The sequence below is a fragment of the Marinomonas atlantica genome, from assembly GCF_001639725.1.
In the GTDB taxonomy this organism is placed as follows: domain Bacteria; phylum Pseudomonadota; class Gammaproteobacteria; order Pseudomonadales; family Marinomonadaceae; genus Marinomonas; species Marinomonas atlantica.
Genome location: NZ_LTAW01000012.1, coordinates 1 through 56384 on the forward strand (window position 1 = coordinate 1; position 56384 = coordinate 56384).

Genomic DNA, 56384 nt, shown 5'->3' on the forward strand with positions numbered 1-56384 from the left:
TGTGAAGAAAACACAACCGCTGTACTACAGACTACGATACCAACACTGGTTTGATACTTGGTTATCACTATTTCAAAAGTTTTATTGTTAAAGACTCAAGTTCACGAACTTGCGTGTTTTGGCTAAGGCAAACAGAAGCCACCCAAAACGATCGCAAACCCGTTTGCTTGACGATCATAGAGGCGTTGAACCACCTGATCCCATCCCGAACTCAGAAGTGAAAGGCGCCATCGCCGATGGTAGTGTGGGGGATCCCATGTGAGAGTAGGTCGTCGTCAAGCATCATACAAAGGAAGCCCTGATAGCCATGCTGTCAGGGCTTTTTTACGTCTGGGGATTAACCAAAGCTTATGCGGTGCTCACTTACCTTTGTAAGCTGCAGTACTCGCTTCCGCTTCTGTGCCCCGCTTGCGCCTGTCTTATAAATCGAAGTGTTACAAAGAAAAGTGCGCCTTGTGGGATCAATCATAAAAGGTATTGACTCATCAGCTTCTCTTTTGAATTTAGTACTGACTAATTCAACTTTCTTTACCTAAAGTCAGGTATATGTCTAAAACGACTTTTCGTAGCATTAGTATTTATTACTTCATGGGAATTTAAAGGGTTTCGTTTTGTCATCTTATCAAAGTCTTAAGCAAAGGATGTTTTTTGGGCAGCTAAAGAAAAGCGCTATGCAAGCGCTGTTGGCTGTGGGTGCACTGGCAAGTGTGACAGCATGTGCGGTAACGCCATCAGTCAATCCTGAAGAAGGGGAGGGGTTTGATTACGCTTGGTTAAAAGGGTATGCCAAGAACCTTTCTGAAAAGACCTATAGGAGTCATCAAGGCGAGGTGCCAGAGGTATTGTCGGGCCTTGATTGGGATGAATATCAGCAGTTGCACTTCAAACGGGATGAAAGTCTATGGCAACAGGATGACACGAATTTTCGTGCGGGCTTTTTCCACTTAGGGCAAGGGTTTGTATCACCGATCCAAGTTAACGTGATTGAGGACGGCAAATCGCACCCCGTGGAGTACGATGCAGGCATGTTTGATTATGGTAAAACGCCCGTCAATGGCGAGCGCTTACCAAAAGACTTAGGCTTTGCAGGATTTCGTATGCAGTACGGCACAGACTGGGAGCGCGACATCGTTGCATTCTTAGGGGCAAGCTACTTTCGTGCTGTCGGCGCCGAAATGCAGTATGGTTTGTCCGCACGAGGCCTAGCGGTGAACACTGCAATGGACGAGCCTGAAGAGTTTCCTGTGTTTACGCATTTCTGGTTTGAAAAACCACAGCCGGGCTCAGATACGGTAACGATTTACGCGTTAATGGATTCAGAGAGTATTACCGGTGCATACCGCTTTGATATGAAAGCTGGAGAGCCGTTGACCATGCGTGTGGATTCAGCGTTGTACCCTCGCAAAGAGATTGAGCGTTTAGGGGTAGCTCCCCTGACCAGTATGTACATGATTGGTGAAAATGACCGTCGTACAAATTATGACTGGCGTCCTGAGATTCACGACTCTGATGGTTTGGAGCTATTGACGGGCAATGGTGATTGGATTTGGCGTCCACTCGGTAATCCTGAACAGCTACGCTTTAATGCCTATATGGATAACAATCCTCAAGGATTTGGTTTAATGCAACGCGATCGTAACTTTGATCACTATCTAGATGATGGTGTGTTTTATGAAAAGCGTCCTAACCTTTGGATTGAGCCGATTGGCAATTGGGGTAAGGGATCTGTTCAGTTGATTGAGATTCCTACGCTGGATGAAACATTCGACAACATTGTTGCATTTTGGAACCCTGCGCAGGAGATCAAACCAGGGCAAGAGCTTTTATTCAGCTATAACATGTACTGGGGCAGTCAAGCACCATTTGAATCTGGTAAGGCCACTGTGCAAAGCACTTATACTGGTATCGGTGGGGTAGTAGGTAAAAAGCGCGAATACTATAGCAAACGTTTTGCCATCGATTTTGAAGGCGAGATTTTCGATATGCTAGGTAAGACGGCGGAAGTGAAGCCTGTGATCGAAGCCTCACGTGGTCGTGTTGAGATTACCTCAGCCCGCCCTCAAGCTCATATTGGTGGTTACCGTGCCATGTTTGATCTAGTACCTTTAGGTGACTTGCAAGAGCCCATTAATATCAAAGTCTATTTGGAAGCGAATGGTCAAAAACTGTCTGAAACATGGTCGTATCAGTGGAACCCTCCAGCGCAGAAAGATCGAGATCTGCATAATGCCGGTCATTTGAAGTAATTAGAGGTGCCCCATGATCTGGGGCGCTTTTAATTCAAGTGTTAACTGACGAACCGCATAGCAACTAAGTTAGGTTGTTTTATTCTATAGCGTTGCAGTCTTCCGTAAAGATCTTCGGGTAGGCTGTTCTCGTTCTCAATCAGTGCAAAGCCGCTGCGTTGATAAAACTCTATAAGTTCCGGCTGATTTAAACAGTAACTGACTTGTTTTTCGAGCGCAGGCTTTAGGGCGGCTAAAAGCGCTGCAGCATAACCTCTATTACGATAGTCGGGGTGTGTGACGAGTCCGGTTAGAAGTACACAGTGTGTTAGCGGTTTTAGTCGCACCGCCGACTTTATTAGCGCTCCATCTTTAATAACCCATATTGGCTCTGATTTGTTTGGCTTTCCGCTTGGGTAATATGCTTGATAGAACTTCTTAACAAGCGGAAACCATAGGGCTTCAACGGGCCTTGGGTTGATTGAACTGTTCAAATTCGTTGCCTGATGCTAGTGATTTGTTTTATATCCGCTATCATAAGCGTTTCGTTTAAATGCTCAATGGGATAGAACAATGCGCCTGCATCGATTTGTAATGACTTTTCTACTTGCCAGCATATCGTGCTGTATTTCTGCTAATGAGTGGGTGCAATTGAAAGGTGAGCCTTTTGTGGAATACCGTGAGCGCCTTAGTCATTTCATCACTGGCCGCAAGGCTTGGGTAGACGCTAATAAAGGTACTATGGAGGTAGAAGCCGTGCTGCCCTATGAGCGTTTTCCTGATAAGTCTTGTTCGGGTCCGAAAATCGGTGTCCTTATGTTTCATGGTCTTTCTGACTCTCCTTTTGCTTTAAGAGACTCCGCCCAAGCTCTTTCAGATAACTGTATTTATACGCGAGTAATGATACTGCCAGGGCACGGTACTAAAGCGGAAGACCTTATTGACGTAACTCGAGATGATTGGCGTGAAGCTGTGAACAATGCAACAGAGCAGTTCTCTAAACAGGTTGATATTGTCTATCTAGCTGGGTTCTCAACGGGTGGGGCTTTGGTAACGGAGTACGCATGGAATAATCCATCTGTCGTTGAGGGAGTTGTTTTGTTCTCCCCGTTATTCAAAATAAACAGCAGCATTGATTGGCTTGCACCTTTGCTTTCTCCTTTTATTGATTGGCTAGATCATCATGAGTCTGACGACTATGCAAAGTATGCATCAATTCCTGTCCCAGCGATGGCAGAAGCCTATGAGCTTGCGGAAGAGGTTCGACAAACGGTTGTGAATGCACCGGCTCGAGTTCCTGTGTTTTTAGCTCTATCAGAAGAAGATGCAACGGTTGATTCATCAGTAACTTTAGAGGTTTTTAATACCGCATTTAAAGAGCATCCTGATAGTGAAATGGTGCTTTACAGCGCTATTAAGCAAGCGGCATTTGATGAGCAAGTTGAGATTATTAATACGGACTTGCCTGAACAGCGTATTTTCGGGTTGGCTCATATGGCAGTTCATGGGGCTCCCCGTAATCCATATTATGGCGAGCAGGGTGAATACCGCATTTGTTCTTGGTATCTAGGGGAAGCAAACCGTTATCAAGAATGTCGAGAAGCACAACAAAACTGGTTTGGTGAGCGCTCAGATAAACTGTCTTCGCTCAGTGATGTCGCAGCAAGGTTGTCTTGGAATCCATATTTTGACGATTTAATGAAACGAGTGTCGATTTTTGTATCGGACGCTCGCGAGTTATAAAAAATAGTTAAGCGGAGAGCTCTATATGAGAGAAGTTCTGGCATTACTAAGTGACAGTAAGTTTCATTCAGGGGAAGAACTGGGGGAAGCGTTAGGGGTCACTCGAGCTGCTGTTTGGAAGCGCCTCAAAAAGCTGGAAACGTTTGGCATTAAAGTCCACTCTGTCAAAGGAAGAGGTTATCGTATTCCAGAGCCAATTCTATTGTTAGAAGAGTCACGGTTACGTAGTGCTGGCATTGATTTGGACATTGCCATCGACATTCCTTTCGAAACACCATCAACAAATGATGTGCTAAAACAGAAAATGGCATTGGGGGCTCGTCTACCTGCGTTGGTAGTGACAGAGCATCAAACACAAGGCAAAGGCCGACGTGGTCGAGCTTGGGAAAGTGGTGTGGCCAAAAACATAACCATGTCCTTTGCATGGAAGTTTGAGCAAGGCCCAAGTGTTATTGAAGGGCTAAGTCTTGCCGTTGGAGTAGTGATTGCTCAGGTGTTGAGACGCTTAGGCATACCTAATCCTGGTTTGAAATGGCCCAATGATATTCACGTAGATGGCCATAAAATATGCGGTATTTTACTGGAATTAGTCGCAGACCAAGATGTTTGTCGTGTCATTATAGGTATTGGCTTAAATGTTGAGTCGACAGAAGAGCAGCAAGAGAAAGTAGATCAACCTTGGACGGACTTGACTTCACGTTTGTCCCACACGCCGGATCGCAATGATATTATTGCTCAAATTACACAAGGCTTAGTGGAAATGTGTGAAGTTTTTGAGAAAGGTAATGGCTTGCATCACTATCACTCCCAGTGGCAGGCGTTTGATGTGCTTTATAATCAGCAAGTGACCGTTTATAGCGGAACGCGTCAGCAAGTAGGTATTGCCCGAGGGGTAGATTTTAGTGGGGCGCTAAAGCTAGAAACAAATGAAGGAGTTGAACTCCTTCATGGAGGAGAAATTAGTGTGCGAAAGCAATAGTACGCTGATCGTTGATGCCGGTAATACCCGAGTTAAGTGGACTCTTTTTAAAGGGGACAGAATAACGGATAAATGGGCACAAGAGACGCCAAGTAAAGATCGTATAGGTTCACCTAAAAACATTGTGTTAGCCAGCGTGCGTTCTGCTGAGCACGATGCCGTACTTACCTCGCTCATACATCGGTCCTTTCCTGAAAGTATGATTCATAGTATTCAATCTGAGTCAGAGGCATGTGGTGTGATTAACTCCTATGTGGAGCCAAGTCGATTAGGGGTGGATCGATGGTTGGCTATAATCGCGGCCTATCATATTTATGGCGGGCCGTTGGTTGTAATAGATGCTGGAACTGCGATAAAAGCAGACTTTGTGAGCGAAGAGGGAGTCCATCTAGGGGGATACATTGTGCCTGGAATAGAATTGATGCAGTCAAGTCTAGTAAGTCAAACTGCTAAGATTCGTTATGATGCCGCTGAGGTGACCTTGGAAGAAGGTGTTCCTAATAGCACTGCGGGTGCTGTATCTGCTGGTTGTTTAGAAATGGCCTTGGGATTTATACAGAGATTATATGCTAAACATGAGCAGGCTAAATGGTTAGCGACTGGCGGGGGGAGTCAAGCACTAATGAAGCGTTTGTCGATAGATTATGTGCTAGATGAGCATCTTGTGGCAAAAGGTGCAAAGTTTGTATTGGATGCTCGAATGAAGGGTGCTAAATAAATGAAATGGTTGTTTCTGCTGACGGTCCTAGCTAACGCTGGGTTTGTTGCATGGTTGGGCTTTTCTGCTGCGGATAGCAAAATTGAGAAAGGAACTGTGTATGGTCCACCAGTAAGTGAGAAGATATACTTAATTGGAGAAGAGCATCCTGATAGTAATGTTGCATTGAGTACAAACGTGTACTCGAATGTACCTGCTTCGACGGCTGAGAGCGTAGCGGATGACGTGGGGCAGGCTGTAAATAGTATGTTGAAAAATAACGCCGCGGCAGTTATTGAGACAGAAAACTTGCTCTGCCCAGTTGTAGTATTAGAGCGTGATGCAGATCGTCGATTAGTGACTGAGGCTTTGAAAGAAGAAAAAATAGCCTTTACTCAGCAGGAAACGACGGGTAAACGAGATAAATTCTGGCTTTATATCTCAGCGCCTGCAACAACAGCCCAAGCCCAAGATATAGTCGCTCGACTAAAATTAAAGCGTATAGACAGCTATATCATTTCTCGTGGCGACATGAAAAATCGAATTTCATTAGGGCTGTTTTCTTCTCAGGAGCGTGCCGAGCAGGCGCAAGTGTCGATTACAGAGCGCTCAGGGATGCCTGTAAATGTGTACCCACATCAACGCAGCGTAAAACTTTATGAATTACTGTTAGATCAACCAATAACAGAGCAGGCATGGGAAAATTTCTTACAAACGCTGGATTTATCCAAGCTGTTAATAAAAATAGAAAAAAATCCTTGCTAGTGCTTGCAATTGAAAATCTGATTCATATAATGGCTCCCACCTTTTGAGGTGTTGCTAGCAACGCTTTGAAGTCGTGGAGGGGTTCCCGAGTGGCCAAAGGGAGCAGATTGTAAATCTGCCACGAAAGTTTCGGTGGTTCGAATCCACCTCCCTCCACCATTAATTCGCGGGTATGGTATAGTGGCTATTACCTCAGCCTTCCAAGCTGAAGAGGCGGGTTCGATTCCCGCTACCCGCTCCAGCTTATGCTCATGTAGCTCAGTTGGTAGAGCACACCCTTGGTAAGGGTGAGGTCGGCAGTTCAAATCTGCTCATGAGCTCCAGCATTTCTCAATGCTAAAACTGGCAGATTTTAAGTTGCCAATTTTATTGTCTGTTTTTTGGGCAATACTGCTTGCTAAATCTAAGTAAGTCGGTATAATTCTCCGCCCATACGAATGTAGGCCAATAGTTCAATTGGTAGAGCACCGGTTTCCAAAACCGGCTGTTGGGGGTTCGAGTCCCTCTTGGCCTGCCATATTTCGTATCCAATTTCTTAGCTAGGGATCACCTGAAGTATGAGTTCGAGTGCTGAAACTCAAGAGTCTCGCGGAGACGTTTTTAAGTGGGCGATTGTTGTCCTTCTTACGGCTACGGCGGTCGTTGGTAACAATTATTTTTCTGCTGAGTCATTGCTGTATCGCTTGATTGCTGTTTTGGTTCTAGCTGGTATTGCTGGCTTTGTTGCGCTGAATACGGCTAAAGGGCGTTCTTTTGCGAAATTAGCGAAAGAGGCGAAGACCGAAATTCGTCGTGTTGTATGGCCAACGAGACAGGAAACGGTTCAAACAACGTTGATCGTTTTGGCGGTTGTTATTTTTATGTCTCTCGTACTGTGGGGAGTTGATTCACTCCTTGGTTGGATCGTTTCCGCAGTAATAGGTTAGGAGTTGCTCGTGGCGAAACGATGGTATGTGGTACAAGCGTACTCAGGTTATGAAAAGCACGTAATGCGCTCGCTCAATGAGCGTGTTGGCATTATGGGTATGGAAGATCATTTTGGCGATATCCTAGTTCCTACTGAGGAAGTGGTTGAAATTCGCGATGGCAAGAAGCGTAAGAGTGAGCGTAAGTTCTATCCAGGTTATGTGTTGGTGCAAATGGATATGAATGATGACTCTTGGCACCTTGTCAAAGGAACAACGCGTGTACTTGGCTTTATTGGCGGTACAGCGGACAAACCATCACCGATCACTGATCGAGAAGCAGATGCGATTCTGCAGCGAGTCAATGAAGGTGTGGATAAACCTCGTCCTAAGACCTTATTTGAAGTAGGTGAAGTGGTTCGTGTTAACGAAGGTCCATTTGCTGACTTTAATGGTGTGGTTGAAGAGGTTGATTACGATAAAAGCCGAATCAAAGTGGCGGTGCTTATTTTTGGGCGCTCGACACCGGTTGATTTGGAATTTAGTCAGGTTGAGAAAACCTGATAGTACTAATCGGGTAGCCTACGGGCTGTGACCCATCTGGAGTAAAAAATGGCTAAGAAAGTCCAAGCTTACATTAAGCTGCAAGTTAAAGCGGGTCAAGCGAACCCAAGTCCACCAGTTGGTCCTGCACTAGGTCAGCACGGTGTGAACATTATGGAATTCTGTAAAGCATTCAACGCGAAAACACAAGGCGTTGAGCCAGGTCTTCCAACACCAGTTATTATCACTGTATATAGTGACCGTAGCTTCACATTTGAAACGAAGTCTACTCCAGCCTCTGTATTGCTTAAAAAGGCAGCGGGTTTGAAGAGTGGTTCTCCACGTCCAAATACTCAGAAAGTTGGTACGGTTACTCGTGCTCAACTAGAAGAGATTGTTGTTGCGAAGCAAGCTGATTTGACTGCTTCTGACATGGATGCTGCCGTACGTACTATCGCAGGTAGTGCACGTGCAATGGGTCTAGATGTTGAGGGTGTGAACTAATGGCTAAGCTAACTAAACGCGCTCGCTTGATCGCTGAAAAAGTTGAAGCAACGAAACTGTACTCTGTAGAAGAGGCAATGTCTCTTCTATCTGAACTTTCTACTGTTAAGTTCAAAGAGTCTGTAGATGTATCTGTAAATCTTGGCGTTGACCCACGTAAATCTGATCAGGTTGTTCGTGGCTCTACAGTGCTTCCTAACGGTACAGGTAAAGACGTTCGCGTTGCTGTATTCGCTCAAGGTGCAAACGCTGAAGCTGCTAAAGAAGCAGGTGCAGACGTTGTTGGTTTTGAAGACCTTGCTGAACAAGTTAAAGCTGGCAACCTAGACTTTGATGTTGTAATCGCTTCTCCAGATGCGATGCGTATCGTTGGTCAACTAGGTCAGATTCTTGGTCCTCGTGGTCTTATGCCAAACCCTAAAGTGGGTACTGTAACACCTGATGTTGCGACTGCAGTTAAAAATGCTAAAGCAGGTCAAGCGCGCTACCGTACTGACAAAAATGGTATCATCCACGCTGGCGTTGGCTCTATTGACTTCGCTGCAGATGCTATTCTAGGCAACCTTGAAGCGCTTTTAGCTGACTTACGTCGTGCTAAACCAGCCTCTTCAAAAGGTGTCTACATGAAGAAAGTGACTTTGTCCTCTACAATGGGACCTGGTCTACAAATTGATTTAGGTGCGTTAAGCTTCTAAGTCAGAGCTTTGGGGTCTGTACCTTGTGTATAGGCCGTCAAAGACCGCAGGAGTCGATGATTTAATTATAGTGTTGAGAAGCACTTGTCCTGCGCAGATGGTGTGGCCCGATTCAGAACATAAACTGGATCCAAATCACCAGTAAGTACTCCGGAAGTTTCTTTCGGGGAGTTGGTAAATTTGGGGCGTAGCCCTGCTAATCCAGGAGAAAACCAGTGGCATTAGGTCTAGAAGACAAAAAAGCCATTGTCGCCGAAGTTAGCGAAGTTGCTAAAGGCGCCTTGTCTGCTGTAGTAGCTGACTCTCGCGGTGTAACCGTGACTGACATGACTGCTCTTCGCAAACAAGCACGCGAAGCGGGTGTTTACGTACGTGTAGTACGTAACACACTGGCTCGCCGCGCAGTTGAAGGCACTGACTTCGAATGCTTGACAGAAAGCTTCGTTGGTCCAACTCTTATCGCATTTTCTAACGAGCACCCAGGTGCGGCAGCTCGTTTGTTGAAAACTTTTGCGAAAGAGAACGACAAATTTGAAGTGAAAGCATTGGCGTTCAACGGTGAGTTGATCCCAGCTGGCGACATCGATCGTTTGGCAACATTGCCAACATACGACGAAGCAATCGCGAAACTAATGAGCGTTATTCAAGGTGCGACAAGCAAACTTGCGCGTACTCTTGCGGCGATTCGCGATCAGAAAGAACAAGAAGCAGCGTAATACTAAAACGCACTTACTTGAATTCAATTGGTTTTTGTTGCCGTATAGGCAACTACAAAATGTTAGGAAATCTGAGTCATGGCTCTAACTAAAGAAGATATCATCAATGCAGTAGCAGAAATGTCTGTAATGGACGTTGTTGAACTGATCGAAGCAATGGAAGAGAAATTCGGCGTAACTGCAGCAGTTGCTGCAGCTGCAGGTCCTGCTGGCGATGCTGGCGCGGCTGCTGAAGAGCAAACTGAGTTCGACGTAGTTCTTACTGGTGCTGGTGATAAGAAAGTTAACGTTATCAAAGCTGTACGTGGCGCAACTGGTCTAGGCCTTAAAGAAGCGAAAGCAATGGTTGACGGCGCTCCAGCAACTGTTAAAGAAGGCGCTTCTAAAGAAGAAGCTGAAGAGCTTAAGAAAGCTCTTGAAGAAGCAGGTGCTTCTGTCGAAATCAAGTAATAATGTTGCTTGTTTCTCAAAAGTTCGGCATCTAGTCGGATCGGCTGGTGGTATTTTGCCACCGGCCTTTTTGGGTTTCTAAAACCCGATTAAATATTTATTATTATATCGAGAGACAAATCTCTCGATTTCGGTAGGCCTGATTAAGAGGCCTTTTGCGTCAATGTGCACAAGCTGGGGAATGCTGATGGCTTACTCATATACTGAGAAAAAACGTATCCGTAAGGATTTCGGTAAACTGCCGCCCGTTTTGGATGTGCCATACTTGCTGGCAATTCAGCTTGAATCCTACCGTAACTTCTTGCAGGAAGGTAAAAATTCTGCAGAGCGTGGGGAACTGGGTCTGCATGGGGCCTTTAAATCTGTCTTTCCAATGGTCAGCTTTTCCGGCAATGCGGCGCTAGAATACGTCGATTACCGTTTGGGCAAGCCAGTATTTGATGTAAAAGAGTGTCAGTTGCGTGGTGTTACGTATGCCGCTCCTTTACGTGTTCGTGTGCGTCTTATCATTTATGATAAAGAGTCTGCGAACAAGGCAATCAAAGACATTCGTGAGCAAGAAGTCTACATGGGTGAAATTCCACTCATGACAGAAAATGGTACCTTTGTTATTAATGGTACTGAGCGTGTTATTGTCTCTCAATTACACCGTTCACCTGGTGTGTTCTTCGACCATGATCGTGGCAAGACGCATTCATCAGGTAAGCTTCTACATTCTGCTCGTGTGATTCCTTACCGTGGTTCTTGGTTGGACTTCGAGTTTGATCCAAAAGACTGCGTGTTCGTTCGTATCGACCGCCGTCGTAAACTGCCTGTAACAATTTTGTTGCGTGCATTGGGTTTTGGTACTGAAGAAATTTTAGACACTTTCTTCGATACAACTGGTTTCTATTTAAGCCGTGACGGCGTTGAAATGGAGCTGATAGCTAGCCGTTTACGCGGTGAGACAGCTCAATTTAACATCGCTGATCAAAACGGTGAGTTGATCGTTGAGGAAGGTCGTCGAATTACGGCTAAACATATCCGCCAGATGGAAAAAGTAGGTCTTGAGCGTCTCTCAGTTCCTCTTGAGTACCTGTTGGGTAAAGTGACAGCTAAAAACCTTGTGCATCCAAGCACAGGCGAGTTAATTGCTGAAGCGAACACAGAAATGTCTGTTGATCTGCTAGAAGCTTTAGTGGCTGCTGGCATTGAAGAAATACAGGTTCTTTACACGAACGATCTTGATCACGGCCCGTTTGTTTCTGATACCTTGCGTATCGATCCGACAAATAATCAACTAGAGGCATTGGTAGAGATCTACCGTATGATGCGTCCTGGCGAGCCGCCAACTAAAGAATCAGCAGAATCCTTGTTCCAAGGTCTGTTTTTCTCAGAAGATCGTTACGATCTTTCTGGTGTTGGTCGTATGAAGTTCAATCGTCGTTTAGGTCGTGATGAAGATGAAGGTCTAGGTATTCTAGATAACGACGACATCATTGCTGTTCTGAAGACATTGTTAGATATCCGTAACGGTAATGGCATGGTCGATGATATCGACCATCTAGGTAACCGTCGTATTCGTTCTGTCGGCGAAATGGCCGAGAACCAATTCCGCGTTGGTTTAGTACGTGTAGAGCGTGCCGTGAAAGAACGTCTGTCTATGGCAGAAGCGGATGGCCTAATGCCTCAAGACCTTTTGAATGCGAAGCCAGTTGCGGCCGCGATCAAAGAGTTCTTTGGTTCTAGCCAACTGTCGCAGTTTATGGACCAAAACAACCCGCTTTCAGAAGTGACTCACAAGCGTCGTGTTTCGGCATTAGGCCCAGGTGGTTTAACGCGTGAGCGCGCAGGCTTTGAGGTTCGAGATGTACATGCAACGCACTACGGTCGTGTATGTCCAATTGAAACACCGGAAGGTCCAAACATCGGTTTGATCAACTCGCTATCTACTTACGCGCGTACTAATAGCTACGGCTTCTTAGAAACGCCTTACCGTAAGGTAGTGGATGGCAAAATGACCGACGAAACGGTTTACGTTTCTGCGATCGATGAAGCGAAATACGTTATTGCCCAGGCATCGGTTAATGTCGATGAAGAGGGTCGCTTGGTAGATGAGCTGGTTCAGGTTCGTCACATGCATGAAACGACTCTGATTCCGAAAGAAAAAGTAAATCTAATGGACGTGTCGCCACGTCAGGTTGTATCGGTAGCGGCATCGCTTATCCCGTTCCTTGAGCACGATGATGCCAACCGTGCCTTGATGGGATCAAACATGCAGCGTCAGGCTGTACCAACGCTAATCGCTGAAAAACCAGTGGTCGGTACTGGTATGGAGAAAAACGTAGCGAAAGACTCAGGTGTTTGTATCGTAGCCCGTCGTGGTGGAGCAATCGAGTCTGTTGATGCAAGCCGCATCGTCGTTCGTGTTAACTCTGAAGAAACAGAGGCTGGCGAAGCGGGTGTAGATATCTACAACCTAACGAAATACGTTCGTTCGAACCAAAACACATGTATTAACCAGCGTACATTGGTGCTGAAAGGCGACAAAGTATCTCGCGGTGACATCATGGCCGACGGCCCGTCTGTCGACATGGGTGATTTGGCCCTTGGTCAAAATATGCGTATTGCGTTCATGCCTTGGAACGGTTTCAACTTCGAGGACTCGATCTTAGTATCTGAGCGCGTAGTAGAAGAAGATCGTTTTACATCGATTCATATCCAAGAGCTAACGTGTGTGGCTCGTGATACGAAGCTTGGACCTGAAGAAATTACCTCTGATATCCCGAACGTAGGTGAGGGTGCTCTGTCTAAACTGGACAGCTCAGGTGTGGTTTATATCGGTGCAGAAGTAGAGCCTGGTGATATTCTAGTTGGTAAAGTGACGCCGAAAGGCGAAACACAGCTAACACCAGAGGAAAAGCTTTTGCGTGCGATCTTCGGCGAGAAAGCATCAGACGTAAAAGATACGTCACAACGTGTTAAAACAGGTACGCGCGGTACAGTTATCGACGTACAGGTGTTTACACGTGATGGCATCGAAAAAGATGATCGCGCTAAGTCGATTGAGAAATCTCAATTGGATGAAGTTCGTAAAGATCTTAACGAAGAATTCCGTATCGTTGAAAAAGCAACATTTGAGCGTCTAGCTGAAGCGTTGATTGGTCAACAAGCTGAAGGTGGTCCAAGTCTTGCTCGCAATGCTGTGATCACTGAAGATTACCTAGCTAATCTTGATCATCCTGAGTGGTTTAAGATCCGCGTGGCGAATGAAGAAGCCAGTGAGCAGCTTGAAAAAGCACAAGCGGCTTTGATTGAACGCCGTAAAGAGCTTGATGCGAAATTTGAAGATAAAAAACGTAAACTGCAAACAGGCGATGATTTAGCACCAGGCGTGTTGAAAATCGTTAAAGTTTACGTAGCGATTAAACGCCGTATCCAGCCAGGTGATAAAATGGCCGGTCGTCACGGTAACAAGGGTGTGATCTCTAAGATCATGCCTGTTGAAGATATGCCGTATGACGAAAACGGTGATCCAGTTGATATCGTACTAAACCCATTGGGTGTACCGTCTCGTATGAACGTAGGTCAGGTACTGGAAACTCACTTGGGTGCAGCAGCGAAAGGCTTGGGTCGTAAGATCGACGAAATGCTCAAAATTGAGCGTGAAAAAGCTGAAACTGTTAAAGAACTTCGTGTTTTCCTAAACGAAATCTATAACGGCTACGAAGACGATTTGCGTCCAGCTCGCTCAGAAGACCTAGACAGTTTCTCTGATGAAGAGATTCTTGTGCTAGCGGCTAACCTTAAGAAAGGTGTGCCAATGGCGTCTGGTGCTTTTGATGGTGCTAAAGAAGCGGAGATTAAGCGTATGCTTCGTCTTGCTGGCATTAACGAGAGTGGTCAAATCAAACTTTTCAACGGCCGTACTGGTGATGCCTTCGAACGTCCTGTAACTGTTGGTTACATGTACATGCTGAAGTTGAACCACTTGGTAGATGATAAGATGCACGCTCGTTCTACTGGCTCGTACAGCTTGGTAACTCAACAGCCGTTGGGTGGTAAAGCGCAATTCGGTGGTCAGCGTTTCGGTGAGATGGAGGTATGGGCACTAGAAGCATACGGTGCCGCCTACACGCTTCAAGAAATGTTGACTGTTAAGTCGGACGACGTGAACGGCCGTACTAAGATGTATAAAAACATCGTAGATGGTGATCACCGCATGGAACCAGGCATGCCTGAATCCTTCAACGTATTGGTGAAAGAAATCCGTTCTCTTGGTATCGATATCGAGCTAGAAAACGAATAAGCACGAATCACATTTGACCTGCTGGGAAGGTAAGCCTTCCCAGCCTTACGAGTGGGGCGAATATCCATGAAAGACTTATTAGGTCTTCTAAAAACACAGGGACAATCAGAAGAGTTTGATGCGATTCGCATTGGCTTAGCTTCTCCAGATATGATTCGTTCATGGTCTTATGGTGAAGTTAAAAAGCCAGAAACCATCAACTACCGTACGTTCAAACCAGAACGTGACGGTCTGTTCTGTGCCAAAATTTTTGGTCCTATTAAGGACTATGAGTGCTTGTGTGGTAAATACAAGCGTCTGAAGCACCGTGGTGTCATTTGTGAGAAGTGTGGCGTTGAAGTGGCGTTGTCGAAAGTGCGTCGTGAACGCATGGGACACATCGAGTTAGCTTCACCGGTTGCTCACATCTGGTTCCTAAAATCTCTGCCATCACGTATCGGTCTTATCATGGATATGACACTGCGTGATATTGAGCGTGTACTTTACTTCGAATCATTCATCGTGATTGACCCAGGCATGACAACGCTTGAGAAAGGTCAGCTACTGAACGACGAGCAGTACTTCGAAGCTTTAGAAGAATTTGGCGACGAATTTGACGCTCGTATGGGTGCCGAAGCAATTCAAATGCTTCTTCGTGACATGGATCTGCCTGAAGAAATCAGCACCATGCGCGAAGAGTTGAACGCAACTAATTCTGAAACACGTATTAAGAAGCTTTCTAAGCGTCTTAAACTGATTGAAGCTTTCCATCATTCTGGTAACAACCCAGAGTGGATGGTGTTAAATGTTCTACCAGTATTGCCGCCAGATCTTCGCCCTCTAGTACCACTAGAAGGCGGCCGTTTTGCGACGTCTGATTTGAACGATCTATACCGTCGAGTTATCAACCGTAATAACCGTCTTAAGCGCCTTCTTGAGCTGTCAGCTCCAGACATTATCGTACGTAACGAAAAACGTATGTTACAAGAGTCTGTCGATGCGCTATTGGATAACGGTCGTCGCGGTCGTGCAATCACAGGTTCAAACAAGCGTCCTCTGAAATCTTTGGCTGACATGATCAAAGGTAAGCAGGGTCGTTTCCGTCAAAACCTTTTGGGTAAACGTGTAGATTACTCTGGCCGTTCTGTAATTACAGTAGGTCCATCACTACGTTTGCACCAGTGTGGTTTACCTAAGAAAATGGCACTTGAGCTATTCAAGCCATTCATTTTCTCTAAACTAGAACTTCGTGGCATGGCAACAACCATCAAAGCTGCGAAGAAAATGGTTGAGCGTGAAACACCAGAAGTATGGGATATCCTAGATGAGGTTATCCGCGAACATCCAGTGATGTTGAACCGTGCGCCAACACTTCACCGTTTGGGTATCCAGGCTTTTGAGCCGATTCTAATCGAAGGTAAAGCGATTCAGTTGCACCCATTAGTGTGTGCGGCTTACAACGCCGACTTTGATGGTGACCAAATGGCGGTACACGTACCGTTGACGATTGAAGCACAGCTTGAAGCACGTGCGTTGATGATGTCTACCAACAACATCCTATCGCCTGCCAATGGTGAGCCGATCATCGTTCCTTCTCAGGACGTTGTATTGGGTCTGTACTACATGACGCGTGATAAAATTAACGCGAAAGGCGAAGGCATGGCCTTTGCTGACATCAAAGAAGTACATCGCGCCTATGGTTCAAAGCAAGTTGAGTTGCACGCGAAGATCAAAGTTCGTGTTAGTGAAGTAGATACAACGCTAGAAGGCGAAAAAGTACCTGCTACATTTATCGCCGACACAACCGTCGGTCGTGCATTGTTGTTTGATATCGTGCCTGATGGCCTTCCATTCTCGGTCATTAACCAGCCGATGAAGAAGAAAGCGATCTCTAACTTGATCAACCAGTGTTACCGCAAAGTTGGTTTGAAAGAAACGTGTGTTTTTGCTGACCAGTTAATGTACACAGGTTTTGAATATGCGACAGCGTCTGGTTCTTCTGTAGGTGTTGATGATTTTGTTATCCCACCAGAAAAAGTGACGATCATTGCGCAAGCCGAAGAAGAAGTTAAAGAAATCGAATACCAATTTGCCGATGGTCTTGTAACGCAAGGCGAGAAGTATAATAAGGTAATCGACTTATGGTCTCGTACTAACGAAACTGTTACTGAAGCCATGATGAAAAACTTGGCAAAAGAAACGGTTATCGATAAAGACGGGAAAGAAGTTGAGCAGCAGTCATTTAACTCTGTTTACATGATGGCCGACTCTGGTGCCCGTGGTAGTGTGGCTCAGATGCGTCAGCTTGGTGGTATGCGTGGTCTGATGGCGAAACCGGATGGTTCCATCATCGAGACACCGATCACAGCGAACTTCCGTGAAGGTCTATCGGTACTACAGTACTTTACCTCGACTCACGGTGCGCGTAAGGGTCTTGCCGATACCGCTTTGAAAACGGCTAACTCAGGTTACTTAACGCGTCGTCTAGTAGATGTTGCGCAAGACTTGGTTATCACTGAAGTAGACTGTGGTGCGAAAGAAGGCTTGCTTGTTAGTGCCTTGATCGAAGGTGGTGACGTAGTTGTGCCTCTAGGTCAGCGAGTGCTGGGCCGTGTGGTTGCACAAGACGTCATCGATTCGAAAGGTGAGCTTGTGGTTGAAGCTGGCGTTCTTATTGATGAGCACAGTGTGCGTGCCATTGAAGCTGCCGGTGTGGATGAGATGATCGTACGCTCGGTTATCAGCTGTGAGACGAAGCACGGTGTTTGTGGCATGTGTTACGGTCGTGACTTGGCTCGTGGTCATTTGGTTAACATTGGTGAGGCTGTTGGTGTTGTTGCCGCACAGTCAATCGGTGAGCCAGGTACACAGCTTACCATGCGTACCTTCCACATTGGTGGTGCGGCTTCTCGAGCGTCTGCAGTAGACAGTGTTCAAATTAAGAGTGCCGGTACTGTACGTTTCCATAAGATGAAGAGCATTGAGCGTGAAAACGGTCAACTAGTAGTTGCTTCGCGTTCATCTGAATTGGCTATTGCCGATGAGGCGGGTCGTGAGAAAGAGCGTTACAAGCTTCCATACGGTGCTGTACTAAGTATCCGTGAAGGTGATCAAGTGACCGCAGGTCAGGTGGTTGCTAACTGGGATCCGCATACCCACCCAATCGTATCTGAGATGCAAGGTAAACTTGAATTCTCTGGTATGGATGAGGGGGTTACTATTCGTCGTCAATCGGATGAGCTTACGGGCTTAACGACGATTGAGGTCTTAGAAATGCGTGATCGCCCATCGTCTGGTAAAGATATTCGTCCAACTATCTCGGTAGTGGATGAAACGGGTGCACCTGTGATGATTCCGGGCACGGAAATGCCAGTGCAGTACATGTTGCCTGAAAAAGCTCTTTTGAGCTTGGATCATGGCTCAACAGTTAAGTCTGGTGAAGTACTAGCGCGTATCCCGCAAGAATCTCAAGGTAACAAAGATATTACCGGTGGTCTGCCACGCGTAGCTGACTTATTTGAAGCGCGTCGTCCGAAAGATCCTGCTGTCATGGCAGAAGCAACGGGTGTGGTAAGTTTTGGTAAAGAGACAAAAGGTAAGATCCGTTTGGTTATCACACCACAAGATGGTGGCGATCCAATCGAAACTCTGATTCCAAAATGGCGTCAGATCAACATCTTCGATGGTGAAGAAGTTGCTAAAGGTGAGATCATTGCTGACGGTCCTTTGAACCCGCATGATATCTTGCGTCTTCAAGGTGTTGTAGCGCTAGCTGACTACATTACCAACGAAGTACAAGAGGTTTACCGTCTACAGGGCGTAGGCATCAACGATAAGCACATCGAAGTTATTGTGCGTCAGATGCTTCGTAAAGTAGACATCGCTGATTCGGGTGATACTAACCTGATTCAGGGTGATCAAGTAGAATACACACAAATGCAAGAAGCGAACGAAGCTGCAGAAGCAGAAGGTCGTTTCCCTTCTAAGTACGAGCGTGTACTGCTTGGTATTACTAAAGCTTCATTGGCAACTGAGTCATTTATCTCTGCGGCATCGTTCCAAGAGACGACTCGTGTACTAACTGAAGGTGCAGTAACTGGTAAGAAAGACCATTTGCGTGGTCTGAAAGAAAACGTTGTAGTAGGTCGTCTGATTCCAGCTGGAACAGGTTTGGCTTACCATAGCGGCCGCAAAGCTAAGAAAGAGCTTGCGAAAGCAGCAGTTGAAGGTAGTGCTTCAGTAAGTGCTTCTGATGTAGAAGAAGCGCTAAGTGCAGCATTAAAAGACTAAACACTGTTGATATATGCATGGGAGGTGAATTTTTGTTCGCCTCCCTATTGACTGTTTTATAGGCGCAAATTAAACTTGCGCCTCGTTATTTTTGGCGATTTCCGCCAATAGACTTGGATGTGGAGCTTGTTAAATGGCAACCGTTAACCAGTTGGTTCGTAAACCACGTAAACGTAAAGTGGCAAAAAGTGACGTTCCTGCGTTGCAAGCTTGTCCGCAACGCCGTGGCGTCTGCACACGTGTATACACTACTACGCCTAAGAAGCCGAACTCGGCTTTGCGTAAAGTATGTCGTGTTCGCTTGACGAACGGCTTCGAAGTAACTTCATACATCGGTGGTGAAGGCCACAACCTACAGGAACACAGCGTAGTGCTGATTCGTGGCGGTCGTGTAAAAGACCTTCCAGGTGTTCGTTACCACACAGTGCGTGGTAGCCTAGATACTTCTGGCGTACAAAATCGTAAGCAAGGCCGTTCTAAATACGGTACTAAACGTCCTAAGTAAGCTATCAAGCTGCTTTAATCGTTTAGACATAATTTTTTAATACAGTAAGGCCGAGCACAGAGATGGTCTCGGACTCACCTGAAGAGGACATAACCCATGCCTAGAAGACGCGTAGTCGCAAAGCGTGAAATACTTCCGGATCCTAAACACGGAAGCCAACTGCTTGCTAAATTCATTAACCACGTAATGGTTAGTGGTAAGAAATCTGTTGCAGAAAGCATCGTTTACAATGCTTTGGAAACAGTAGCGCAGCGTACTAAATCTGAAGACCCAATGTCGGTTTTCGAAAAAGCACTTGAATCTATCCAGCCAATGGTTGAGGTTAAATCTCGCCGTGTTGGTGGTGCTACATACCAAGTACCTGTAGAAGTTCGTCCGGCACGTCGTTCAGCGCTATCTATGCGTTGGTTAGTAGACGCTGCTCGTAAGCGTGGTGAGAAGTCAATGGCACTACGTTTAGCAGGCGAAATTCTAGATGCGTCTGAGAATAAAGGTTCAGCTGTTAAGAAACGTGAAGACGTTCACCGTATGGCTGAAGCGAACAAAGCGTTCTCGCACTACCGTTTCTAATCTTCCGGAGAAGCTTAAGTGGCACGTAAGACACCCATCAATCGTTACCGCAATATTGGTATTTGTGCGCACGTTGATGCGGGTAAGACGACAACTACTGAGCGTGTTCTGTTCTACACCGGTCTTTCTCATAAGATCGGTGAAGTCCATGATGGTGCAGCCACCATGGACTGGATGGAGCAGGAGCAAGAGCGTGGTATCACGATTACTTCAGCAGCAACAACTTGCTTCTGGAGTGGCATGAATCAGCAGTTCGATCAGCACCGCATTAATATTATCGATACCCCAGGTCACGTAGATTTTACCATCGAGGTAGAGCGTTCTTTGCGTGTGCTTGATGGTGCCGTAGTGGTGTTGTGTGGATCCTCTGGTGTGCAGCCTCAGACGGAAACTGTATGGCGTCAAGCAAACAAATATGAAGTGCCTCGTATGGTATTCGTCAATAAGATGGATCGTACTGGTGCGGATTTCTTCAGTGTCGTAGGGCAACTCGAAGATCGTTTGGGCGCAAATGCAGTGCCGATTCAAATTAACATTGGCACTGAAGAAGATTTTGCCGGTGTAGTTGATTTGTTGAGCATGAAGGCCATTATGTGGAACGAAGAAGATCAAGGGATGACCTATGATCTTGAAGATGTTCCGGCAGACTTGGTTGGCGTCGCTGAAGAGTGGCGTGAAAAAATGCTTGAGGCCGCCGCGGAAGCAAATGAAGAATTGATGGATAAATACCTTGAAGAAGGTGATCTGTCAGTCGAAGATATCAAGAAAGGGTTACGAATTCGTACGCTAGCTAACGAAGTTGTATTAGTAACCTGTGGGTCTGCATTTAAGAATAAAGGAGTGCAGGCTGTACTTGATGCTGTTGTTGAATATCTGCCATCACCTTTAGAAGTGAAAGCGATTGAAGGCACCTTAGAAGATGCTGAAACCGTTGTGGCTCGTGAAGCAGATGACAGCGCACCATTTGCCTCTTTAGCATTTAAAATTGCTACGGACCCGTTTGTGGGCACATTAACTTTTGTACGTGTATATTCTGGCGTTCTAAGTTCAGGCGACGCAGTATACAACTCGGTTAAGCACAAAAAAGAGCGTGTGGGCCGTATGGTTCAAATGCATGCAAATAACCGTGAAGAGATCAAAGAAGTACGCGCAGGCGACATTGCTGCTTTGATTGGTATGAAGGATGTGACGACAGGGGATACGTTGTGTGACGGCAAAGACATTGTTGTACTCGAGCGTATGGAGTTTCCTGAGCCAGTGATATCTGTCGCTGTTGAGCCTAAATCTCAAGCGGATCAAGATAAAATGGCTGTGGCTCTTGGTAAGCTTGCGCAGGAAGATCCTTCTTTCCGCGTAGAGACACACGAAGAGACAGGTCAAACCATTATTTCTGGTATGGGTGAGCTACACCTAGACATACTTGTGGATCGAATGAAGCGTGAATTTAAAGTTGACGCGAACATCGGTAAGCCGCAAGTGTCATACCGAGAGAAAATTCGCAAAGAAGTGGAAGTTAACCACAAATTTGTGCGGCAATCAGGTGGTCGAGGACAGTACGGCCACGTAATAATGAAGCTTATTCCTACCGATAAAGAAGGCTTGGAGTTTGTGAATGAGATTGTCGGCGGTGCTATTCCTAAGGAATACATCCCAGCTGTCGAAAGAGGCATTTCAGAGCAAATGAAGAACGGTGTTGTTGCTGGCTACCCATTACTTGGGTTGAAAGTGGTATTGTTCGATGGTTCATTCCATGATGTTGACTCTAATGAAATGGCCTTTAAAATTGCAGCCTCTCAAGGCTTGAAGAAAGGTGCTGCTGACGCAGAGCCTTGTGTTCTTGAGCCCGTAATGAAAGTAGAGGTTGTAACTCCTGAAGAATACATGGGGGACGTGATGGGAGACCTGAATCGTCGCCGAGGACTTGTTCAGGGGATGGAAGATTCCTTGTCTGGTAAAATTATTCGAGCGGAAGTGCCGTTAGGTGAAATGTTCGGATATGCAACAGACGTGCGTAGTTTGTCGCAAGGGCGTGCAAGTTATGCAATGGAATTTCTGAAATACGCTGAAGCGCCAGCTAGTGTGGCAGACGCGATCATTAAAAATTAAATTTAATCATCATACTTACTAATCATAAGGTGTATGTATCATGGCAAAAGCTAAGTTCGAACGTAGTAAACCACACGTTAACGTTGGTACAATCGGTCACGTTGACCACGGTAAAACTACCCTAACAGCAGCACTTACTCGCGTATGTGCTGAAGTATTTGGCGGTACAGCGGTAGCGTTTGACGGTATCGATAATGCTCCAGAAGAGCGTGAGCGTGGTATCACAATCGCAACGTCTCACGTAGAGTACGATTCTCCAACTCGTCACTACGCACACGTAGACTGTCCTGGACACGCCGATTATGTTAAAAACATGATCACTGGTGCTGCTCAAATGGATGGTGCGATCCTTGTTTGTGGTGCGACTGATGGTCCTATGCCTCAAACTCGTGAGCACATCCTTCTTTCTCGTCAAGTAGGTGTACCTTACATCGTAGTATTCCTAAACAAAGCAGACCTTCTAGCTGAAGACTGTGGCGGCGCTGACACTGAAGAATACGCTGAGATGCAAGAGCTTGTAGAAATGGAACTACGTGATCTTCTATCTGAGTACGACTTCCCAGGTGATGACACTCCAATCATCCCAGGTTCTGCTCTAATGGCTCTTAACGGCCAAGATGAAAACGAAATGGGTACTACAGCTGTAACTAAACTAGTTGAAGCTCTAGATAACTACATTCCAGAGCCAGAGCGTGCAATCGACGGTGCATTCATCATGCCTATCGAGGACGTGTTCTCTATCCAAGGTCGTGGTACTGTAGTAACAGGTCGTGTTGAGCGTGGTATCGTTAAAGTTGGTGAAGAAGTTGAAATCGTTGGTATCAAAGATACTACGAAAACGACTTGTACTGGCGTTGAGATGTTCCGTAAGCTTCTAGACGAAGGTCGTGCTGGTGAGAACTGTGGCGTACTACTACGTGGTACTAAGCGTGATGACGTTCAGCGTGGTCAAGTACTAGCTAAGCCTGGTTCTATTAACCCACACACTGAATTCGAAGCAGAAGTATACGTTCTGTCTAAAGATGAAGGTGGTCGCCACACTCCTTTCTTCAAAGGTTACCGTCCACAGTTCTACTTCCGTACAACTGACGTAACTGGTGCTTGTGAGCTTCCAGAAGGCGTAGAAATGGTAATGCCTGGTGATAACATCCAGATGACTGTATCTCTAATTCACCCAATCGCGATGGACGAAGGTCTACGTTTCGCGATCCGTGAAGGTGGTCGTACAGTAGGTGCTGGTGTTGTTGCTAAAGTTCTTAAATAATTCAAGCTTCGCTTAATTTATTTATAGCTGTATAAAAAAGGTCGCTCAAAAGGGCGACCTTTTTTTATAGGTGCTGTTTTCAAATTGGTTACTTGACAACCAATTTCTAAACGGCTAACATTCGCCGTCCTTAAATAAGGATGGTAGGTCAAATTCTGTACAGATGACTTATCTGAACATAGTATTTGGAGTTGGAAATGCAAAGCCAAAAGATCCGTATTCGTTTGAAAGCTTTCGATCACCGTTTGATTGATGCTTCAACGCAAGAGATTGTGGACACTGCTAAGCGCACAGGCGCTCAAGTACGTGGTCCGATTCCGCTTCCTACTCGCAAAGAACGTTACACAGTACTGATTTCTCCTCACGTGAACAAAGATGCACGTGATCAATACGAAATCCGTACTCACAAACGTGTTCTAGACATCGTTGAGCCAACTGAAAAAACAGTTGACGCTCTAATGAAGCTAGACCTTGCGGCAGGCGTGGAAGTACAAATTTCTTTGGGTTAATTCCCAAAGGTTTTAGGGGTGCGATAACCAACAGGTATCTGTTGGCCTAAGCACAATAGTGGAATGATCTGGAATGATCAGCCGTAGCGGGTGATAGCCCCGTACACAACTGGCAATTGAGGTATAAAATGGCTATTCAATTAGTCGGACGTAAAGCCGGAATGACACGTATCTTCAACGAAGAGGGTGTATCCGTGCCAGTAACCGTTATCGAGGTTGAACCGAACCGTGTAACGCAGGTGAAAGACTCAGAAACTGACGGCTACTCAGCTGTACAAGTTACTGTAGGTTCTCGCCGTGCAAGCCGTGTAAACAAAGCTGCTGCAGGACACTATGCAAAAGCGAACGTTGAAGCGGGTCGTGGTTTGTGGGAGTTCCGCCTTTCTGGTGACGAAAAAGAAATTAATGTTGGTGATGAGCTGACTGTTGCGGATTTCGAAGCTGTATCCAAAGTTGACGTAATTGGTCAATCGAAAGGTAAAGGCTTCCAAGGTGCAATTAAGCGTCACAACTTTAGCATGCAAGATGCTACTCACGGTAACTCATTGTCTCACCGTGCTCCTGGTTCCATCGGTCAATGTCAAACACCTGGTCGTGTTTGGAAAGGCAAAAAGATGGCTGGTCACATGGGCGCAGCTCAAGTAACAACTCAATCTCTTGAAGTTGTTCGCGTTGATGCTGAGCGTAACCTTATCCTTGTAAAAGGTGCGGTTCCTGGCGCTGTTAATGGTGACGTAATCGTTCAACCAGCAGTTAAAGCTCGCTAAGGGGTAGACAATGAACTTGAATCTAACAGGTGCTGAGGGAACTGTAGAAGTTTCTGATGTAACCTTCGCACGTGAATACAACGAAGCGCTAGTTCACCAGGTTGTTACTTCTTACCTGGCTGGTGCTCGTCAAGGTACTCGTGCTCAGAAAACTCGCTCTGAAGTAGCTGGTGGTGGCCGCAAACCTTGGAAACAAAAAGGTTCTGGTCGTGCGCGTGCTGGTACGATCCGTAGTCCTCTATGGCGTTCTGGTGGCGTTACGTTCGCTGCGAAAAACCAAGACCACTCTCAGAAAGTAAACAAGAAGATGTACCGTGCAGCAATGCGCACCATCTGGTCTGAGCTTGCTCGTCAAGATCGTCTTGTTGTAGTTGAAGAGCTTTCTATCGAAGCTCCAAAAACTAAGCTATTCAAAGCTAAAATGGCTGAATTGAATGTTGAAAACGCGCTTGTAGTTGCGCAAGAGCTAGACAGTAATCTGTTCCTAGCTGCGCGTAACATTCCGAACGTTGACGTTCGTGATGCAGCGTCTATTGACCCTGTTAGCTTGATCGCATACGACAAAGTGTTGTTGACAGTTGGTGCTCTGAAACAAGTTGAGGAGGCACTAGCATGATCGGCGAACGCATTTATAAAGTATTGTTAGGTCCACACATCTCTGAGAAAGCGACTATCGTTGCCGAAGGTAACGGTCAGTATGTATTCCGCGTTGTTAACAACGCGACGAAACCAGAGATTAAACAAGCAATCGAAGCGTTGTTTGAAGTCAAAGTAGAATCTGTTCGCACGTTGAACCAAAACGGTAAAACTAAGCGCACAGCTCGTGGTCTAGGCAAGCGTAACGACGTTAAAAAAGCGTACGTACGTTTGGCAGAAGGCCAAGAAATTGATTTCTTGGGCGCTGAATAAGGGGAGATAGGTCAATGGCTGTTGTAAAATGTAAGCCAACGTCTGCAGGCCGTCGTCACGTTGTTAAGGTTGTTAACACTGACTTGCATAAAGGTGCGCCATACGCTCCTTTACTTGACAAAAAAAGCAAGTCTGGTGGCCGTAACAACAACGGACGCATCACTACGCGTCACGTAGGTGGTGGTCATAAGCAACATTACCGCATCGTAGATTTCCGTCGTAATAAAGATGGTATCCCAGCGGTAGTTGAACGTTTGGAATATGATCCAAACCGTTCTGCAAACATTGCACTAGTAAAATATGCTGATGGTGAGCGTCGTTACATTATCGCTTCCAAAGGTATGGAAGCTGGTACTGTTGTTTCTAACGGTGCAAGTGCTCCTATTAAAGCGGGTAATACTTTGCCTCTGCAAAATATTCCTGTAGGTAGCGTTGTTCACTGTATCGAGCTTAAGCCAGGTAAAGGTGCACAAGTTGCACGTTCTGCTGGTGCTTCTGCTCAACTTGTTGCTCGTGAAGGTCGTTACGTTACTCTTCGCCTACGTTCTGGTGAAATGCGTAAAGTTCTAACTGAGTGTCGTGCAACTCTAGGTGAAGTATCTAACTCTGAGCACACACTGCGTGTTCTTGGTAAAGCTGGTGCTAAGCGCTGGCGTGGTGTTCGTCCTACAGTTCGCGGTGCGGCAATGAACCCTGTGGATCACCCGCATGGTGGTGGTGAAGGTCGTAGCTCTGGTGGTCGTCACCCAGTTACACCTTGGGGTGTTCCTACGAAAGGTTACAAAACTCGTAAGAACAAGCGTACTGATAAACTTATTGTACGACGTCGTACTAAGTAATAAGAGGAAACGACTGTGCCACGTTCACTAAAAAAAGGTCCTTTTATCGACCTTCATTTGTTGAAAAAGGTAGAGGCTGCGGTAGAAAAGAAAGACCGTCGTCCAATTAAAACTTGGTCGCGCCGTTCTACTATCTTCCCTGAATTTGTAGGGTTGACTATCGCTGTCCATAATGGTCGCCAACATGTCCCAGTTCTAGTATCTGAAGACATGGTCGGTCATAAATTGGGTGAGTTCGCTCCGACCCGTACTTACAAGGGTCATGCTGCGGACAAGAAAGCCAAACGGTAATAAGGGGTATTAACATGAGTGAAGTAAGCGCTTCATTGAAGGGTGCTCGCCTCTCAGCGCAGAAGGCCCGTTTGGTTATAGATCAAATCCGCGGCAAATCTGTTAGCGAAGCACTGAACATTTTAACGTTCAGTCCTAAAAAGGCGGCAGTAATTGTCAAGAAAGTACTAGAGTCTGCGATAGCTAACGCTGAGCATAACGAAGGTGCTGATGTAGATGACTTGCGTGTTTCTACGGCTTACGTTGATGAGGCTATGACTCTAAAACGTATCATGCCACGTGCCAAAGGCCGTGCTGACCGTATTCTAAAACGCGGTTGCCATATTACAGTTAAAGTCGCTGACTAATTAGGAGAAACCCAATGGGTCAGAAGGTTCATCCAACCGGAATTCGCCTAGGGATAGTTAAAGACCATACTTCTACTTGGTATGCGAACAACCAAAACTACTCTAAGCAACTATTAAACGATCTTCAGGTTCGTAAGTTCCTTGAAGAGAAACTTGTACAGGCTTCTGTATCTCGTATCGAGATCCAGCGTCCTGCACAGACTGCTCGTATTACAATTCACACTGCCCGTCCAGGCATCGTGATTGGTAAGAAAGGCGAAGATGTTGAAAAACTACGTAACGCTGTATCAGCAATGATGGGTGTGCCGGTTCATATCAACATCGAAGAAATTCGTAAACCAGAACTAGACTCTAAATTGGTTGCGCAAAACATTGCGGGTCAACTTGAGCGTCGTGTTATGTTCCGTCGTGCTATGAAGCGAGCAGTGCAAAATGCAATGCGTGCTGGTGCGAAAGGTATCAAGGTTCAGGTAAGTGGTCGTCTAGGCGGAGCTGAGATTGCTCGTGCAGAGTGGTACCGTGAAGGCCGTGTGCCTCTACACACTCTACGTGCTGACATTGACTACGCTACTTATGAAGCAAACACTACTTACGGCATTATTGGCGTTAAAGTGTGGATCTTCAAAGGCGAAATCTTGGGCGGTATTGAACAAGTGCGTGCTGATAAAGGCGCACAGAAGAAGAAGTCTAAGTAGGGGGTAGTAAATGTTACAGCCGAAACGTACTAAGTTCCGTAAGATGCAAAAAGGCCGTAACCGCGGTCTAGCGCTTCGCGGAAACCAAGTTAGCTTTGGTGAATTCGGATTGAAGTCGACTGAACGTGGTCGTCTTACTGCTCGTCAAATTGAAGCGGCGCGTCGTGCAATGACTCGTCACATCAAGCGTGGCGGCAAAATTTGGATCCGTGTATTCCCAGACAAGCCGATTACTCAGAAGCCTCTAGAAGTGCGTCAGGGTAAAGGTAAAGGTAGCGTAGAATACTGGGTGGCTCAAATCCAACCAGGTAAGATGCTTTATGAAGTTGAGGGCGTATCTGAGTCTCTAGCACGCGAAGCGTTCGCGCTAGCGGCGGCTAAGCTTCCTCTATCCACAACTTTCGTAACGCGTACGGTGATGTAGATGAAAGCAAAAGAATTGCAAGAAAAGTCTGTAGCTGAGCTACAGCAGACCTTGATCGAACTGCTACGTGAGCAATTTACTCTGCGCATGCAGAAGGCCACTGGTCAGTTGGCTCAAACTCATTTGCTCTCGCAAGTTCGCCGCAATATCGCACGTGTTAAAACCGTGCTAAATGATAAGGCAGGTAACTAAGATGGCAAGTGTAGAAACTCAAGCTCGTACAGCTACTGGTAAAGTAGTAAGCGATAAGATGGATAAATCCATCGTAGTACTAGTTGAGCGTACTGAACGTCACCCTTTATACGGTAAGTTCGTTCGTCGTTCATCTAAACTGCACGCTCATGATGAAAGCAACGAGTGTCAAGTTGGTGATACAGTTAAAGTCGTGGAAACACGTCCTTACTCTAAAACTAAAACTTGGAAACTAGTTCAGGTTGTTGAGAAAGCAGCTGCTGTATAAGCAGCTTCTTCCTTCATGAGACTTGTTATCTAATTTGATTGGAGAGCAGTAATGATTCAAACAGAATCGATGCTTGATGTAGCAGATAACAGCGGCGCGAAGCGCGTTCAGTGTATTAAAGTACTGGGTGGCTCTCATCGTCGTTATGCTGCAATCGGTGACATTATCAAGGTCACAGTAAAAGAAGCGATCCCACGTGGTCGTGTTAAGAAAGGCCAAGTTATGAACGCTGTTGTCGTTCGAACTAAGAAAGGTGTGCGTCGTCCTGATGGCTCTGTGATCCGCTTTGATGTAAACTCTGCGGTTCTACTAAATGCTTCAGGCCAACCGATCGGTACTCGTATCTTTGGTCCTGTGACACGTGAATTGCGTACTGAGCAGTTCATGAAAATTGTTTCTCTTGCGCCTGAAGTGCTGTAAGAGGGAGGGGACAGAATGCGTAAAATCAAACGTGACGATGAAGTCGTAGTAATTGCTGGTAAAGATAAAGGCAAACGCGGCAAAGTTGTTAAAGTAGTAGACGAAAGCCGTGTACTTGTTTCTGGTATCAATATGGTCAAGAAACATGAAAAGCCAAACCCTATGAAGGGTACGACTGGCGGTATCGTTGAAAAAGAAGCACCTATCCAGGTTTCAAATGTAGCCATTTTCAATAATGCTACGGGTAAAGCGGATCGCGTCGGCTTTAAAGTGAATGAAGACGGTACGAAAGTACGTGTTTTCAAATCTAACAGTGAAGCGATCGACGCCTAAGAGCGAGAATTTATAGCCATGGCGAGACTTAAGCAAGTTTATAAAGATCAAGTTGTAGCTCAACTGACAGAACAGTTCAGTTACAACAACGTAATGGAAGTGCCTAAAATCACTAAAATTACGTTGAATATGGGTGTTGGTGAAGCTATCGCAGACAAGAAACTTCTTGAAAATGCGGTAAATGATCTTACAGCACTTAGCGGCCAGAAAGTGGTAGTAACGAAAGCACGCAAATCTGTTGCAGGCTTTAAAATCCGTGACGGTTACCCGATCGGTTGTAAAGTTACTCTGCGTGGCGACCGTATGTGGGATTTCTTTGACCGTCTGGTTGATGTTGCTATCCCACGTATCCGTGACTTCCGTGGTTTAAACCCGAAGTCATTTGACGGACGCGGTAACTACAGTATGGGTGTTAAAGAGCAGATCATCTTCCCAGAAATCGATTACGATAAAGTAGACCGTGTACGCGGTATGGATATTACCATTACTACTACTGCTCGTACCGACGAAGAAGGTCGTGCTTTGCTAGCCGCCTTTAGTTTCCCTTTCAAGAAATAAGAGGTAGGAATCATGGCTAAAGTATCAATGATTCAACGCGAAGCTAAGCGCGAAAAATTAGTAGCTAAGTACGCTGAAAAGCGTGCTGCTCTAAAAGCGATCATTAACGACGTTAATGCATCGGACGATGAAAAGTGGGAAGCAACGCTTAAATTGCAAGCGCTTCCTCGCGATTCATCTTCTTCACGCCAACGTAACCGTTGTCAAATTACAGGTCGTCCACACGGTGTTTACCGTCGCTTCGGCCTGTCTCGTATCAAACTGCGTGAAGCAGCGATGCGCGGCGACGTACCAGGCTTGAAGAAAGCTAGTTGGTAAGCAAGTAGAGCGCGATCATAATACATGGCAGTGAGAGGGTGTCTAAATACTGGACATTCTGCTCGCTGCTGTGTACTATGCGCGAGCTCTATTTGCTGCACAATGGTTTTTTTATTAGGAGCTCTTAAATGAGTATGCAAGATACAATTGCGGATATGATTACTCGTATTCGTAACGCACAGTTGGCTGCAAAAACAACTGTGTCTATGCCTTCATCAAACATGAAGGTGTCTGTTGCTAATGTTCTTCGTGAAGAAGGTTACGTAACTGACTACAGCGTTGAAGAAGGTGCAAAGCCTACTCTTACAATCGAACTTAAATACTTCGAAGGTAAGCCAGTAATCGAAGAGATCAAACGCGTCTCTCGCCCAAGTTTGCGTCAATACAAAGCATCAGCAGAACTACCTAAAGTAGAAGCAGGCCTAGGCGTTGCTATCATTTCTACTTCTAAAGGTTTGATGACTGATCGTGCAGCCCGTGCTGCTGGTATTGGTGGCGAAGTAATCTGCACAGTTTTCTAGGAGTTAGGTATGTCTCGAGTTGCGAAAAGCCCTGTGACGCTTCCTAGTGGTGTAGAAGTTACTCTAAATGGCCAAGCTGTATCTATTAAAGGCGGCAAAGGTGCATTAGAGCTTAACGTACACGCAAGCGTTGAAGTTAAGAAAGAAGACAATGTTCTAACTTTTGCACCACGTGATGGTGCAAAACAAACCAATGCATTAGCTGGTACTACTCGTGCCCTAGTGAATAACATGGTTGTTGGCGTTAGCCAAGGTTTTGAAAAACGTCTGCTACTACAAGGTGTTGGTTACCGTGCTGCTGTAAAAGGCAATGTACTGAACCTTGCACTAGGTTTCTCACATCCAGTTGATTATGAATTGCCTGAAGGCATCACAGCTGAGTGTGCATCACAAACAGAAGTTATTCTTCGCGGTATCGACAAACAAGCAGTTGGCCAAGTGGCTGCTGAAGTTCGCGGCTTCCGTCCACCAGAGCCATACAAAGGCAAAGGTGTTCGTTATGCTGATGAAGTTGTTCGCCGTAAAGAAGCTAAGAAAAAGTAGTAGGTAAGCATTCATGAACACTAAGAAACAATCTCGAATTCGTCGTGCTCGCCGCACGCGTTTGCATATTCGTGACCTAGGTGCGAACCGTCTTACTGTAAATCGCACACCACGTCATATGTATGCACAAGTAATTTCGCCATGTGGTAGCACAGTGCTAGCAAGCGCTTCTACTCTAGACGCGAGCCTACGTTCTTCTGCGACTGGTAACAAAGATGCAGCAGCTAAAGTGGGTGCTCTTATCGCTGAACGTGCTAAAGCAGCTGGCATCAGCGCTGTTGCATTTGACCGTTCTGGCTTCAAATACCACGGTCGCGTTCAGGCGTTAGCAGATGCTGCGCGTGAAGCTGGTCTAGAGTTCTAAGAGGTAGCAAATGGCAGTTAACGAACAACAAACTAGCGATCTACAAGAGAAGCTAGTACAAGTAAACCGCGTTGCCAAAGTAGTTAAGGGTGGTCGTATCTTCTCTTTTACTGCTTTGACAGTTGTTGGTGATGGTAATGGCAAAGTAGGTTACGGTCGTGGTAAAGCACGTGAAGTACCTCAAGCAATCCAAAAAGCGATGGAGCAAGCTCGTCGCAATATGGTTTCTGTTGCCCTAGATGGCGACACGCTTCAATACCCTGTTAAAGCTAACCATGGTGCATCTAAAGTGTACATGCAGCCAGCTTCTCAAGGTACTGGTGTTATCGCAGGTGGTGCAATGCGTGCGGTTCTAGAAATCGCAGGTGTTCACAACGTATTAGCTAAGTGTTACGGATCAACTAACCCAATTAACGTTGTTCAAGCAACGATTAAAGGTTTGGCTGACATGCGTGCACCTGAGCAAATCGCTGCGAAACGCGGTAAGTCTGTCGATCAAATTTTGGGGTAATGTGAAATGGCTAACAACACCATCACAGTTCAATTGACTCGTAGCCCTATCGGTCGTCTTCCGAAACACCGTGAGACAGTTAAAGGCTTGGGTCTTAAAAAGATTGGTCAGCGTCGTGAACTAGAAGATACTCCTTCTGTTCGTGGCATGATCAATAAAGTTTATTACATGGTTAAAGTGGTAGGAGAATAACATGTTCCTAAATACTATTCGCCCTGGCGAAGGTAGCAAGCATGCTCCTAAACGTGTAGGCCGCGGTATTGGTAGCGGTTTGGGCAAAACTGGCGGACGTGGCCACAAAGGTCTTAAGTCTCGTTCAGGCGGCTCAGTTAAACCTGGTTTTGAAGGCGGTCAAATGCCATTGCAGCGTCGTCTGCCAAAATTTGGTTTCACTTCACGTCAGGCACAGTATGTTGCTGAGGTTCGTCTTAACGAACTAACCGCAGTAAATGCAGAAGTTGTAGATTTGGCTGCTCTTAAAGGCGCAGACATCATTGGTGACAAAATTAAGTCAGCGAAAGTTATCTTGTCGGGCTCTATCGACAAAGCAGTAACGGTACGTGGCCTTAAAGTTACTAAAGGTGCTCGCGCTGCTATTGAAGCAGCTGGCGGAAAAGTCGAGGAATAGATGACAAAGCGTGGCTCACTACCTACAGGTATGCAAAACGGTCTTGGAGAGCTTTGGGCTCGAATTCGTTTTGTGTTCCTAGCAATTATTGTATATCGAATCGGTGCACACATTCCGGTCCCGGGGATTAACCCAGATCGTTTGTCTGCATTATTTGACCAGAACGAAGGCACAATCCTGAGTCTATTTAACGTATTCTCAGGCGGCGCATTGGAACGAATGAGTATTTTTGCTCTGGGTATCCTGCCATATATTTCTGCCTCGATCATTATGCAGTTATTGACTGTAGTGAGCCCACAGCTAGAGCAGCTTAAAAAGGAAGGTGAGGCGGGTCGTCGTAAGATTACTCAATACACTCGTTACGGAACAGTTTTACTTGCTCTTGTACAATCCGCCTCTATGGCGGTTGGCCTTGCTAGTCAGGGTATTTCGTTCAGCTCTGGTCTAGAGTTCTACGCAGTTGCCGTAGTTACTCTTGTGGCTGGTACGGTATTCTTGATGTGGTTAGGTGAGCAAGTTACTGAAAAAGGCATTGGTAATGGTATTTCGATCCTTATCTTTGCCGGTATCGTAGCAGGTCTTCCTTCTGCTCTAGGTCGTTCATTTGAGTCGGCCCGTCAAGGTGATATCAATATCCTTGCATTGCTGCTGATTGGCATATTAGCAATCGCTACCATCGCATTCGTAGTTTTTATCGAACGTGGTCAGCGACGAATTACTGTAAATTATGCTAAACGTCAGCAAGGCAAAAAGGTGTTTGCCGCACAAAAGAGCCATTTGCCACTAAAGGTAAATATGGCGGGTGTAATCCCTCCTATATTTGCTTCTAGTATTCTTCTGTTCCCAGCTTCGATCGGCCAGTGGTTTGGTCAAGGCGAGGGTATGGAATGGTTGCAAAATATTTCTTTGGCTCTAGCCCCTGGGCAACCGCTCTATGTGCTGTTGTTTGCGATAGCAATTGTTTTCTTTTGCTTCTTTTATACAGCGCTGGTGTTCAACCCTAAAGATGTGGCAGATAACTTGAAAAAGTCCGGAGCATTTTTGCCGGGCATTCGTCCAGGCGACCACACCGCTCGATATATCGACGGTGTTATGACTCGCTTGACACTTTTTGGTGCTTTATATATCACTCTAGTGTCACTGATGCCTCAGTTCTTTGTTGTGGCTTGGAATGTTCCTTTCTACTTCGGTGGTACTTCGATGTTAATCGTAGTGGTCGTAGTGATGGACTTCATGTCACAAGTACAAAGTCACTTAATGAGTCATCAATACGAGTCATTGATGAAAAAGTCGAACCTGACTGGATATGGTCCAAATGGCCTAATGCGTTAAGCATAGGTTGGAGTTGAACATGAAAGTACGTGCATCTGTAAAGAAAATCTGTCGTAACTGCAAAATCGTTCGTCGTAACGGTTCAGTTCGAGTGATTTGTTCTGAGCCTCGTCACAAACAGCGTCAAGGCTAATAGTCGAATTATTCGATGATGGGAGGGTGGTTGATTTTTGTCCGCTAAGCTGGCATAATCTTCCGCCCTCATGAAAGCAAAGTGATGAATTGAATTCATCCATAACAACGGAGTAAAGTGAATGGCCCGTATAGCCGGTGTCAATATTCCTGACAATAAACATGCGGTCATTTCTCTAACTTACATCTTCGGGATCGGTCGCACACGCTCACAAGAAATCTGCAAATCTGCAGAGATCGCAGAAACCGCTAAAATCGGTTCTCTAAGTGATGAAGTGCTAGACCGTCTACGTGGCGAAGTTGCTAAGTTTACTGTAGAGGGTGACCTCCGCCGTGAAGTCAGCATGTCTATCAAGCGTTTGATGGACTTAGGCTGTAACCGTGGCATCCGTCACCGCCGCAGCCTACCTGTTCGTGGTCAACGTACCAAAACGAACGCTCGTACACGAAAAGGCCCTCGCAAGCCAATTCGTAAGTAATTTAACGCGTTTCGCTCTAGCGCATTAAGTCTGCTAGAGCTGAGCATTAGATATAGGAAAAGTGCAATATGGCTAAGCCAGCAGCGCGCAGTACCAAGAAGAAAGTCAAAAAGACGGTCGTCGACGGTGTTGCTCATGTACACGCGTCTTTCAACAACACGATCGTGACTATCACTGATCGCCAAGGCAATGCTTTGTCTTGGGCGACTGCAGGTGGTTCTGGTTTCCGTGGTTCTCGTAAAAGTACCCCATTTGCAGCACAGGTTGCTGCAGAACGTGCCGGAACTGCTGCACAAGAGTTCGGCCTAAAGAACGTTGACGTAATGATTAAGGGCCCTGGTCCTGGTCGTGAATCCGCAGTTCGTGCATTGAATGCATTGGGTCTGCGCATCAATAACATCACAGACGTGACGCCAATCCCGCACAATGGTTGCCGTCCGCCTAAGAAACGTCGCGTTTAAGAGGAGACAGACACATGGCTCGTTATTTAGGTCCAACTTGTAAATTGTCTCGTCGTGAAGGCACAGACTTACAACTTAAAAGTGGCTCACGCGCTTTAGAATCAAAATGTAAAGCAGAAACAGTTCCAGGTGTGCACGGTGCACGTCGTGGTCGTCTTTCTGATTACGGTCTACAGCTACGTGAAAAACAAAAAGTTCGTCGTATTTACGGCATTCTTGAAAAACAATTCCGCAACTACTACAAAGATGCTGCTCGTATTAAAGGTGCAACAGGTGAAAACCTTCTGCAACTTCTTGAGTCACGCTTAGACAATGTAGTTTATCGTGCAGGCTTCGGCTCTACACGTGCGGAATCTCGTCAGCTAGTTGGCCATAAAGCTATTCTAGTTAACGGCGAAGTGGTAAACATTGCATCATTCCAAGTTAAAGCTGGTGATGTTGTGTCTATCCGTGAAAAAGCTAAGAAGCAGTTGCGTGTTCAAAATGCGCTAGAGCTATCTAAAAGTCGTGCACCGATCCATTGGGTCGAAGTTGATGCAACTAAACTGGAAGCAACTTACAAAGCTGCTCCAGAGCGTGCCGATTTATCAGCTGAAATTAATGAGAACCTAATCGTCGAGCTTTACTCTAAGTAATAGCTAGATGGTTAGGATTAAGAAATAGGTGGATCTATGCAGCGTTCAGTGAGCGAATTGTTAACCCCACGCAACATCGAAGTACAAGAGTTGGGCCAATCGCGCGCCAAAGTAACTCTGCAACCGCTAGAACGTGGTTTCGGACATACTTTAGGCAATGCGTTACGCCGTATACTTTTGTCTTCTATGCCTGGTTGTGCAATTGTCGAAGTAGAAATCGACGGTGTATTGCATGAGTACAGTGCGATTGAAGGGGTAAAAGAAGACGTTATTGAAATTCTTCTTAACCTAAAAGGAGTTGCGATCGCTCTACACGGGCAAGATGAAGCAACTCTAACACTAAGTAAGAAAGGTCCTGGTGTCGTAACGGCTGGAGATATCCAACTGGTTGCTGACTCTGAGATCTCTAACCCAGATCATGTGATTTGTCACCTTGATGATACTGCAGAGCTAAATATGCAGATTAAAGTGGCCCGTGGTCGTGGTTATGAGCCTGCTGACGCTCGTGTTGCTGGTGACGATGAGACTCGTCCTATTGGTCGCTTGCAGCTGGATGCCTCTTTCAGTCCTGTTCGCCGTGTTGCTTACAGCGTAGAGAATGCTCGTGTAGAGCAGCGTACTGACCTAGACAAACTTGTCATTGACATTGAGTCTAACGGTACTATTGACGCAGAAGAAGCGATTCGCCGTGCAGCGACGATTCTACAACAACAAATCGCGGTATTTGTCGCACTAGAAAGCGAAAGCGAGACAGTTGTAGAAGAAGAAGAGGATGAGATTGATCCAATTTTGCTACGCCCGGTTGATGATCTTGAGCTAACCGTTCGCAGTGCTAACTGTCTGAAAGCAGAAAATATCTACTACATCGGTGATTTGATTCAGCGTACAGAGGTTGAGCTACTTAAAACGCCTAACCTTGGTAAGAAGTCATTAACTGAAATTAAAGATGTTTTAGCACAGCGCGGTCTGTCTTTGGGAATGCGTCTAGAAAACTGGCCACCGGCTAGTCTAAAAGACGATAGCAAAGTTCTAGCTCGCTAGATCATTGTTCCCTGACCACCGTAGTTTGGTAAGGAATGTAAAATGCGTCATCGTAAGAGTGGACGTCACTTAAACCGTACTAGCTCACATCGTAAAGCGATGTTCAAAAACATGGCTGCTTCTTTATTCGAGCACGAAGTTATTAAAACTACGTTGCCGAAAGCCAAAGAACTTCGTCGCGTTGCTGAGCCTTTGATCACATTGGCGAAAGAAGATTCCGTTGCGAATCGTCGCCTAGCCTTTGCACGTACGCGTAGCAAAGATGCAGTAGGTAAATTGTTCTCTGAGCTTGGTCCTCGTTACCAAGGTCGTCCTGGCGGTTACGTTCGCATTTTAAAATGTGGCTTCCGTGCAGGTGATAACGCACCTATGGCTTACGTTGAACTGGTCGATCGTCCAGTTACGGAAGCAGCAGACGCTGAGTAATACAGCATTTGCTTTAAAAAAGCCGGGCCACAAGCCCGGCTTTTTTGTGTCTACAGTCTTTCTATTGCAAAAAGACCGATATAAATAGAAATAAAAAAAAGAGCCATAGGCTCTTTTTTATGGTTTGCACCTATTTTTAAAGCATGGGCTTCAAGAAACGAGCAGTATGTGAGATCTCGTGCTGGGCAACGGTTTCAGGTGTTCCTTCAGCAACTATGTAACCACCGCCACTACCGCCTTCTGGACCTAGGTCTACAATCCAATCCGCGGTTTTAATCACATCTAGATTATGTTCAATGACTACCACCGTATTACCATGATCGCGTAAGCGATGTAGTACCGTGAGTAGCAATTCAATGTCTGCAAAGTGTAGACCTGTAGTTGGCTCATCGAGAATGTACAGTGTTTTACCTGTATCGCGTTTTGATAGCTCTTTAGCCAACTTAACCCGTTGTGCTTCGCCACCTGATAGAGTCGTCGCTGCTTGACCTAAACGAATATAGCCTAAGCCAACATCCATTAGTGTTTGTAGCTTGCGCGCGATGGAAGGAACAGGGTCAAAGAATTCTCGAGCTTCTTCAATGGTCATGTCTAAGCACTGATGAATATTCTTCCCTTTGTAAGTGATTTCTAGCGTTTCACGGTTATAGCGTTGTCCCTTACAGACATCACAGGGAACATACACGTCTGGTAGGAAGTGCATCTCGACTTTGATTACACCATCCCCTTGACACGCTTCACAACGGCCGCCTTTGACGTTAAACGAGAAGCGCCCTGGCTTGTATCCCCGAGATCGCGCCTCTTGTGTCGCAGCGAACAGTTCACGCATAGGTGTGAAAATGCCAGTGTAAGTTGCAGGGTTTGAACGTGGCGTACGACCAATTGGACTTTGGTCTATGTCGACACATTTGTCGAAGTGATCCAAACCTTCAACTTTTTCATAGGTCGCCGGTTTTAGCGTTGTTGCACCATTAAGTGCAGTTGCCGCAAGTGGAAATAATGTACCGTTAATTAAAGTCGATTTCCCCGAGCCAGAGACACCTGTTACGCAGGTCATCACCCCTACTGGAATATTTAAAGTAACGTTATTAAGGTTATTGCCTTGTGCGCCGTGCAGCGTCAGTTGTTTTCCTTCTGTCGCTTGATGACGAATTGACGGTACTTTAATAGAACGCTTGCCAGTTAAGAATTGTCCCGTGATGGATTCTTCGCAAGCCATAATGTCTTCAGGTGTACCGGATGCAATGACTTGACCGCCATGAACACCTGCACCAGGACCGATATCAATCAGGTGGTCTGCAACACGAATAGCATCCTCATCGTGCTCGACAACGATCACCGTATTGCCTAGGTCTCGTAGTCGCGTTAGTGTGCTGATCAGGCGTTCATTGTCCCGTTGATGGAGGCCGATAGAAGGCTCATCCAATATATACATGACGCCGACTAAGCCTGCACCAATTTGACTGGCGAGACGAATACGTTGGGCTTCACCGCCGGATAATGAGTCTGCTTTGCGATCGAGCGTTAAATAATCAAGACCTACGTTTACTAAGAAGCTCAAGCGATCACGTATTTCTTTTAAGATTTTTTCTGCAATGGCCCCTTTGGCCCCTTCAAGCTTCAATGTCTCGAAATAACTTAAGCAGTCAGCAATCGGTTTTTTGACGATATCAGGCAGTGTTTCCGTGGCAATAAACACATTACGCGCGGCTTTATTCAAGCGTGTGCCATGACAAGTTGGACAGGCTTGAGTGCTGATGTATTGAGACAGATCTTCGCGAACACTGTCCGATTCTGTTTCGTGATAACGGCGATTGAGATTGGGCAATACGCCTTCGAATACATGTGAACGTGTCATTTTGTCACCACGTTCATTGATGTAGACGAAGTCGATCTTGTCTTTGCCAGAACCGTTTAAAACAACATTCTGAAACTTTTCTGGAATATCTTTAAATTTTGCATTGATATCGAATTCGTAAAAGTTGGCCAAAGCATTCAGTTGTTGGAAGTAGAAAATACTCCGACGCCCCCAGCCGCGAATAGCGCCTTCACCGAGGGTTAAGTTCTCATCTTGAATGACGCGATCGGCATCGAAGACTTGATGCGTACCTAAGCCATCACACGTTTGGCAAGCGCCATTCGGGTTGTTAAACGAGAATAAGCGAGGCTCAAGTTCCGTAATGGCATAGCCACATACTGGACAAGCGAATTTGCTTGAAAAGATGTGCTCATCGGTTTCATCATCCATATTAAGCACTTTGGCGATACCATCTGACAGCGATAAACATGTTTCAAAGGATTCCGCTAAGCGCAGCTGTAAATCTGGGCGTACCTTAAAGCGATCAACTACAACTTCAATGGTATGCTTTTTGTTTTTCTCTAACGTTGGTGCATCATCCAGATCCACGACGATGCCATCAATTCGAGCGCGTACAAAGCCTTTTGCCAGCAATTCGCTAATAGTATGAAGATGTTCACCTTTGCGATCCTTGATGATCGGCGCTAGCATCATCATCTTGCTTTCTTCTGGTAGCGAAAGCACTTTATCAACCATCTGGCTAATAGTTTGGGCTTCCAGCGGTTCGCCGTGATCTGGACAGCGTGGTTGGCCTACACGAGCAAAGAGCAGACGAAGATAGTCATAAACTTCCGTGATCGTACCGACGGTCGAACGTGGGTTATGTGACGTGGACTTTTGTTCAATGGAGATCGCTGGAGAGAGGCCTTCGATATGATCAATATCGGGCTTTTCCATCATGGACAAGAATTGACGTGCATAGGTTGATAATGATTCAACATAGCGGCGTTGTCCTTCGGCATAGAGGGTGTCGAAGGCAAGAGACGATTTACCTGAACCAGAGAGCCCAGTAATCACCACCAGCTTGTCGCGAGGGATGTCCAAATCGATGTTTTTTAGATTGTGGGTCCGCGCACCGCGAAGGGTAATAGTGTCCATGTGTCTCCAAAATGTAATGCAACCAAGGAAAAAGTCATTCAAAATAGAATAACTGTCTATTTTTACAGTAGTTAAAATAGAGCTTCAACGGTATTTTTAGTAAAATCTTCGATCTTTCAACAATCACCCCTAAATACGCAAGTAGTAGCACCTATGGATGTCATTGAACGCCGCTCAGTTTTAGCCTTAGCAATGGTTTATCTATTCCGTATGCTCGGCCTGTTTCTTATTATGCCTGTCATCAGTGTGGCCGCGGATGGGTTAGACGGTTCCGATGCCGCGTTGATTGGTGCGGCGATCGGTATATATGGGTTTACCCAAGCCTCTTTACAGATCCCGATGGGAATGATGTCTGACAAGATCGGCCGTAAAAGAGTGATTATTTTTGGTCTAATGCTGTTTGCATTAGGGAGTATTATTTGTGCCAATGCTGATAGCATTGTAACACTGATTATCGGACGAGCGATTCAAGGTGCAGGAGCGATTGCCAGTACCTTGATGGCATTGCTCAGTGATGTCACCAAAGAGCAAAACCGTACTAAGGCCATGGCGATGGTGGGTATTAGTATTGGTGCGTCGTTTATGATTTCACTGATTCTTGGGCCTATTTTGTATCAGTGGGTTGGACTATCTGGTCTGTTTTATCTGTCTTTTGGGTTTTCTATTGTAGGTATGGCGTTAGTCCTTTGGGCAGTGCCTAATGTGACACAGCATAGCTTTAGACGTGATACAACACCGAGTTTAGTAGCTCTAAAAGGCGTTTTAAAAGACAGCCAACTACGCTTTCTAAACATCAGTATATTATTGCTGCACGGCAGTTTGACGGCGTTGTTTGTGGCAATACCAAGTTTGTTAATTCATCGCTATGGGTTAGCTTTAGGTCAGCACAGTATTTTATATCTGCTGGTTATGGGAGGGGCTTTTATTTTGATGCTACCGTTGGTGATTGCGGCAGAGGGCAAAGGTAAAATGAAGCAAGTGCTTACCCTCGTTATTGGCATTCTTGGTGCGACGACTTTATTGATGGAATGGTCTGCACAACTATGGTTGTTTGCCGTGGCAGTGTGTTTGTTCTTTGTTGCATTTAATACGTTGGAAGCGACATTACCATCCGTGATTAGCAAGTTGGCTCCAGTTGGTTATCGTGGTACCGCAATGGGTGTGTTTTCAACGCATCAGTTTATGGGCGCATTCATTGGTGGAGCTGGCGGAGGCTGGTTGTTGCAACATACATCGGTTACAGTGCTGTTTTCTGTCATTGGTGGCATTTGGTTGATGTGGTCGGTTGTGAGCGCCTTTCAACCTGCGCCAAAGCAAGTGGCAAGCATGGCTTTCAGTGTGGCGGCACAGACAGAGGATGATGTGCATCAGCTTAAAAAGCAATTAATGGCAATCCAAGGAGTGGAAGATATGCAGATTTTCACAGATGAGCAAACCGCTTATTTGAAAGTAGATAAAAAGCAGTTAGACAAAGCAGCGTTGCAACGTGTAGCGCCGCAAATTCAGCTATAAGAATTTACAGTTAAAGAATTGGAGTGACCTCATGGCACGTGGAATAAATAAAGTAATCTTGATCGGTAACGCAGGCAGCGACGCAGAAGTTCGTTTTATGCCCTCAGGTGCAGCGGTGGCAAACGTAAACCTTGCTACGTCTGAAAGCTGGCGTGATAAGCAAACGGGTCAAATGCAAGAGCGTACCGAATGGCATCGTGTGGCGTTCATGGATCGAGGCAACTTTCGTCTAGGTCAGATTGCTGGTGACTTTATCAAGAAAGGCTCGAAAGTATACGTAGAAGGCTCATTGCGTACACGTGAGTGGGAAAAAGACGGTATTAAGCGCTATACAACGGAAATCGTTGCGAATGAGATGCAATTGCTTGATGGGCGAGCAGACGGTCAGCAAGGTGGTGGTTTTGGCGGTGGGCAGCAAGCGCCACAGCAAGGTGGTTACGGCGCGCAACAAGCACCTCAACAAGGTGGCTACGGTGCGCCAGGTGGTTACGGCAATGCGCCTCAGCAATCAGAACCACAGCAAGGCAGCTATGGTGCATCGCCAGCGCAGTCAGAGCCTCAGCAAGGTGGTGGTTACGGCCAGCCTCAGCAAGCACCAGCTCAGCCTCAGTCATTTGGTAGCTGGGGGAATCAACCTCAACAAGCCCCTGCGCCAGCACCACAAAAAGCGCCAGAGCCGGCTAAGCCACAACAACCTGCGCCAAGCTTTGACGACTTTGACGACGATATCCCCTTCTAGGATTCACCTAGACTGAGCGTGTAGTTGCGTTTGATCTGAAAAAAGCTGCACATTGTGCAGCTTTTTTTGTATCTAAAGAGGAAGCTTTTGTTATCTGTTTTACTCCCATGTATTTGGTAGGTAAGTTTTAAGATATTCCAAATACAACATGGAGGTAGTAAACATGATCGATTTAGATTTTGGGTTGATTCTTCACCATTTAACGCAGATGGGTGTGGCGTTTTTGCTTTCATTACCGATTGCATTTAATCGGGAGTTTCACGATCGTGGTGCAGGCTTACGTACCTTCCCACTTGTGACAATTGCATCGTGTTCATTTATGTTAGTGGGCATGAGTGTGTATGAAGGCTCTGATGCAGAAGCTCGCGTAATGTATGCCGTGATCACGGGCATGGGTTTCATTGGTGGTGGCGCCATTTTTAAAAGTGGCGGCTCTGTATCAGGCACTGCTACCGCAGCTGGAATTTGGAATACTGGTGCTATTGGTGTTTCAGTTGCCTATAGTCGTTATGAAATAGCGATATTATTATCGGTCATTAGCTTTTTAATTTTTCAATTCTCAAGTTTTTTGAAAAAAAGGGATGACGCTGAAAATAATAGCTAAGCCTTTGCTATTAGTGGTTCTGAATAGATTGCTGTTATAATGAAACTAACATTTTTAGCACAATTTGCTCACCAAAAGTCGTTAGACATGGTTAGCAGAGATTACCCTACAGCTTGTATAGGGGCTCCTACGGGAGCCTTTCTTGTATCTAGCTGTCGTAAATGAATAGGGTGCAAAGTTTGAGGTGATCTATGCAAGAGGATGATGATTTCTCTTTGTTTGCGCAGGAAGTAAAGGGGATTCGCCCAATAAAAAAGACCGAGATATACCTTGGTAAAAAAAAGGGCGAAGTGGACTTTACGCAACGTCAGAAGGCCGCTTTGATTGCAAAGGTTGAAGACCGTAATCACTTGTCCAAAGATTATGTTGAGCGAGTTGATCCTGATGACATGCTTGAATATAAAAAAGACGGTGTGCAAGATGGCGTGTTTAAGCGCTTGCGTCAGGGTAAGTATGGTATTGATTCACGCCTAGATTTGCATCGACGTACCGTAGAGCAAGCTCGTGTGGAAGTATACCAGTTTGTTGCGGACTGCATGCGGCATGACATCCGTGTGGCGATTATTGTTCACGGAAAAGGTGATCGAACACCAGACCCAAATGATCAGGCAACGATAAAAAGCTTTATTAACAAATGGTTGAGAGATCTCGACGATGTCATGGCGTTTCACACAGCACAGCGTCACCATGGTGGATTAGGTGCTGTGTATGTATTGTTTCGAAAAAGTGACAAAGCGCGCCTAGAAAACTGGGAGCGTCATCAAAAGCGTTAACACAGCAGGGCGCTATATCTCTGCCGACAAAACCACAATCTTGATATAATTCACACGCTTTATTGCTTGAGATTAAGGCAAATACACCCAATCTATGTAGTAATAGAAACGATTTTTTACAGGGGTAATATATGACCATGAACAATGCACATCACCCAGCGTTTAAGGCTATTCGCAGTGAATTTATAGAAGCGTTAAATGTGACGGTACAGGAATACGAGCACAAGGAAACAGGTGCAAAGCATTTTCATATTGCCTCTGATAACGACGAAAACGTCTTTCTTGTTGGGTTAAAAACCGTACCAACCGATTCATGTGGCGTGGCGCACATACTTGAGCATACGGTTCTGTGTGGTTCCGAGCGCTTCCCAGTGCGCGACCCATTCTTTATGATGATTCGCCGTTCACTGAACACCTTTATGAACGCATTTACGTCGTCTGATTGGACGGCTTACCCATTTGCCAGTAAGAACAAGAAAGATTTCCGTAACTTACTAGATGTGTATCTAGATGCCGTATTCTTCTCACGTTTAGATCCATTGGACTTTTCGCAAGAAGGCCATCGTTTAGAGTTCGCTGAGCCAACCAATCCTGATTCAGAGCTGACATACAAAGGCGTTGTATTCAATGAAATGAAAGGGGCAATGAGTTCGCCTACGTCTGTGTTATGGCAGGCTGTGACGAAGTATTTATGCCCAAGCAATACCTATCATTTTAACTCCGGTGGTGAACCGACGGATATTCCCGATTTGTCATACGACGATTTGATGGCCTTCTACCGCAAACACTATCACCCGTCTAATGCCGTTTTTATGACATTCGGTGATATCCCCGCAGAAGAGTTACAAGCTGAGTTTGAAGCGAAGGTACTGAGCCGCTTCGAACGTTTAGACGACAAAGTCAGTGTGCCTAACGTAAAACGTTACTTCTCTCCTGTGCGAGTTGAAGAAGGTTACGCAACCGATGAGGCCAAAGAAGATGGCAGCCATGTGGTCGTAGGCTGGTTGCTGGGTGAAAGCATCGATTTGGCGCAACAGTTTGAAGCAGAACTGTTGTCCAGTGTGTTACTGGATAACTCTGCGTCACCATTGCGTCGCGCGTTGGAAAACTCTGAACTGGGTCAATCACCTTCGCCATTATGTGGTTTAGAAGACAGCAACAAAGAAATGAGCTTTATGTGTGGCTTGGAAGGCGTTAAGCGCGACAATGCTCCTCAAGTGGAAGCATTAATTCTAAACACACTGGAAGACATCGCTGAAAATGGCATTGAGCAAGACATGGTCGATGCCATGCTGCACCAATTGGAGTTAAGCCAACGCGAGATCGGTGGAGACAGCTACCCATACGGTTTACAGCTTATCCTAAGTGCCTTGTCGACTGCGGTGCATGAAGGCGATGTAATCGCGCAGTTAGACTTAGACCCTGTGATCGAAAGTATGCGTGAAAAAGTGGCTGAAAAAGACTACATCCCAACACTCGTACGCGACTTGTTGTTGTCTAATGCACATCGTATCACCTTAACGTTAAGTCCAGATGAAGCGCTAGAGGCGCGCCGTAACCAGGCAGAGAAAGACCGTCTAAGTAAGATCAAAGCAGGCTTAAACGAAGCACAAAAACAGCATATTGTTGAGCGCAGCCAAGCGCTAAAAGAGCGCCAAGAGCAAGTTGATGACATGAGCATCTTGCCGAAAGTTGGGCTTGAAGATGTACCTGCTCGCTTGCCTGAGTATGAAAACGAACAAGTGACTGAAAGTTTGCCAATTACGTTTTATCCACAAGGCACAAACGGTCTGGTATATCAGCAATTGGTGACAGAGCTTCCTGCGCTAACTGAAGACGAAACCAAATACCTGCCGTTGTATGCTTATCTGGTAACAGAGTTAGGTTTAGGTGACCAAGATTACTTAGCGGTGCAATCACGTCAAGCGCAAGTATGTGGTGGTTTAGGAGCCTCTTCCTCTATTCGGACCGAGCTTATCGATAAACAGCGTGTGAGCGGTTACTTTGTTCTCAGCTCAAAAGCGTTAGTGCCAAATGCCAAGGCCATGACTGAATTAATGGCGCAAACTTTTAATGACGTGAGATTCGACGAAGAAGGACGAATTAAAGAATTGGTTTCTCAGCGCCGTGCGCGTCGTGAGCGTTCGATTACTGGACAAGGCCATGCTCTGGCAATGAGTGCTGCCAGCAGTGGTATGTCAGGCCTCTCGGCACAACAAGAAGCGTGGGGAGGCATGAGCGGTATTCGTGATGTGATTGCACTGGATGACTCATTGAAGAATGACTCAACTGCGATGTCGACGTTGCGTTCTGTGCTAGAGTCGATTCATAGCAAGTTAGCTGGCGCTGCGAAGCAAGTACTTTTAGTCGCAGAGCCTCATCATAAAGAGTCTTTAATGTCCCAAACATCGCCTGTTTGGCAAGCAGTGGAGAACCATGAGCAGCTGACGCACTTTTCTTTACCGGCCATTGATCAAACCGTGAAGCAAGCATGGGTGACTGCCACTCAGGTCAGCTTCTGTGCTAAGGCATTTAAAGCTGTAGCGGGTGAGCATCCTGATGTGGCGCCGTTGACGGTATTAGGCGGTTTCTTACGCAACGGTTATCTACACCGAGCAATTCGAGAGCAGGGTGGTGCTTACGGTGGTGGTGCAACCTTTGATGGTAGCAGTGGCGCATTCCGCTTCTATTCATACCGTGACCCACGGTTGTTGGAAACATTGGCGGACTTTGACGCGTCGATTGACTGGTTACTTGGCAATGAGCATTCACATGATGCCCTAGAAGAAGCTGTACTAGGTGTGATTGGCTCAATGGACAAACCGGGGTCTCCAGCAGGTGAAGCACAAAGTGATTTCTTCTTGCAGCTGCATCGTCGTAGTCAAGCTTACCGTGAGGCGTTCCGAGCGGGTGTGCTTTCGGTAACGGTAGATGATCTTAAGCGTGTTGCTAAGCTTTACCTAACGAAAGAGAATGAAAGTATCGCTGTTGTGACAGCTAGCTCGAACAAGCAATTGCTCGACGATGCTGGCTTCGATATTTGTACTTTATAATCATAACGATAATTTAAACCTGAATGGACAGTTCAATGGATCAGTTTCATGACATACGCCCTTACAACGACGATGAGGTCGCCGGGGTGTTACAAAATTTAGTAAATACGCCAGACTTCATCGATACGATTGTCGGCTTCAAGTTTACTAAATGGCCGCAATGGACACGTGGTTTCTTAGCGTACGTCGTTAAGCATGTGTTGCAAAAGGAAGTGCGTAAAATCAATGATGTACGTGCTTTCCAGACGCAAGTGGCTGATTACATGGAACGCATGATTAAAACGACGACGAGCAATGTTGAATATCGCGGTGTCGACAAGTTGGCTAAGAACGAAGGCTATCTTTTCTTATCGAATCACCGCGATATCGCTATGGATCCAGCGTTCGTGAATTATGGTCTTTACCTAAATGGCCTCGATACCGTACGCATTGCGATTGGTGACAATTTGCTACGTCGTCCGTTTGTGTCTGACCTGATGCGTTTAAATAAGAGCTTTATCGTTAAACGTTCTGCGAATGGTATTCGTGAAATGATGGCCGCTTTTGGTCAATTGTCTGATTACATCACCCATTCATTGACCAAAGAGCACTGCAATATTTGGATTGCTCAAAAAGAAGGCCGCGCCAAAGATGGCATAGATCAAACCGATCCTGCCATCATTAAAATGTTTTATATGAGTCAGAAAAAACAGAAAATTGCCTTTCCTGACGCCATGCGAAATCTAAAAATTGTCCCCGTATCGATATCCTATGAGTATGATCCTTGCGCCTTCGATAAGGCGCGAGAGTTAAACGAGAAGTCGACAACAGGCTCTTACCAGAAAGCCGAATTTGAAGACATTGACAGTATTCGAAAAGGCATTGTTGGGCGTAAAGGTAAAGTCATCGTCACCTTTGGAGATGTGATTGACCATAACTGTGCGACGCCTGATGAAATGGTGGCTGAAGTGGACCGACAAATTGTAGGTAAATATGCCATTCAGTCGACTAATGAGGCGGCTTTGAAAATGCTTAATGGTCAAGCGACTGGTGACTCTGTATTTGATGAGTACATGGCAGCGTGCCCAGACGTGTTACGTGAAACGGTGTTAAACATGTATGCCAACCCACTGATTCAAAAGCAAGAGCGTGGCCTACTTTAGGCTGGAATAAATACGGAGTAAGCGCTTCATGAAACCTAGGAATTCGCTACGGGCTCTGATTGGCTCGTTATTGTTTACCTTATGCTATGGGGTCTTAACAGGCTTTACGGGAATTTTTGCGCCATTGATTGGCTTTATATTGCCACCAAGTTGGCGTCAGCCAATGCTAAATATTCATAACCACTCACTGTTGTTTTTATTTCGAGTACTCTGTGGTGTCAAAGTTGACATTATTGGTCGTGAAAACCTCCCAGGTAAAGATTGTCCTGTTGTTTTGGCGGCGAATCATCAAAGTGAGTGGGAAACTTACTTGCTGCAGGTATTGAAAACGCCGATCTCGACGGTTCTTAAGAAAGAGTTGCTCTCGATTCCATTCTTCGGTTGGGGGTTGCGATTGGTTCAACCGATCGCTATTGATCGCTCGAAGCGAGCTGGAGCCTTGAAGCAAATTCTGAAGCAAGGTAAAGATCGCTTGCAAGCCGGCCGTTCGGTGCTGATTTTTCCTGAAGGGACTCGGACTGTACCGGGGAAAGAACGTGACTTTAACAAGGGCGCTGCTATGCTTGCTGCCTCTTCAAAAAGACCTATTTTACCCATCGTACACAACGCAGGCCATGCTTGGCCTGGGCGAACGTGGCGTCGATACCCAGGTACGATTACGGTGGTGATTGGGCCGCTGATTGAAGTTGAAGGCAAAGATACCAACCAAATTCATGAAGAAATGGAGCATTGGATGCGCGATGCAATGCGTAAACATCCATAGCCTCTGTACTTGAGACACAAAAAAAACCGCTCAATGAGCGGTTTTTTTATGTCTTGAAATGCTGTAATTAGCCTTCGTATTTTTTGAAGACTAAGCTGGCATTTGTTCCACCAAAGCCAAAGCTGTTAGACATTACATAGTTTAGCTCTACGTCGTCTTGGCGAGTAAGCGCAACTGGAATATCACCCGCTTCAGGATCTAGTTCAGTGATGTTTGCAGACGCCGTGATGAATTTGTTTTCCATCATTAGCAAGCTATAGATAGCTTCGTGAACGCCAGCAGCACCTAGAGAGTGACCAGATAGAGACTTAGTGGAGCTGATTGTTGGGATTTCAGAACCAAATGTTTCGCGAACCGCTTGTAGCTCTTTCATATCACCAGCAGGCGTGCTCGTACCATGAGTATTGATGTAGTCAATTTTACCATCAATAGTGCTCATTGCCATTTGCATACAACGAACCGCACCTTCGCCTGACGGCGCTACCATGTCATAGCCGTCAGACGTTGCACCGTAGCCTACCACTTCAGCGTAGATCTTAGCGCCACGTGCTTTAGCGTGTTCAAGCTCTTCAAGAACAAGAATACCGCCACCACCAGCAATAACGAAGCCATCACGCTTAGCATCATAGGCGCGAGATGCTTGATCTGGCGTATCGTTGTACTTAGAAGACAGCGCACCCATTGCATCAAACATGCATGTTTGCGTCCAGCTTTCTTCTTCACCGCCACCAGCGAATACAACGTCCTGCTTTCCTAGTTGGATAAGCTCCATTGCATTACCGATACAGTGTGCACTGGTTGAACATGCAGACGTAATGGAGTAGTTAACGCCTTTGATCTTGAACGGTGTCGCAAGACAAGCAGACACAGTGCTACCCATAGTTTGCGTAACACGGTAAGGACCTACACGCTTAACACCTTTCTCGCGTAACGTATCGGCTGATTCTACTAGATTTCGAGCCGATGCACCGCCAGAGCCAGCGATCAAACCTGTACGAATGTTAGAAACTTGGTCTTCAGCTAGGCCTGAGTCAGCAATCGCTTGCTGCATGGAAACGTAAGCGTAAGTCGCTGCATCCCCCATGAATCGACGAACTTTACGATCAATTTCAGTATCGTCTAGATCAATACGACCGCATACATGGCTGCGAAAACCTTTTTCCTTGTAGTCTTCTGCGAAACGAATGCCTGAACGGCCTTCTTGCAGTGACTCAAGAACGGATTGTTTGTCATTGCCTAGGCAGCTAACAATGCCTAGACCAGTTACAACTACACGACGCATAACTAATGTGCCTCTTATACTCTTAATCTTTTAGAAGTTTTCTGTTGATGTGAACAAGCCTACACGTAGGTCTTTAGCCGTGTAAATCTCACGACCATCAACAGAGACACTTCCGTCAGCAATGCCCATTACAAGCTTGCGTTCGATCACGCGCTTCAGGTCAATACGGAACGTTACTTTCTTAGCGGTTGGCAGGATTTGCCCAGTGAATTTCACTTCACCAGAACCCAATGCACGGCCACGTCCTTTGTTACCTTTCCAGCCAAGGAAGAAGCCAACAAGCTGCCACATGGCATCCAGACCTAAACAGCCTGGCATCACAGGATCGCCTGGGAAATGGCAGTCGAAGAACCAAAGGTCAGGAGTGATATCCAATTCAGCAATTATCTCACCTTTTCCGAACGCACCGCCTTCGGTAGAGATGTTGGTGATTCGGTCTATCATTAGCATGTTGCCGACAGGAAGCTGAGCATTACCTTCGCCAAACATTTCGCCGTTGCCGCACTTTAAAAGTTCGTCTTTTTCAAACGATGAAGCTGTAGTCATTATAGTCCTATTTCCACCACTCCTTGTTTACCTAAGCAAAGTAATAGAGCGCGTGGTCCAGTTAGCAGTATGAAAATCCATGAGATTATATCGGTTCAGGCAAGTAATATGAATGTTTGTGCGGAAAAAAACCAATTGTGAGTCGGTAAAAGTACGTTTTTTTTGTCTATTTACGTAACAAAAAGACAAAATTTACATGTGTGCCTGTGTGTCGATAGCATATTGGTCTTGTCTGCAGCACTAAAAAATACGGATGATGGTACAAAATAGGAGCAACTATGAGCACGTTAACCTATCAACAAGAATTGTTGCCAGTGTCAGATACCGAGTTGTCGATTTATTTACGCTTGCTCGAAAGCCACTCCCAAGCTTTGCACTTTCTCCATGGTAATGGTTTTGCAGTACGTAGCTATGATGCTTTGTTGGAAGGAATTGTAAAGTGTGAGGACCTCATGCTGCAAGACGCGGCGGGGCATGGTTTATCTCCTACAGGTGATCGATTTGTGGGATGGGAAGAGTCTTCATATCGCTTTTATAGGACATTAATTGAGCAGAAACAGATTCAGCAATGGGAAGATTTAGTAGGCGTTGGTCATAGCTTTGGGGGATGTATGACGCTACTCATGAATCATCGTGATCAGCAGCTATTTAAGCAAATGGTCTTATTAGATCCGGCTTGGTATCCGCCGGAAATGATTGCACAATTAAACGACGAGAATGAGCAGGATAAACGTTCAAAGTCGCTTTTGGTTCGACAAACCGAGCGTCGGCGAACACTGTGGCGTGATACGCAGGAGGTGTTTAGCAGCCTGCGTGGTCGAGGAGCATTTGTGGGGTGGCAAGATCGGTGTTTATTCGACTATGTGACGCATTCGACGTACGAAAACCAAGAAGGGTTTCGACAATTAAACTGCCCCCCCTGGCTGGAGGCTGCTGTATTTGGTAGTTCTCCTAGCATGTTATGGCAAGCGATAGCGCGGCTTGAGACGCCAACATATGTGATCTGGGGGACGGATACGCATGAAATGTTTCAAGCATCGTATCACTTAGCGCAAGCAATGAACTCAAACCTACAGTTTATTGAAGTGCAGGGTGGACATTGTTTTATGATGCAGCAACCGGATCAAACCGCACGCTTGGTGCGTGCGGTGATTGATCATGACGGTGAAACCATCAATGCATTAAAACACTCGGGATTTGTAATTAAGTGCGACGATTTACCGCCGCATTGGCTAAGTTAATCAGGGCTTGCTTATAAGGTGAATCAGGTAGAATGCTGATTGCAGAAATAGCGAGATCAGATTGCTTTCTGGCTTCGGCCTCTGTGTATTCGATCGCGCCACAATCACGGACGTCGGCAAGAATAGTCTCTAGATTTTCTAGGCCACCGGTCTCAATGGCGGAGCGTACGCGTTGTTTGGCATCCTCAGTCCCATGCTTCATGGTAAAGATCAGCGGTAAGGTCGGTTTTCCTTCTGCTAGATCGTCGCCCACACTCTTGCCCATTTCTTCTGCTGTGGAAGTGTAGTCCATAACGTCATCGATGAGCTGGAATGCAGTGCCAACGTACATACCATACTGGCGTAGCGCTTCTTGGTAGACGTCGCTGGCTTCGGCCACCACAGCGCCACATAAGGCAGCACCTTCAAACAGTTTTGCTGTTTTGTATTGGATGACTTTGATGTAGCTTTCTTCGGTAGTATCTGGGTCGCCGCAGTTGATTAGCTGCTGAACTTCACCTTCCGAGATGATGTTGGTAGTACCAGATAGGATTTCCATGCATTGGAAACTGCCTACGTCGACCATGATTTGAAACGCTCGAGTATATAGAAAATCTCCTACCAAGACGCTGGGCGCATTGCCCCATTCTTCATTGGCGGTTTTTTTGCCGCGGCGCATATCGGATTCGTCAACCACGTCATCATGTAGCAATGTAGCGGTGTGAATGAACTCGATAATAGAGGCCATTTTCACGGCATTGCTCAAAGAGGTTTCACTAAGACCGTTGGCAGATTGTGCGGCACGGGCTGACAGTAACACCATTAGCGGGCGCAAACGCTTGCCGCCATTACTAATGATATAGTAACCAATTTGCTCGATGAGAGGGATCTCGCTCTTAAGTTGCGAAACAATGTAGTCATTTACTTGACCGAATTCATCGGCCACCACGTCATGAATATTAGTAGGTTGCATGGAACTTCCGAAGCTAAAATATAGTCAAGCCGAACAGCAAGAGGCGTCAATGCTAGGTAAGCTCCTACAGCGGGTCAACCCAAAACAGTAAAAATACTGATCGGAAGGTGAATTGGCTTGTTTTTGTTGGTTCTCTTTTGTACAATTCGGCGTCCGATTTGCCCACACTTTTGCTCCCTATCATATGGTGAAATGTAAGCCCTTGAAGGGTATATGTTTGTAAGCCACTAGAAGTAGGTCAAATACAATCCAGTAGCCGGGCAAATTCATTTGGAGAGAGATAATGTTTGCAGTGATCAAAACAGGCGGTAAGCAATACCGTGTACAAGAAGGTCAAACTCTTAAAGTTGAGAAACTAGCTGTTGAAGCCGGTTCTGCAATCGACTTTAACGAAGTTCTTCTTGTAAGCAACGGCGACGACGTAAAAGTTGGCGCGCCAGTTGTTGAAGGCGTGAAAGTGACAGCTGAAGTTGTTGCACACGGCCGTGGCGACAAAGTTAAAATCTTGAAATTCCGTCGTCGTAAGCACTCTATGAAACGCCAAGGTCACCGTCAGTGGTTCACAGAAGTGAAAATCACTGGTATTAACTAATTAAGCGTTTAAAGATTTAATATTTAGGAGTAAATCATGGCTCATAAGAAAGCTGGTGGTAGTACTAAAAACGGTCGCGACAGTCAGTCGAAACGCTTAGGTGTTAAACGTTTCGGCGGTCAGGTTGTGATCCCAGGTAATATTCTTGTTCGTCAACGTGGTACTGAGTTCCACGCAGGCGAAGGCGTTCGTGTTGGTAAAGACCACACTTTGTTCGCTGTTGCTGAAGGTCAAGTGAAATTCGAAGTGAAAGGTAAATTCAAGCGTCGCACAGTTTCTGTTGTGTCTGCTGCCTAATCGCATCGCGAATCACTAAAAAAGAGCTCCGCAGCGCGGGGCTTTTTTTTTGGAAAAATTCTATAATCAGGGCAGTTGAACTCTGATAACGCACCTAAGAGGTGATTTTGTGAAATTTGTTGATGAAGCCACGATTTATGTTCGCGCAGGTAAAGGTGGTAATGGTGCTTTAAGCTTTTGGCGAGAAAAGTTCGTCGCCAAAGGTGGCCCAGACGGTGGTGATGGTGGTGATGGCGGTAGTGTGATGTTGGTGGCCGACGAGTCATTGAATACACTGATCGATTTCCGTTTTACCAAAAAATACATTGCTGAAAATGGTCAAGGTGGTCAAGGCCGCGATATGACTGGCTCTAAAGCACCTGATCTTGAGATCAAAGTGCCGGTTGGTACGACGGTTATTGATGAAGATACTGGTGAGACGCTAGGCGATCTAGTGCAAATTGGTCAGTGCTTGAAAGTGGCGCAAGGTGGTCATAAAGGTTTGGGAAATACTCGTTTTAAATCGAGTACAAACCGTGCGCCGCGCCAAACGACGAAAGGGACGGTGGGTGAAGAGCGTAACCTTAAATTAGAGATGAAAGTCTTGGCAGACGTGGGTCTGTTGGGTCTGCCGAATGCGGGTAAGTCTACCTTCATCCGTTCAGTGTCATCGGCTAAGCCAAAGGTGGCGGATTATCCGTTTACGACGCTGGTGCCAAACCTTGGCGTGGTAAAAGTTAAGAAGCATCAAAGCTTCGTAATTGCCGATATTCCAGGAATTATTGAAGGTGCTGCAGAAGGGGCTGGTTTAGGGATTCGATTCTTAAAGCACTTGGTACGTAACCGTATTCTTTTGCATATCGTTGATATGGCACCTTGGGATGACGTGACACCTGCGCAAGCGGCTCAGATTGCGGTGAATGAACTGCATGAATTCTCGCCTGCATTGGCTGAGAAGCGTGAGCGTTGGCTGGTTTTGAATAAGCTTGATATGGTGCCGGAAAGTGAGCGTGAGGAACGCTGTCAAAGTGTGATCGACGCATTGAACTGGGAAGGTAAAACGTACCGTATCTCAGCGATTTCCGGTGAAGGGACTGAGGTTCTGTGTCTTGATCTGATGACCGCGCTAGACGAAAAACGTGAACTGTTAGCCGAAGATGACAATGCTCGAGCTGAAGAGCGTGCAATTCGTGAATTGATTGATGAAGAAGGTCGCGATCGCATTCGTCTACTTCGTAAGAATCGCCGTAATGGCTCGGACGACGATGATTTTGATGAAGACGATTACGATGTGGACGTTGAATACGTTCGATAAACTTTTAGTGAGATAAGCTGTAGATGGACATGAGAGAGAAGATTGCATCCGCTCAACGAGTGGTTGTAAAAATAGGTAGCGCTTTATTGACTAACGACGGTCAAGGGCTAGATGTCGGCAATATTGGGCTTTGGGTTGCGCAGATTGCACAACTGCGAGCTCAGGGTAAAGAGGTAGTATTAGTCTCTTCCGGCTCCATTGCGGCAGGCATGAAACGCCTAGGCTTCTCTTCACGACCGACACAAGTAAACGAATTGCAAGCCGCTGCCGCAGTAGGGCAGATGGAGCTAGTAGGCGTTTACGAATCTCATTTTGAAGTACATGGTCTGTGTACCGCGCAAATTTTGCTGACACATGACGACTTATCCAACCGTCGTCGATACTTAAACGCCCGATCTTCGCTGCGAACGCTGTTAAAGCTTGGCGCTGTACCCATAGTTAATGAGAATGACACCGTTGTAACCGATGAGATCCGTTTTGGTGATAACGATACCTTAGGGGCGTTGGTTGCTAACCTGGTTGAGGCGGATGTATTGATTATTTTGACGGATCAGCAAGGGTTGTTTGATAAAAATCCTCGTGATCATAAAGATGCAACATTAATACAGCATGCTTCAGCAAGCGATGACACTCTGGATGCTATGGCGAGCGGTGGTGCTGGTGTTTTGGGTACGGGGGGGATGTTGACGAAAGTTCGTGCAGCGCGCTTAGCGGCGCGCTCAGGCGCGCACACAGTGATTGCATCCGGTCGTGAGGGGAGTGTCATTTTGCGAGTCGCAAATGGCGAGAACCTAGGGACATGGTTGCAACCTGAACATGGTCGTTCGGCTTCTCGTAAGCAATGGCTGGCAGGACATCTTAAGAGTCGCGGCACTTTGATTATTGATGATGGTGCGGTACGTGCTTTGCGTCAATCTGGCACCAGTTTACTTCCGGTGGGTATTAAAGACGCTGAGGGAACGTTCTCGCGAGGCGATATGGTGATCTGTGTGGATCAGCTTGGAAATATCGTTGCGCGTGGTTTGGTGAACTACAGTATTGCTGAAACACTTAAGTTGTTAGGTAAACCATCCAGCGAGCGTTATGCCATTTTAGGCTATGAGGGCGAGCCAGAGTTGATTCATCGCGATGACCTAGTGATTATTTAGAGGAAGCGGTTGCATGGCAAAACCTGGGAAAATTGGCTTAGAGCGCATGTTGGATGCGACGCGTTACTCTTATCAAGGGCTGCGTGCTCAGTGGCGTTATGAGGCGTCTTTTCGTCAAGAGGTGTGGCTATTTTTGGTGGCTCTGCCGTTGGCGTTGTGGTTTGGAGATTCAGCGTTAGAGAAAGCGTTGATGATTTTTTCAGTCGGTATTGTTTTAGTAGTGGAAACCATTAACTCGAGCATTGAGGCGATTGTTGACCGCATCAGTGATGAAAAGCATGAATTATCAGGTCGTGCGAAAGATTTAGGCTCAGCGGCCGTCA

At 46.0% G+C, this 56384-nt stretch carries 63 protein-coding genes, 4 tRNA genes and 1 rRNA gene (1 of these 68 running past the window's edge); 63 read left to right on the forward strand and 5 right to left on the reverse strand.

Going from position 1 to position 56384, the window contains the following annotated elements:
- Positions 1–166 precede the first annotated feature (166 nt).
- Together rrf and AYW75_RS16620 are read left to right on the forward strand one after the other, a co-directional pair.
- Positions 167–281, forward strand: a 5S ribosomal RNA gene (gene rrf / locus AYW75_RS16615).
- A 390-nt stretch (positions 282–671) separates the two neighbouring features.
- Complete coding sequence (locus tag AYW75_RS16620) at positions 672–2246, forward strand: glucan biosynthesis protein (RefSeq protein WP_231886236.1); 1575 nt, start codon at positions 672–674, stop codon at positions 2244–2246.
- Positions 2247–2287: 41 nt separating this feature from the next.
- Here AYW75_RS16620 and AYW75_RS16625 read toward each other — a convergent pair whose 3' ends face one another.
- Positions 2288–2719 (reverse strand): GNAT family N-acetyltransferase, encoded by a 432-nt coding sequence (locus tag AYW75_RS16625; protein WP_067101956.1) that lies wholly within the window; start codon positions 2717–2719, stop codon positions 2288–2290.
- Positions 2720–2798: 79 nt separating this feature from the next.
- Between AYW75_RS16625 and AYW75_RS16630 the strand changes: the two genes are divergently transcribed.
- The 48 genes from AYW75_RS16630 to rplQ all read left to right on the forward strand — a co-directional run bounded on the left by AYW75_RS16630 (position 2799) and on the right by rplQ (position 37167).
- Complete coding sequence (locus AYW75_RS16630) at positions 2799–3968, forward strand: alpha/beta hydrolase (protein ID WP_067101959.1); 1170 nt, start codon at positions 2799–2801, stop codon at positions 3966–3968.
- Between the two features lie 25 nt (positions 3969–3993).
- Positions 3994–4947, forward strand: a complete 954-nt coding sequence (locus AYW75_RS16635; RefSeq protein ID WP_067101961.1) for a biotin--[acetyl-CoA-carboxylase] ligase — start codon at positions 3994–3996, stop codon at positions 4945–4947.
- Positions 4931–5665, forward strand: coding sequence for a type III pantothenate kinase (locus AYW75_RS16640; protein WP_231886237.1), 735 nt, complete (start codon positions 4931–4933; stop codon positions 5663–5665). Before AYW75_RS16635 ends, AYW75_RS16640 begins: the two co-directional genes overlap by 17 nt.
- Entirely contained in the window at positions 5666–6409 is a 744-nt protein-coding gene (locus AYW75_RS16645) for an SPOR domain-containing protein (RefSeq protein ID WP_067101967.1), read from the forward strand.
- Positions 6410–6484: 75 nt separating this feature from the next.
- A tRNA-Tyr gene (locus tag AYW75_RS16650) sits at positions 6485–6568 on the forward strand.
- Positions 6569–6575: 7 nt separating this feature from the next.
- Positions 6576–6650 (forward strand) — tRNA-Gly (locus AYW75_RS16655).
- A 6-nt stretch (positions 6651–6656) separates the two neighbouring features.
- A tRNA-Thr gene (locus tag AYW75_RS16660) sits at positions 6657–6732 on the forward strand.
- Positions 6733–6850: 118 nt separating this feature from the next.
- Positions 6851–6926, forward strand: a tRNA-Trp gene (locus AYW75_RS16665).
- A gap of 40 nt (positions 6927–6966) precedes the next feature.
- The gene (gene secE / locus AYW75_RS16670; protein ID WP_067101970.1) at positions 6967–7335 is read left to right on the forward strand and encodes a preprotein translocase subunit SecE; all 369 of its coding nucleotides are present in this window, start codon (positions 6967–6969) and stop codon (positions 7333–7335) included.
- Positions 7336–7344: 9 nt separating this feature from the next.
- Complete coding sequence (gene nusG, locus AYW75_RS16675; RefSeq protein WP_067101973.1) at positions 7345–7878, forward strand: transcription termination/antitermination protein NusG; 534 nt, start codon at positions 7345–7347, stop codon at positions 7876–7878.
- 48 nt (positions 7879–7926) lie between these two features.
- Entirely contained in the window at positions 7927–8361 is a 435-nt protein-coding gene (gene rplK, locus AYW75_RS16680) for a 50S ribosomal protein L11 (RefSeq protein WP_067101975.1), read from the forward strand.
- Positions 8361–9056, forward strand: coding sequence for a 50S ribosomal protein L1 (rplA, locus tag AYW75_RS16685; protein ID WP_067101978.1), 696 nt, complete (start codon positions 8361–8363; stop codon positions 9054–9056). Before rplK ends, rplA begins: the two co-directional genes overlap by 1 nt.
- Positions 9057–9271: 215 nt before the next feature.
- The gene (gene rplJ, locus AYW75_RS16690) at positions 9272–9772 is read left to right on the forward strand and encodes a 50S ribosomal protein L10 (protein ID WP_067037047.1); all 501 of its coding nucleotides are present in this window, start codon (positions 9272–9274) and stop codon (positions 9770–9772) included.
- 78 nt (positions 9773–9850) lie between these two features.
- Positions 9851–10222, forward strand: coding sequence for a 50S ribosomal protein L7/L12 (gene rplL / locus AYW75_RS16695; protein ID WP_067037049.1), 372 nt, complete (start codon positions 9851–9853; stop codon positions 10220–10222).
- 187 nt (positions 10223–10409) lie between these two features.
- A complete protein-coding gene (gene rpoB, locus AYW75_RS16700) occupies positions 10410–14510 on the forward strand; it encodes a DNA-directed RNA polymerase subunit beta (protein WP_067102038.1) in 4101 nt (1366 codons plus the stop codon).
- Between the two features lie 66 nt (positions 14511–14576).
- Positions 14577–18779, forward strand: coding sequence for a DNA-directed RNA polymerase subunit beta' (gene rpoC / locus AYW75_RS16705; protein ID WP_067101980.1), 4203 nt, complete (start codon positions 14577–14579; stop codon positions 18777–18779).
- Positions 18780–18912: 133 nt separating this feature from the next.
- Positions 18913–19284, forward strand: coding sequence for a 30S ribosomal protein S12 (gene rpsL, locus AYW75_RS16710; RefSeq protein WP_013659444.1), 372 nt, complete (start codon positions 18913–18915; stop codon positions 19282–19284).
- Positions 19285–19380: 96 nt separating this feature from the next.
- Positions 19381–19854 carry a 30S ribosomal protein S7 gene (rpsG, locus tag AYW75_RS16715; RefSeq protein ID WP_067037053.1) on the forward strand — a complete coding sequence of 158 codons (474 nt, stop codon included), beginning with the start codon at positions 19381–19383 and terminating at the stop codon, positions 19852–19854.
- Positions 19855–19872: 18 nt separating this feature from the next.
- Positions 19873–21960, forward strand: a complete 2088-nt coding sequence (fusA, locus tag AYW75_RS16720) for an elongation factor G (protein ID WP_067101983.1) — start codon at positions 19873–19875, stop codon at positions 21958–21960.
- A gap of 40 nt (positions 21961–22000) precedes the next feature.
- Complete coding sequence (gene tuf / locus AYW75_RS16725; RefSeq protein WP_067101985.1) at positions 22001–23224, forward strand: elongation factor Tu; 1224 nt, start codon at positions 22001–22003, stop codon at positions 23222–23224.
- A 197-nt stretch (positions 23225–23421) separates the two neighbouring features.
- On the forward strand, positions 23422–23733 hold the full coding sequence (gene rpsJ, locus AYW75_RS16730) for a 30S ribosomal protein S10 (RefSeq protein WP_012071937.1): 312 nt from the start codon (positions 23422–23424) through the stop codon (positions 23731–23733).
- Between the two features lie 128 nt (positions 23734–23861).
- The gene (gene rplC / locus AYW75_RS16735) at positions 23862–24500 is read left to right on the forward strand and encodes a 50S ribosomal protein L3 (RefSeq protein ID WP_067101987.1); all 639 of its coding nucleotides are present in this window, start codon (positions 23862–23864) and stop codon (positions 24498–24500) included.
- 10 nt (positions 24501–24510) lie between these two features.
- A complete protein-coding gene (gene rplD, locus AYW75_RS16740; protein ID WP_067037062.1) occupies positions 24511–25116 on the forward strand; it encodes a 50S ribosomal protein L4 in 606 nt (201 codons plus the stop codon).
- Entirely contained in the window at positions 25113–25409 is a 297-nt protein-coding gene (gene rplW / locus AYW75_RS16745) for a 50S ribosomal protein L23 (protein ID WP_067037064.1), read from the forward strand. The genes rplD and rplW overlap by 4 nt, the downstream gene beginning before the upstream one ends.
- Positions 25410–25423: 14 nt before the next feature.
- Positions 25424–26248, forward strand: coding sequence for a 50S ribosomal protein L2 (gene rplB, locus AYW75_RS16750; RefSeq protein ID WP_067037066.1), 825 nt, complete (start codon positions 25424–25426; stop codon positions 26246–26248).
- A gap of 15 nt (positions 26249–26263) precedes the next feature.
- On the forward strand, positions 26264–26539 hold the full coding sequence (rpsS, locus tag AYW75_RS16755; RefSeq protein WP_067037068.1) for a 30S ribosomal protein S19: 276 nt from the start codon (positions 26264–26266) through the stop codon (positions 26537–26539).
- A gap of 14 nt (positions 26540–26553) precedes the next feature.
- Complete coding sequence (gene rplV, locus AYW75_RS16760; RefSeq protein ID WP_067037070.1) at positions 26554–26886, forward strand: 50S ribosomal protein L22; 333 nt, start codon at positions 26554–26556, stop codon at positions 26884–26886.
- Between the two features lie 14 nt (positions 26887–26900).
- Positions 26901–27581 carry a 30S ribosomal protein S3 gene (gene rpsC, locus AYW75_RS16765; RefSeq protein ID WP_067037072.1) on the forward strand — a complete coding sequence of 227 codons (681 nt, stop codon included), beginning with the start codon at positions 26901–26903 and terminating at the stop codon, positions 27579–27581.
- Positions 27582–27591: 10 nt separating this feature from the next.
- Positions 27592–28005, forward strand: a complete 414-nt coding sequence (rplP, locus tag AYW75_RS16770) for a 50S ribosomal protein L16 (RefSeq protein ID WP_067037074.1) — start codon at positions 27592–27594, stop codon at positions 28003–28005.
- A complete protein-coding gene (gene rpmC / locus AYW75_RS16775) occupies positions 28006–28197 on the forward strand; it encodes a 50S ribosomal protein L29 (protein ID WP_055462810.1) in 192 nt (63 codons plus the stop codon). It abuts the gene before it with no gap.
- A 1-nt stretch (position 28198) separates the two neighbouring features.
- Positions 28199–28465 (forward strand): 30S ribosomal protein S17, encoded by a 267-nt coding sequence (rpsQ, locus tag AYW75_RS16780; RefSeq protein ID WP_067101990.1) that lies wholly within the window; start codon positions 28199–28201, stop codon positions 28463–28465.
- A 51-nt stretch (positions 28466–28516) separates the two neighbouring features.
- Positions 28517–28885, forward strand: coding sequence for a 50S ribosomal protein L14 (rplN, locus tag AYW75_RS16785; protein ID WP_067037076.1), 369 nt, complete (start codon positions 28517–28519; stop codon positions 28883–28885).
- 15 nt (positions 28886–28900) lie between these two features.
- Positions 28901–29218, forward strand: coding sequence for a 50S ribosomal protein L24 (rplX, locus tag AYW75_RS16790; RefSeq protein ID WP_067037077.1), 318 nt, complete (start codon positions 28901–28903; stop codon positions 29216–29218).
- Positions 29219–29236: 18 nt separating this feature from the next.
- Positions 29237–29776, forward strand: a complete 540-nt coding sequence (rplE, locus tag AYW75_RS16795; protein WP_067101992.1) for a 50S ribosomal protein L5 — start codon at positions 29237–29239, stop codon at positions 29774–29776.
- Positions 29777–29788: 12 nt separating this feature from the next.
- Complete coding sequence (gene rpsN, locus AYW75_RS16800; RefSeq protein ID WP_067037081.1) at positions 29789–30094, forward strand: 30S ribosomal protein S14; 306 nt, start codon at positions 29789–29791, stop codon at positions 30092–30094.
- A gap of 128 nt (positions 30095–30222) precedes the next feature.
- The gene (gene rpsH / locus AYW75_RS16805) at positions 30223–30615 is read left to right on the forward strand and encodes a 30S ribosomal protein S8 (RefSeq protein WP_067101995.1); all 393 of its coding nucleotides are present in this window, start codon (positions 30223–30225) and stop codon (positions 30613–30615) included.
- A 9-nt stretch (positions 30616–30624) separates the two neighbouring features.
- Positions 30625–31158: a 50S ribosomal protein L6 gene (gene rplF / locus AYW75_RS16810; RefSeq protein ID WP_067101998.1), complete on the forward strand. Its 534-nt coding sequence runs from the start codon at positions 30625–30627 to the stop codon at positions 31156–31158.
- Positions 31159–31171: 13 nt separating this feature from the next.
- The gene (gene rplR / locus AYW75_RS16815; protein WP_067037085.1) at positions 31172–31522 is read left to right on the forward strand and encodes a 50S ribosomal protein L18; all 351 of its coding nucleotides are present in this window, start codon (positions 31172–31174) and stop codon (positions 31520–31522) included.
- 10 nt (positions 31523–31532) lie between these two features.
- Complete coding sequence (gene rpsE, locus AYW75_RS16820; RefSeq protein ID WP_067037087.1) at positions 31533–32033, forward strand: 30S ribosomal protein S5; 501 nt, start codon at positions 31533–31535, stop codon at positions 32031–32033.
- Between the two features lie 6 nt (positions 32034–32039).
- Positions 32040–32225 (forward strand): 50S ribosomal protein L30, encoded by a 186-nt coding sequence (rpmD, locus tag AYW75_RS16825; protein ID WP_067037089.1) that lies wholly within the window; start codon positions 32040–32042, stop codon positions 32223–32225.
- 1 nt (position 32226) lies between these two features.
- Positions 32227–32661 (forward strand): 50S ribosomal protein L15, encoded by a 435-nt coding sequence (rplO, locus tag AYW75_RS16830; protein ID WP_067037095.1) that lies wholly within the window; start codon positions 32227–32229, stop codon positions 32659–32661.
- A complete protein-coding gene (gene secY, locus AYW75_RS16835) occupies positions 32662–33993 on the forward strand; it encodes a preprotein translocase subunit SecY (RefSeq protein WP_067037096.1) in 1332 nt (443 codons plus the stop codon).
- A 19-nt stretch (positions 33994–34012) separates the two neighbouring features.
- Entirely contained in the window at positions 34013–34126 is a 114-nt protein-coding gene (gene rpmJ, locus AYW75_RS16840; protein ID WP_055462823.1) for a 50S ribosomal protein L36, read from the forward strand.
- Positions 34127–34247: 121 nt separating this feature from the next.
- Positions 34248–34604: a 30S ribosomal protein S13 gene (gene rpsM, locus AYW75_RS16845; RefSeq protein WP_067037097.1), complete on the forward strand. Its 357-nt coding sequence runs from the start codon at positions 34248–34250 to the stop codon at positions 34602–34604.
- Between the two features lie 68 nt (positions 34605–34672).
- Positions 34673–35065 carry a 30S ribosomal protein S11 gene (gene rpsK, locus AYW75_RS16850; RefSeq protein ID WP_067037103.1) on the forward strand — a complete coding sequence of 131 codons (393 nt, stop codon included), beginning with the start codon at positions 34673–34675 and terminating at the stop codon, positions 35063–35065.
- A gap of 14 nt (positions 35066–35079) precedes the next feature.
- Positions 35080–35700 (forward strand): 30S ribosomal protein S4, encoded by a 621-nt coding sequence (gene rpsD / locus AYW75_RS16855; protein ID WP_067102001.1) that lies wholly within the window; start codon positions 35080–35082, stop codon positions 35698–35700.
- A 36-nt stretch (positions 35701–35736) separates the two neighbouring features.
- The gene (locus tag AYW75_RS16860) at positions 35737–36741 is read left to right on the forward strand and encodes a DNA-directed RNA polymerase subunit alpha (RefSeq protein ID WP_067037107.1); all 1005 of its coding nucleotides are present in this window, start codon (positions 35737–35739) and stop codon (positions 36739–36741) included.
- 42 nt (positions 36742–36783) lie between these two features.
- On the forward strand, positions 36784–37167 hold the full coding sequence (rplQ, locus tag AYW75_RS16865) for a 50S ribosomal protein L17 (RefSeq protein WP_067037109.1): 384 nt from the start codon (positions 36784–36786) through the stop codon (positions 37165–37167).
- Between the two features lie 136 nt (positions 37168–37303).
- Here rplQ and uvrA read toward each other — a convergent pair whose 3' ends face one another.
- Positions 37304–40123 (reverse strand): excinuclease ABC subunit UvrA, encoded by a 2820-nt coding sequence (gene uvrA / locus AYW75_RS16870; protein WP_067102003.1) that lies wholly within the window; start codon positions 40121–40123, stop codon positions 37304–37306.
- Between the two features lie 153 nt (positions 40124–40276).
- Between uvrA and AYW75_RS16875 the strand changes: the two genes are divergently transcribed.
- From AYW75_RS16875 to AYW75_RS16905, 7 genes are all read left to right on the forward strand, one after another.
- On the forward strand, positions 40277–41635 hold the full coding sequence (locus tag AYW75_RS16875; RefSeq protein ID WP_067102006.1) for an MFS transporter: 1359 nt from the start codon (positions 40277–40279) through the stop codon (positions 41633–41635).
- A gap of 31 nt (positions 41636–41666) precedes the next feature.
- Positions 41667–42374 carry a single-stranded DNA-binding protein gene (gene ssb, locus AYW75_RS16880; RefSeq protein ID WP_067037119.1) on the forward strand — a complete coding sequence of 236 codons (708 nt, stop codon included), beginning with the start codon at positions 41667–41669 and terminating at the stop codon, positions 42372–42374.
- Between the two features lie 163 nt (positions 42375–42537).
- Positions 42538–42978: an MgtC/SapB family protein gene (locus tag AYW75_RS16885; RefSeq protein ID WP_067102009.1), complete on the forward strand. Its 441-nt coding sequence runs from the start codon at positions 42538–42540 to the stop codon at positions 42976–42978.
- 191 nt (positions 42979–43169) lie between these two features.
- Positions 43170–43751 (forward strand): DNA endonuclease SmrA, encoded by a 582-nt coding sequence (gene smrA / locus AYW75_RS16890; protein ID WP_067102011.1) that lies wholly within the window; start codon positions 43170–43172, stop codon positions 43749–43751.
- Between the two features lie 131 nt (positions 43752–43882).
- Entirely contained in the window at positions 43883–46804 is a 2922-nt protein-coding gene (locus AYW75_RS16895; protein ID WP_067102014.1) for an insulinase family protein, read from the forward strand.
- 35 nt (positions 46805–46839) lie between these two features.
- Positions 46840–47946: a 1-acyl-sn-glycerol-3-phosphate acyltransferase gene (locus tag AYW75_RS16900; protein ID WP_197478975.1), complete on the forward strand. Its 1107-nt coding sequence runs from the start codon at positions 46840–46842 to the stop codon at positions 47944–47946.
- Positions 47947–47974: 28 nt separating this feature from the next.
- Positions 47975–48709, forward strand: coding sequence for a lysophospholipid acyltransferase family protein (locus tag AYW75_RS16905; protein WP_067102019.1), 735 nt, complete (start codon positions 47975–47977; stop codon positions 48707–48709).
- A gap of 67 nt (positions 48710–48776) precedes the next feature.
- On the opposite strand, the gene fabB is transcribed toward AYW75_RS16905, so the two are convergent.
- Entirely contained in the window at positions 48777–49991 is a 1215-nt protein-coding gene (fabB, locus tag AYW75_RS16910) for a beta-ketoacyl-ACP synthase I (RefSeq protein WP_067037126.1), read from the reverse strand.
- Positions 49992–50021: 30 nt separating this feature from the next.
- Complete coding sequence (gene fabA, locus AYW75_RS16915; protein ID WP_067037128.1) at positions 50022–50537, reverse strand: 3-hydroxyacyl-[acyl-carrier-protein] dehydratase FabA; 516 nt, start codon at positions 50535–50537, stop codon at positions 50022–50024.
- 278 nt (positions 50538–50815) lie between these two features.
- On the opposite strand from fabA, the gene AYW75_RS16920 reads away from it, so the two are divergent.
- Complete coding sequence (locus AYW75_RS16920; RefSeq protein ID WP_067102022.1) at positions 50816–51778, forward strand: alpha/beta fold hydrolase; 963 nt, start codon at positions 50816–50818, stop codon at positions 51776–51778.
- On the opposite strand, the gene ispB is transcribed toward AYW75_RS16920, so the two are convergent.
- Positions 51741–52730, reverse strand: coding sequence for an octaprenyl diphosphate synthase (gene ispB / locus AYW75_RS16925; protein ID WP_067102024.1), 990 nt, complete (start codon positions 52728–52730; stop codon positions 51741–51743). The genes AYW75_RS16920 and ispB overlap by 38 nt on opposite strands.
- Positions 52731–53013: 283 nt before the next feature.
- Here ispB and rplU point away from each other — a divergent pair, with 283 nt between their 5' ends.
- The 5 genes from rplU to AYW75_RS16950 all read left to right on the forward strand — a co-directional run.
- Entirely contained in the window at positions 53014–53322 is a 309-nt protein-coding gene (gene rplU / locus AYW75_RS16930; RefSeq protein ID WP_067037134.1) for a 50S ribosomal protein L21, read from the forward strand.
- Positions 53323–53358: 36 nt separating this feature from the next.
- Positions 53359–53619 (forward strand): 50S ribosomal protein L27, encoded by a 261-nt coding sequence (gene rpmA / locus AYW75_RS16935; protein ID WP_067037136.1) that lies wholly within the window; start codon positions 53359–53361, stop codon positions 53617–53619.
- Positions 53620–53728: 109 nt separating this feature from the next.
- Positions 53729–54913: an Obg family GTPase CgtA gene (gene cgtA, locus AYW75_RS16940; RefSeq protein WP_067102026.1), complete on the forward strand. Its 1185-nt coding sequence runs from the start codon at positions 53729–53731 to the stop codon at positions 54911–54913.
- Between the two features lie 23 nt (positions 54914–54936).
- Positions 54937–56061, forward strand: coding sequence for a glutamate 5-kinase (gene proB, locus AYW75_RS16945; protein ID WP_139084535.1), 1125 nt, complete (start codon positions 54937–54939; stop codon positions 56059–56061).
- 13 nt (positions 56062–56074) lie between these two features.
- Positions 56075–56384, forward strand: the 5' portion of a protein-coding gene (locus AYW75_RS16950) for a diacylglycerol kinase (protein ID WP_067037140.1). Its footprint extends 53 nt past the window's final position; 310 of the gene's 363 nt are visible here — the first part of the coding sequence; its start codon is at positions 56075–56077; its stop codon lies beyond the right edge, outside the window.

Bases quoted from the DNA above. Each gene is read 5' to 3' on its own strand.
- rpoB (WP_067102038.1), top strand. From the start codon at position 10,410: ATGGCTTACTCATATACTGAGAAAAAACGTATCCGTAAGGATTTCGGT.
- rplV (WP_067037070.1), top strand. From the start codon at position 26,554: ATGAGTGAAGTAAGCGCTTCATTGAAGGGTGCTCGCCTCTCAGCGCAG.
- rpsN (WP_067037081.1), top strand. From the start codon at position 29,789: ATGGCTAAAGTATCAATGATTCAACGCGAAGCTAAGCGCGAAAAATTA.
- AYW75_RS16620 (WP_231886236.1), top strand. From the start codon at position 672: ATGCAAGCGCTGTTGGCTGTGGGTGCACTGGCAAGTGTGACAGCATGT.
- rplK (WP_067101975.1), top strand. From the start codon at position 7,927: ATGGCTAAGAAAGTCCAAGCTTACATTAAGCTGCAAGTTAAAGCGGGT.
- fabB (WP_067037126.1), bottom strand. From the start codon at position 49,991: ATGCGTCGTGTAGTTGTAACTGGTCTAGGCATTGTTAGCTGCCTAGGC.
- ispB (WP_067102024.1), bottom strand. From the start codon at position 52,730: ATGCAACCTACTAATATTCATGACGTGGTGGCCGATGAATTCGGTCAA.
- rpsK (WP_067037103.1), top strand. From the start codon at position 34,673: ATGGCTAAGCCAGCAGCGCGCAGTACCAAGAAGAAAGTCAAAAAGACG.
- AYW75_RS16895 (WP_067102014.1), top strand. From the start codon at position 43,883: ATGACCATGAACAATGCACATCACCCAGCGTTTAAGGCTATTCGCAGT.
- rpmC (WP_055462810.1), top strand. From the start codon at position 28,006: ATGAAAGCAAAAGAATTGCAAGAAAAGTCTGTAGCTGAGCTACAGCAG.
- secY (WP_067037096.1), top strand. From the start codon at position 32,662: ATGACAAAGCGTGGCTCACTACCTACAGGTATGCAAAACGGTCTTGGA.
- rplQ (WP_067037109.1), top strand. From the start codon at position 36,784: ATGCGTCATCGTAAGAGTGGACGTCACTTAAACCGTACTAGCTCACAT.
- rplA (WP_067101978.1), top strand. From the start codon at position 8,361: ATGGCTAAGCTAACTAAACGCGCTCGCTTGATCGCTGAAAAAGTTGAA.
- rplR (WP_067037085.1), top strand. From the start codon at position 31,172: ATGAACACTAAGAAACAATCTCGAATTCGTCGTGCTCGCCGCACGCGT.
- rpsL (WP_013659444.1), top strand. From the start codon at position 18,913: ATGGCAACCGTTAACCAGTTGGTTCGTAAACCACGTAAACGTAAAGTG.
- rplW (WP_067037064.1), top strand. From the start codon at position 25,113: ATGATCGGCGAACGCATTTATAAAGTATTGTTAGGTCCACACATCTCT.
- AYW75_RS16645 (WP_067101967.1), top strand. From the start codon at position 5,666: ATGAAATGGTTGTTTCTGCTGACGGTCCTAGCTAACGCTGGGTTTGTT.
- AYW75_RS16635 (WP_067101961.1), top strand. From the start codon at position 3,994: ATGAGAGAAGTTCTGGCATTACTAAGTGACAGTAAGTTTCATTCAGGG.
- rpsE (WP_067037087.1), top strand. From the start codon at position 31,533: ATGGCAGTTAACGAACAACAAACTAGCGATCTACAAGAGAAGCTAGTA.
- AYW75_RS16900 (WP_197478975.1), top strand. From the start codon at position 46,840: ATGGATCAGTTTCATGACATACGCCCTTACAACGACGATGAGGTCGCC.
- rpmD (WP_067037089.1), top strand. From the start codon at position 32,040: ATGGCTAACAACACCATCACAGTTCAATTGACTCGTAGCCCTATCGGT.
- AYW75_RS16905 (WP_067102019.1), top strand. From the start codon at position 47,975: ATGAAACCTAGGAATTCGCTACGGGCTCTGATTGGCTCGTTATTGTTT.
- rplB (WP_067037066.1), top strand. From the start codon at position 25,424: ATGGCTGTTGTAAAATGTAAGCCAACGTCTGCAGGCCGTCGTCACGTT.
- rpsG (WP_067037053.1), top strand. From the start codon at position 19,381: ATGCCTAGAAGACGCGTAGTCGCAAAGCGTGAAATACTTCCGGATCCT.
- AYW75_RS16630 (WP_067101959.1), top strand. From the start codon at position 2,799: ATGCGCCTGCATCGATTTGTAATGACTTTTCTACTTGCCAGCATATCG.
- rplD (WP_067037062.1), top strand. From the start codon at position 24,511: ATGAACTTGAATCTAACAGGTGCTGAGGGAACTGTAGAAGTTTCTGAT.
- rplE (WP_067101992.1), top strand. From the start codon at position 29,237: ATGGCGAGACTTAAGCAAGTTTATAAAGATCAAGTTGTAGCTCAACTG.
- rplU (WP_067037134.1), top strand. From the start codon at position 53,014: ATGTTTGCAGTGATCAAAACAGGCGGTAAGCAATACCGTGTACAAGAA.
- secE (WP_067101970.1), top strand. From the start codon at position 6,967: ATGAGTTCGAGTGCTGAAACTCAAGAGTCTCGCGGAGACGTTTTTAAG.
- rplL (WP_067037049.1), top strand. From the start codon at position 9,851: ATGGCTCTAACTAAAGAAGATATCATCAATGCAGTAGCAGAAATGTCT.
- rpsM (WP_067037097.1), top strand. From the start codon at position 34,248: ATGGCCCGTATAGCCGGTGTCAATATTCCTGACAATAAACATGCGGTC.
- rpsQ (WP_067101990.1), top strand. From the start codon at position 28,199: ATGGCAAGTGTAGAAACTCAAGCTCGTACAGCTACTGGTAAAGTAGTA.
- rplP (WP_067037074.1), top strand. From the start codon at position 27,592: ATGTTACAGCCGAAACGTACTAAGTTCCGTAAGATGCAAAAAGGCCGT.
- rpsC (WP_067037072.1), top strand. From the start codon at position 26,901: ATGGGTCAGAAGGTTCATCCAACCGGAATTCGCCTAGGGATAGTTAAA.
- rpoC (WP_067101980.1), top strand. From the start codon at position 14,577: ATGAAAGACTTATTAGGTCTTCTAAAAACACAGGGACAATCAGAAGAG.
- rpmA (WP_067037136.1), top strand. From the start codon at position 53,359: ATGGCTCATAAGAAAGCTGGTGGTAGTACTAAAAACGGTCGCGACAGT.
- AYW75_RS16860 (WP_067037107.1), top strand. From the start codon at position 35,737: ATGCAGCGTTCAGTGAGCGAATTGTTAACCCCACGCAACATCGAAGTA.
- tuf (WP_067101985.1), top strand. From the start codon at position 22,001: ATGGCAAAAGCTAAGTTCGAACGTAGTAAACCACACGTTAACGTTGGT.
- rplX (WP_067037077.1), top strand. From the start codon at position 28,901: ATGCGTAAAATCAAACGTGACGATGAAGTCGTAGTAATTGCTGGTAAA.
- uvrA (WP_067102003.1), bottom strand. From the start codon at position 40,123: ATGGACACTATTACCCTTCGCGGTGCGCGGACCCACAATCTAAAAAAC.
- smrA (WP_067102011.1), top strand. From the start codon at position 43,170: ATGCAAGAGGATGATGATTTCTCTTTGTTTGCGCAGGAAGTAAAGGGG.
- rpsH (WP_067101995.1), top strand. From the start codon at position 30,223: ATGAGTATGCAAGATACAATTGCGGATATGATTACTCGTATTCGTAAC.
- AYW75_RS16885 (WP_067102009.1), top strand. From the start codon at position 42,538: ATGATCGATTTAGATTTTGGGTTGATTCTTCACCATTTAACGCAGATG.
- rplF (WP_067101998.1), top strand. From the start codon at position 30,625: ATGTCTCGAGTTGCGAAAAGCCCTGTGACGCTTCCTAGTGGTGTAGAA.
- fabA (WP_067037128.1), bottom strand. From the start codon at position 50,537: ATGACTACAGCTTCATCGTTTGAAAAAGACGAACTTTTAAAGTGCGGC.
- proB (WP_139084535.1), top strand. From the start codon at position 54,937: ATGGACATGAGAGAGAAGATTGCATCCGCTCAACGAGTGGTTGTAAAA.
- rpmJ (WP_055462823.1), top strand. From the start codon at position 34,013: ATGAAAGTACGTGCATCTGTAAAGAAAATCTGTCGTAACTGCAAAATC.
- rplN (WP_067037076.1), top strand. From the start codon at position 28,517: ATGATTCAAACAGAATCGATGCTTGATGTAGCAGATAACAGCGGCGCG.
- rpsJ (WP_012071937.1), top strand. From the start codon at position 23,422: ATGCAAAGCCAAAAGATCCGTATTCGTTTGAAAGCTTTCGATCACCGT.
- AYW75_RS16875 (WP_067102006.1), top strand. From the start codon at position 40,277: ATGGATGTCATTGAACGCCGCTCAGTTTTAGCCTTAGCAATGGTTTAT.
- rpsD (WP_067102001.1), top strand. From the start codon at position 35,080: ATGGCTCGTTATTTAGGTCCAACTTGTAAATTGTCTCGTCGTGAAGGC.
- ssb (WP_067037119.1), top strand. From the start codon at position 41,667: ATGGCACGTGGAATAAATAAAGTAATCTTGATCGGTAACGCAGGCAGC.
- AYW75_RS16920 (WP_067102022.1), top strand. From the start codon at position 50,816: ATGAGCACGTTAACCTATCAACAAGAATTGTTGCCAGTGTCAGATACC.
- rplO (WP_067037095.1), top strand. From the start codon at position 32,227: ATGTTCCTAAATACTATTCGCCCTGGCGAAGGTAGCAAGCATGCTCCT.
- rplC (WP_067101987.1), top strand. From the start codon at position 23,862: ATGGCTATTCAATTAGTCGGACGTAAAGCCGGAATGACACGTATCTTC.